At 26.7% G+C, this 57671-nt stretch carries 55 protein-coding genes and 2 pseudogenes (1 of these 57 only partly in view); 33 read left to right on the forward strand and 24 right to left on the reverse strand.

Annotated features, from left to right (window positions below; genetic code table 11):
• A partial coding sequence (locus tag C7380_RS00270) for a hypothetical protein (RefSeq protein ID WP_109603479.1) occupies positions 1 to 443 on the forward strand: 443 nt, incomplete at its 5' end.
• 66 nt (positions 444 to 509) lie between these two features.
• On the opposite strand, the pseudogene C7380_RS13800 reads toward C7380_RS00270, so the two are convergent.
• Positions 510 to 928 (reverse strand): annotated as a pseudogene (locus C7380_RS13800) (type IV secretory system conjugative DNA transfer family protein); the annotation flags it as partial.
• 275 nt (positions 929 to 1203) lie between these two features.
• Between C7380_RS13800 and C7380_RS13805 the strand changes: the two are divergent.
• From C7380_RS13805 to C7380_RS13730, 9 genes and pseudogenes are all read left to right on the forward strand, one after another.
• Positions 1204 to 1464: a DUF3781 domain-containing protein gene (locus C7380_RS13805; RefSeq protein ID WP_371682078.1), complete on the forward strand. Its 261-nt coding sequence runs from the start codon at positions 1204 to 1206 to the stop codon at positions 1462 to 1464.
• Positions 1465 to 1840: 376 nt separating this feature from the next.
• Positions 1841 to 2074 carry a single-stranded DNA-binding protein gene (locus tag C7380_RS00285; protein ID WP_109603481.1) on the forward strand — a complete coding sequence of 78 codons (234 nt, stop codon included), beginning with the start codon at positions 1841 to 1843 and terminating at the stop codon, positions 2072 to 2074.
• Positions 2075 to 2089: 15 nt separating this feature from the next.
• The gene (locus C7380_RS00290) at positions 2090 to 4006 is read left to right on the forward strand and encodes an ATP-dependent nuclease (protein WP_109603482.1); all 1917 of its coding nucleotides are present in this window, start codon (positions 2090 to 2092) and stop codon (positions 4004 to 4006) included.
• Positions 3996 to 4682 carry a UvrD-helicase domain-containing protein gene (locus C7380_RS00295; RefSeq protein ID WP_158274729.1) on the forward strand — a complete coding sequence of 229 codons (687 nt, stop codon included), beginning with the start codon at positions 3996 to 3998 and terminating at the stop codon, positions 4680 to 4682. The genes C7380_RS00290 and C7380_RS00295 overlap by 11 nt, the downstream gene beginning before the upstream one ends.
• Before the next feature lie 16 nt (positions 4683 to 4698).
• Positions 4699 to 5877, forward strand: coding sequence for a UvrD-helicase domain-containing protein (locus C7380_RS00300; protein WP_371682076.1), 1179 nt, complete (start codon positions 4699 to 4701; stop codon positions 5875 to 5877).
• A 65-nt stretch (positions 5878 to 5942) separates the two neighbouring features.
• Entirely contained in the window at positions 5943 to 7139 is a 1197-nt protein-coding gene (locus C7380_RS00305; RefSeq protein ID WP_109603485.1) for a hypothetical protein, read from the forward strand.
• A gap of 222 nt (positions 7140 to 7361) precedes the next feature.
• A pseudogene (locus C7380_RS13810) lies at positions 7362 to 7831 on the forward strand (hypothetical protein); the annotation flags it as partial.
• Positions 7832 to 7916: 85 nt separating this feature from the next.
• On the forward strand, positions 7917 to 8162 hold the full coding sequence (locus C7380_RS13645) for a hypothetical protein (protein WP_206050477.1): 246 nt from the start codon (positions 7917 to 7919) through the stop codon (positions 8160 to 8162).
• The gene (locus tag C7380_RS13730) at positions 8143 to 8268 is read left to right on the forward strand and encodes a hypothetical protein (RefSeq protein WP_306765948.1); all 126 of its coding nucleotides are present in this window, start codon (positions 8143 to 8145) and stop codon (positions 8266 to 8268) included. Before C7380_RS13645 ends, C7380_RS13730 begins: the two co-directional genes overlap by 20 nt.
• A 29-nt stretch (positions 8269 to 8297) precedes the next feature.
• Here the strand turns inward: C7380_RS13730 and C7380_RS00320 are convergent, their stop codons facing one another.
• The 3 genes from C7380_RS00320 to C7380_RS00330 are packed head-to-tail and all read right to left on the reverse strand — an operon-like array spanning position 8298 to position 10147.
• Positions 8298 to 9149 carry an MBL fold metallo-hydrolase gene (locus C7380_RS00320; RefSeq protein ID WP_109603486.1) on the reverse strand — a complete coding sequence of 284 codons (852 nt, stop codon included), beginning with the start codon at positions 9147 to 9149 and terminating at the stop codon, positions 8298 to 8300.
• Positions 9150 to 9190: 41 nt separating this feature from the next.
• The gene (locus C7380_RS00325) at positions 9191 to 9697 is read right to left on the reverse strand and encodes a GNAT family N-acetyltransferase (RefSeq protein ID WP_109603487.1); all 507 of its coding nucleotides are present in this window, start codon (positions 9695 to 9697) and stop codon (positions 9191 to 9193) included.
• 12 nt (positions 9698 to 9709) lie between these two features.
• Positions 9710 to 10147: a MarR family winged helix-turn-helix transcriptional regulator gene (locus tag C7380_RS00330; protein ID WP_109603488.1), complete on the reverse strand. Its 438-nt coding sequence runs from the start codon at positions 10145 to 10147 to the stop codon at positions 9710 to 9712.
• A 249-nt stretch (positions 10148 to 10396) separates the two neighbouring features.
• Here C7380_RS00330 and C7380_RS00335 point away from each other — a divergent pair, with 249 nt between their 5' ends.
• The gene (locus tag C7380_RS00335) at positions 10397 to 10579 is read left to right on the forward strand and encodes a GNAT family N-acetyltransferase (protein WP_109603489.1); all 183 of its coding nucleotides are present in this window, start codon (positions 10397 to 10399) and stop codon (positions 10577 to 10579) included.
• Positions 10580 to 10623: 44 nt separating this feature from the next.
• Complete coding sequence (locus tag C7380_RS00340) at positions 10624 to 11232, forward strand: GNAT family N-acetyltransferase (RefSeq protein ID WP_109603490.1); 609 nt, start codon at positions 10624 to 10626, stop codon at positions 11230 to 11232.
• Positions 11233 to 11330: 98 nt separating this feature from the next.
• Here the strand turns inward: C7380_RS00340 and C7380_RS00345 are convergent, their stop codons facing one another.
• The gene (locus tag C7380_RS00345; RefSeq protein ID WP_109603491.1) at positions 11331 to 11750 is read right to left on the reverse strand and encodes a MarR family winged helix-turn-helix transcriptional regulator; all 420 of its coding nucleotides are present in this window, start codon (positions 11748 to 11750) and stop codon (positions 11331 to 11333) included.
• 12 nt (positions 11751 to 11762) lie between these two features.
• Positions 11763 to 14024 (reverse strand): ATP-binding cassette domain-containing protein, encoded by a 2262-nt coding sequence (locus tag C7380_RS00350; protein ID WP_109603492.1) that lies wholly within the window; start codon positions 14022 to 14024, stop codon positions 11763 to 11765.
• Between the two features lie 161 nt (positions 14025 to 14185).
• On the opposite strand from C7380_RS00350, the gene C7380_RS00355 reads away from it, so the two are divergent.
• Both C7380_RS00355 and C7380_RS00360 read left to right on the forward strand, forming a co-directional pair.
• Positions 14186 to 14713, forward strand: a complete 528-nt coding sequence (locus C7380_RS00355) for a GNAT family N-acetyltransferase (protein WP_109603493.1) — start codon at positions 14186 to 14188, stop codon at positions 14711 to 14713.
• A 40-nt stretch (positions 14714 to 14753) separates the two neighbouring features.
• Positions 14754 to 15227 carry a hypothetical protein gene (locus C7380_RS00360; RefSeq protein ID WP_109603494.1) on the forward strand — a complete coding sequence of 158 codons (474 nt, stop codon included), beginning with the start codon at positions 14754 to 14756 and terminating at the stop codon, positions 15225 to 15227.
• On the opposite strand, the gene C7380_RS00365 is transcribed toward C7380_RS00360, so the two are convergent.
• Positions 15224 to 16543, reverse strand: a complete 1320-nt coding sequence (locus C7380_RS00365; RefSeq protein WP_109603495.1) for an MATE family efflux transporter — start codon at positions 16541 to 16543, stop codon at positions 15224 to 15226. The two genes, C7380_RS00360 and C7380_RS00365, sit on opposite strands and share 4 nt — an antisense overlap.
• A gap of 233 nt (positions 16544 to 16776) precedes the next feature.
• Between C7380_RS00365 and pyrR the strand changes: the two genes are divergently transcribed.
• Positions 16777 to 17313, forward strand: a complete 537-nt coding sequence (pyrR, locus tag C7380_RS00370) for a bifunctional pyr operon transcriptional regulator/uracil phosphoribosyltransferase PyrR (RefSeq protein ID WP_109603496.1) — start codon at positions 16777 to 16779, stop codon at positions 17311 to 17313.
• A gap of 94 nt (positions 17314 to 17407) precedes the next feature.
• Complete coding sequence (gene glgP / locus C7380_RS00375) at positions 17408 to 19969, forward strand: alpha-glucan family phosphorylase (RefSeq protein ID WP_109603497.1); 2562 nt, start codon at positions 17408 to 17410, stop codon at positions 19967 to 19969.
• A gap of 43 nt (positions 19970 to 20012) precedes the next feature.
• On the opposite strand, the gene C7380_RS00380 is transcribed toward glgP, so the two are convergent.
• The 3 genes from C7380_RS00380 to C7380_RS00390 form a co-directional block, all read right to left on the reverse strand.
• Positions 20013 to 20543 (reverse strand): hypothetical protein, encoded by a 531-nt coding sequence (locus tag C7380_RS00380; RefSeq protein WP_109603498.1) that lies wholly within the window; start codon positions 20541 to 20543, stop codon positions 20013 to 20015.
• Between the two features lie 18 nt (positions 20544 to 20561).
• Positions 20562 to 23066 carry an adenosylcobalamin-dependent ribonucleoside-diphosphate reductase gene (locus C7380_RS00385; RefSeq protein WP_109603499.1) on the reverse strand — a complete coding sequence of 835 codons (2505 nt, stop codon included), beginning with the start codon at positions 23064 to 23066 and terminating at the stop codon, positions 20562 to 20564.
• A gap of 124 nt (positions 23067 to 23190) precedes the next feature.
• On the reverse strand, positions 23191 to 24423 hold the full coding sequence (locus tag C7380_RS00390) for an aminopeptidase P family protein (protein ID WP_240597451.1): 1233 nt from the start codon (positions 24421 to 24423) through the stop codon (positions 23191 to 23193).
• Positions 24424 to 24571: 148 nt separating this feature from the next.
• Between C7380_RS00390 and ruvC the strand changes: the two genes are divergently transcribed.
• The 8 genes from ruvC (at position 24572) to C7380_RS00430 (ending at position 35229) form a co-directional block, all read left to right on the forward strand.
• Positions 24572 to 25057, forward strand: a complete 486-nt coding sequence (ruvC, locus tag C7380_RS00395) for a crossover junction endodeoxyribonuclease RuvC (RefSeq protein ID WP_109603500.1) — start codon at positions 24572 to 24574, stop codon at positions 25055 to 25057.
• Positions 25047 to 29237 carry a PolC-type DNA polymerase III gene (locus C7380_RS00400; RefSeq protein ID WP_240597453.1) on the forward strand — a complete coding sequence of 1397 codons (4191 nt, stop codon included), beginning with the start codon at positions 25047 to 25049 and terminating at the stop codon, positions 29235 to 29237. The genes ruvC and C7380_RS00400 overlap by 11 nt, the downstream gene beginning before the upstream one ends.
• Entirely contained in the window at positions 29237 to 30295 is a 1059-nt protein-coding gene (locus tag C7380_RS00405) for a hypothetical protein (protein ID WP_109603502.1), read from the forward strand. Before C7380_RS00400 ends, C7380_RS00405 begins: the two co-directional genes overlap by 1 nt.
• 156 nt (positions 30296 to 30451) lie before the next feature.
• Entirely contained in the window at positions 30452 to 31057 is a 606-nt protein-coding gene (gene epsC / locus C7380_RS00410) for a serine O-acetyltransferase EpsC (RefSeq protein ID WP_240597455.1), read from the forward strand.
• Positions 31058 to 31070: 13 nt separating this feature from the next.
• Positions 31071 to 31961 (forward strand): cysteine synthase A, encoded by an 891-nt coding sequence (gene cysK, locus C7380_RS00415; RefSeq protein WP_109603503.1) that lies wholly within the window; start codon positions 31071 to 31073, stop codon positions 31959 to 31961.
• Positions 31962 to 32075: 114 nt separating this feature from the next.
• Complete coding sequence (clpX, locus tag C7380_RS00420; protein WP_109603504.1) at positions 32076 to 33308, forward strand: ATP-dependent Clp protease ATP-binding subunit ClpX; 1233 nt, start codon at positions 32076 to 32078, stop codon at positions 33306 to 33308.
• 9 nt (positions 33309 to 33317) lie between these two features.
• The gene (gene tsaD / locus C7380_RS00425) at positions 33318 to 34307 is read left to right on the forward strand and encodes a tRNA (adenosine(37)-N6)-threonylcarbamoyltransferase complex transferase subunit TsaD (protein ID WP_109603505.1); all 990 of its coding nucleotides are present in this window, start codon (positions 33318 to 33320) and stop codon (positions 34305 to 34307) included.
• Position 34308: 1 nt separating this feature from the next.
• Positions 34309 to 35229, forward strand: coding sequence for a tRNA dihydrouridine synthase (locus C7380_RS00430; protein ID WP_109603506.1), 921 nt, complete (start codon positions 34309 to 34311; stop codon positions 35227 to 35229).
• A 33-nt stretch (positions 35230 to 35262) separates the two neighbouring features.
• Here C7380_RS00430 and C7380_RS00435 read toward each other — a convergent pair whose 3' ends face one another.
• The 9 genes from C7380_RS00435 to C7380_RS00475 form a co-directional block, all read right to left on the reverse strand.
• Positions 35263 to 35619, reverse strand: a complete 357-nt coding sequence (locus C7380_RS00435; protein WP_109603507.1) for a flagellar protein FlaG — start codon at positions 35617 to 35619, stop codon at positions 35263 to 35265.
• Between the two features lie 41 nt (positions 35620 to 35660).
• Positions 35661 to 39614 carry a diguanylate cyclase gene (locus tag C7380_RS00440; RefSeq protein WP_109603508.1) on the reverse strand — a complete coding sequence of 1318 codons (3954 nt, stop codon included), beginning with the start codon at positions 39612 to 39614 and terminating at the stop codon, positions 35661 to 35663.
• A 42-nt stretch (positions 39615 to 39656) separates the two neighbouring features.
• Complete coding sequence (locus C7380_RS00445) at positions 39657 to 40829, reverse strand: inorganic phosphate transporter (protein WP_109603714.1); 1173 nt, start codon at positions 40827 to 40829, stop codon at positions 39657 to 39659.
• Positions 40830 to 40886: 57 nt separating this feature from the next.
• Positions 40887 to 41555: a DUF47 domain-containing protein gene (locus C7380_RS00450; protein ID WP_109603509.1), complete on the reverse strand. Its 669-nt coding sequence runs from the start codon at positions 41553 to 41555 to the stop codon at positions 40887 to 40889.
• Between the two features lie 12 nt (positions 41556 to 41567).
• The gene (gene queA / locus C7380_RS00455) at positions 41568 to 42578 is read right to left on the reverse strand and encodes a tRNA preQ1(34) S-adenosylmethionine ribosyltransferase-isomerase QueA (RefSeq protein ID WP_109603510.1); all 1011 of its coding nucleotides are present in this window, start codon (positions 42576 to 42578) and stop codon (positions 41568 to 41570) included.
• On the reverse strand, positions 42571 to 43563 hold the full coding sequence (locus C7380_RS00460; protein ID WP_109603511.1) for a PIN domain-containing protein: 993 nt from the start codon (positions 43561 to 43563) through the stop codon (positions 42571 to 42573). Before C7380_RS00460 ends, queA begins: the two co-directional genes overlap by 8 nt.
• On the reverse strand, positions 43563 to 44642 hold the full coding sequence (locus C7380_RS00465) for a DUF933 domain-containing protein (protein ID WP_109603512.1): 1080 nt from the start codon (positions 44640 to 44642) through the stop codon (positions 43563 to 43565). The genes C7380_RS00460 and C7380_RS00465 overlap by 1 nt, the downstream gene beginning before the upstream one ends.
• Complete coding sequence (tsaE, locus tag C7380_RS00470; protein WP_109603513.1) at positions 44639 to 45091, reverse strand: tRNA (adenosine(37)-N6)-threonylcarbamoyltransferase complex ATPase subunit type 1 TsaE; 453 nt, start codon at positions 45089 to 45091, stop codon at positions 44639 to 44641. The genes C7380_RS00465 and tsaE overlap by 4 nt, the downstream gene beginning before the upstream one ends.
• Before the next feature lie 130 nt (positions 45092 to 45221).
• Positions 45222 to 46181 (reverse strand): 2-hydroxyacid dehydrogenase, encoded by a 960-nt coding sequence (locus C7380_RS00475; protein ID WP_109603514.1) that lies wholly within the window; start codon positions 46179 to 46181, stop codon positions 45222 to 45224.
• Between the two features lie 89 nt (positions 46182 to 46270).
• On the opposite strand from C7380_RS00475, the gene C7380_RS00480 reads away from it, so the two are divergent.
• The 4 genes from C7380_RS00480 to C7380_RS00495 are packed head-to-tail and all read left to right on the forward strand — an operon-like array spanning position 46271 to position 48700.
• Positions 46271 to 47125 (forward strand): YitT family protein, encoded by an 855-nt coding sequence (locus C7380_RS00480; RefSeq protein ID WP_158274731.1) that lies wholly within the window; start codon positions 46271 to 46273, stop codon positions 47123 to 47125.
• A 13-nt stretch (positions 47126 to 47138) separates the two neighbouring features.
• The gene (locus tag C7380_RS00485) at positions 47139 to 47672 is read left to right on the forward strand and encodes a chromate transporter (protein ID WP_109603515.1); all 534 of its coding nucleotides are present in this window, start codon (positions 47139 to 47141) and stop codon (positions 47670 to 47672) included.
• Positions 47666 to 48178 (forward strand): chromate transporter, encoded by a 513-nt coding sequence (locus C7380_RS00490; protein ID WP_109603516.1) that lies wholly within the window; start codon positions 47666 to 47668, stop codon positions 48176 to 48178. The genes C7380_RS00485 and C7380_RS00490 overlap by 7 nt, the downstream gene beginning before the upstream one ends.
• A gap of 6 nt (positions 48179 to 48184) precedes the next feature.
• Positions 48185 to 48700, forward strand: coding sequence for a biotin transporter BioY (locus tag C7380_RS00495; protein WP_109603517.1), 516 nt, complete (start codon positions 48185 to 48187; stop codon positions 48698 to 48700).
• Positions 48701 to 48723: 23 nt separating this feature from the next.
• Here C7380_RS00495 and C7380_RS00500 read toward each other — a convergent pair whose 3' ends face one another.
• Genes C7380_RS00500 through C7380_RS00520 form a run of 5 tightly spaced genes read right to left on the reverse strand, consistent with a single transcriptional unit; the run spans position 48724 to position 52788 of the window.
• Entirely contained in the window at positions 48724 to 49101 is a 378-nt protein-coding gene (locus C7380_RS00500) for a methylglyoxal synthase (protein ID WP_109603518.1), read from the reverse strand.
• Between the two features lie 8 nt (positions 49102 to 49109).
• Entirely contained in the window at positions 49110 to 50114 is a 1005-nt protein-coding gene (locus C7380_RS00505; RefSeq protein ID WP_109603519.1) for a M42 family metallopeptidase, read from the reverse strand.
• 2 nt (positions 50115 to 50116) lie between these two features.
• Entirely contained in the window at positions 50117 to 51142 is a 1026-nt protein-coding gene (locus C7380_RS00510; RefSeq protein ID WP_109603520.1) for a M42 family metallopeptidase, read from the reverse strand.
• Positions 51139 to 52161 carry a M20/M25/M40 family metallo-hydrolase gene (locus C7380_RS00515; protein ID WP_109603521.1) on the reverse strand — a complete coding sequence of 341 codons (1023 nt, stop codon included), beginning with the start codon at positions 52159 to 52161 and terminating at the stop codon, positions 51139 to 51141. Before C7380_RS00515 ends, C7380_RS00510 begins: the two co-directional genes overlap by 4 nt.
• Positions 52162 to 52185: 24 nt before the next feature.
• Complete coding sequence (locus C7380_RS00520) at positions 52186 to 52788, reverse strand: septum site-determining protein MinC (protein ID WP_109603522.1); 603 nt, start codon at positions 52786 to 52788, stop codon at positions 52186 to 52188.
• Between the two features lie 212 nt (positions 52789 to 53000).
• Here C7380_RS00520 and C7380_RS00525 point away from each other — a divergent pair, with 212 nt between their 5' ends.
• The 5 genes in view from C7380_RS00525 to C7380_RS00545 are tightly spaced (at most 15 nt apart) and all read left to right on the forward strand, a layout consistent with a single transcriptional unit that may run on beyond the window.
• Complete coding sequence (locus C7380_RS00525) at positions 53001 to 54674, forward strand: acyl-CoA mutase large subunit family protein (RefSeq protein ID WP_109603523.1); 1674 nt, start codon at positions 53001 to 53003, stop codon at positions 54672 to 54674.
• Between the two features lie 15 nt (positions 54675 to 54689).
• Positions 54690 to 55094, forward strand: coding sequence for a cobalamin B12-binding domain-containing protein (locus tag C7380_RS00530; RefSeq protein ID WP_109603524.1), 405 nt, complete (start codon positions 54690 to 54692; stop codon positions 55092 to 55094).
• Complete coding sequence (gene meaB / locus C7380_RS00535) at positions 55072 to 55995, forward strand: methylmalonyl Co-A mutase-associated GTPase MeaB (RefSeq protein ID WP_109603525.1); 924 nt, start codon at positions 55072 to 55074, stop codon at positions 55993 to 55995. Before C7380_RS00530 ends, meaB begins: the two co-directional genes overlap by 23 nt.
• Positions 55988 to 56386, forward strand: a complete 399-nt coding sequence (gene mce, locus C7380_RS00540) for a methylmalonyl-CoA epimerase (protein WP_109603526.1) — start codon at positions 55988 to 55990, stop codon at positions 56384 to 56386. Before meaB ends, mce begins: the two co-directional genes overlap by 8 nt.
• A gap of 13 nt (positions 56387 to 56399) precedes the next feature.
• On the forward strand, positions 56400 to 57671 hold the 5' portion of the coding sequence (locus tag C7380_RS00545; protein ID WP_109603527.1) for an acyl-CoA carboxylase subunit beta. It continues 282 nt past the right edge of the window; only the first 1272 of its 1554 coding nucleotides appear in the window; its start codon is at positions 56400 to 56402; the stop codon falls past the right edge of the window.

A 57671-nucleotide genomic window follows, 5' to 3' on the forward strand; every position in this document is an offset into this window, starting at 1 on the left:
AAAAAAAAGTTTCAAAGAAATATATTAAAAAAACTCATAATATCTCTATAAATACTCCACTATTAGAATGTAACTTTTCTTTTAATTCAAAATTTAGACATTATTTTTCAAAAATCACAGGTGTTATATCATTTAAATTTACAGCTGATATGGCAACTGCATGGAGAAAAGTAAAAAATGAAAATGATAAGAACTTTACAATCCAAAATATGTTAGATATTTATTATGGAAAATCAAATTATGCAAAGTATGATAATTCAATGTGCCAGTGGAATCAATTTGTAAAAGATTTTTGTGAAGATGAAAAAAGCTTTTTATACTCTAATAAATTGAAAGTTGCCTCCATACTTTGGAAAGAAATAAGAAATTCCAAAAAAGAAAAAGTTTATCATAAAGAATTACTTGATAAATATTCTGAGAAAATAAAAGACTATCAAAAATAAATTTAAATGACTAACTAAAAAACTATATATGATAATTACTTTTATTATTTTAGTAAAGAATATAAATACAGATATTTTGTACCCATAATAATTCTTTGTGATGCTCCTGAGTAATTTCGGAACAAATCGCCTTAGTATCAGTACAGAGGAAACTTATACCGTAGGCACACGTATATTCAATATTGGGATAGAGAAAGTTGGCAGTTTTACCTACACCGGCTGCGTCGATCATGAGACAGTGAATGCCACCGTCATCAGGGCGGGAGATTCTGCACACGTCGCCATTTTTCTGGTTCATAGACATGGTGTATGTCCTTTTAATTTCTTTTTCTGTGGCGAAACGGGCGGGTACAATGCTGACCGTCACCAACCGTTTTTGATTTGATGGTGCTAAGGGTGTAATAATGTGCTAAAAGAGAAAGACCGCCAATTACGAAAAACATCACGGCGACTACTGCTATCAGTATAGTTATTTGGAATAACATACTGAAATCCTTTCATGATTTCTGTTCTATGTAAAATAAATTTATGATAATCAATGAGGTAAAACACTATGGAAAAGTACACGACTGAAGAATTAACCGAGGCGCTACGTGCTATTAACTCCATCATTCACAAATGTGAAAAAGCACAGGAGAAGTTCCCAGAATGCAAGTCCCAACATACGCTTCTGAAAAACCAATTAAAAGCAATGTATATTTCAAAAGCATTAATTACAGAGGCGTTGTCTAAAATAGAGCCAGACACAGAAACAAAAAACATATTTGATGATAGTTGCAGTTCTGAGTTACTGCTTTCAAACTTGGATCAACTGCATACCACGAATTTAGGGGCTGAACGTATCCGAAAAAACCTTCGTTTAGACACAGATGATGTGGTCGACTGGTGCAGAGGAATAATTAAAGCTGCAAACGCCAATATCACACGAAAGGGTAAGAATTGGTACATCGCCGTGGATGATTGCGAGATTACCGTAAATGCTCACAGCTACACTGTTATCACCGCACACAGATTGGCATAAAAAGCATGACTTGCAAGTCTAAATAAAGCAACTGTTACAAGAAAAAAGAACAGGGAATTAAAAGAGAAAAGCAAATATAGTCCTATGAGAAAATGTAATAAGAGTTCATCGGTAACTACAGCACCTAAGGTATTACAATTAAATATGACAAACAGATAGAAAAACTACAACAGCAGATGCTTACACTCATAGAAAACAAAGCAAAAAAAGAGCTGTCAGCGAGGACTTTATTGTTGGCGGTTTTGCTATTTTAATTCTAAATATTCTGTAAAATTGCGTCTAATATGATGTTTTGCTGTTGCAAAATATTAAGAAAAGATATACAATTGTAATAACAATGTTATTTATATCATTATTTCGATTAGGAGGTATCATTTTGTCAACAGTAAATGAATTATTAGATATGTCAAAAATAGAATTAACTAACCTTAAATCCAGTGAAATATTCTTAGTTCGTGATCTTTTCAAAGGATATGAGTGGAATAGAATATCACGAAGTGACCGTCTCCTCCTTGGCACCTTATTTCTCAATTATATCAAAAGTAATGATATAAGCGTTGTTCCGATTGAAAAGACTTTATCTGGGCAGCAGAGATACAAGATAATGTAAAGGAGAAATAATACTATGATTTTAACAAAATTAAACCTATGGAATTTTAGAAAATTTTCAGCAAAACAAGAAGCTCCTGGGGTAGAAATAAATTTTCATAAAGGAGTAAATGCTCTAATCGGTGAAAACAATTCAGGCAAAACCGCTATTATAGATGCCATAAAAATAATTCTTCAAACTCAGAGTAATGAGTACTATAGAATAACAGAAGATGATTTTCATATTAATGAAGATGGTAGTATTGCTACTGAATTTAAAATAGAGTGTATATTTGAGGAGTTTACAGATGACGAAGCTAAAAATTTTATCGAATGGCTACAATTAAAAAAAGATAGTGATGGTAAGGTAAAATATTTTTTAAATGTACAATTCAATGCTTGGAAAGAAAAAAATAAAATTTTCACAGAGTTTAGAGCTGGTATGAATGAAGATGGATATAGAATGGATGGTAAAGCAAGGGAATTGCTTAAATGTACATACTTAAAACCACTTCGTGACGCTGAGCATGAAATGAGATCTGGTAGAAACTCAAGAATATCGCAAATATTATACAATCACAGTGTTTTTAATTCAAAAGAAGAACATGAGCTTGTAGGAATCATTAAAGAAGCAAATGAAAAAATAGAGAATTATTTTACTAACACTGATGAGGGTAAAAAAGTATTAGGAAAAATTGAAAGTAATTTTAATGAGTTTTTATCTTTATCCACGAAAGAGGATACTCGATTACGAACATCAAACATGCGATTGAAATCTATTTTAGAAAGTCTTTCATTAGATACATCCGAAACTCGGCCAGGATTAGGTGTACAAAACTTATTATTTATTGCTGCGGAATTACTATTACTAAATCGAGATGAAAATAATGGTTTAAAGCTTGCTTTAATAGAAGAAATTGAAGCACATCTACATCCACAAGCACAACTACGATTAATAGATTATATCCAAAAAGAGTACAATGATTCAGGCGTACAATTTATAATATCAACTCACAGTACAGCTCTAGCTTCAAAAATAAATGTAAAAAATGCTTTGTTATGTAAAGATGATAAAATTTTTTCACTTGCACCGGACAGCACGAAGTTAGATAAAGGTGATTACCTGTTTTTGCAAAGATTTTTAGATACCTCAAAAGCTAATTTATTTTTTGCCCAGGGGGTTATTATGGTAGAGGGAGATGCAGAAAATCTATTGATACCCGCTATAGCAGATATCATAGATTTACCTTTATCCAAATATGGTGTTTCTATTGTAAATGTAGGAAGTACAGCATTCTTAAGGTATTCAAATATTTTTAATCAAAGTAACGGTTCTGATATTGGGATACCAGTTTCAATCATTACAGACTGTGATGTAAAAATTGAGTACGATAAAGATGGTAAATTAAATAAAAAGGAAGATGACACTAAAAATGAAATCGAAAGATTAGAAAAATATTATAATTCTAGTTGTGTCAAAGCATTTATTGCTCCAAATTGGACCTTAGAATATACAATAGCATTAAGTAAAATTAAGAAAGAATTGTATAAAGCAGTACTTTTTGCTCAAAAAATCCAAAATAGCGATAAGTATGCTTTAACAGAAAAGAAAATTCAAGAAGTTGATAAAGCGGTTAAATCCAAATTCGATACTTGGGAAGAACTCGAGACAGATAAATACGAAGCAGCATATGAGATCTACCAGAAAACTTTGCTTGATAACAATATTTCTAAAGCTATAACTGCGCAATGTTTAGCTAGCATACTTCAATATTCTATTTTAAAAGATTCAGAAGATGTTACAGAAGAAACGATGTTTGACTTAGATTTATATCAAATAGAGGTGGATGATGAGAAAAAATCTAAACTGAAAGAAAAGATATTGAATAGTGAAAAATTAGCTTATATTGTAAAGGCGATTCAATATGCAACGAGGTGTGGATATGGAAATTAATGATTGTGATATTATTGAAATAGAAGAAATCCTACTTCCACAAGGATGTCATTTTACTGAAGAAGGAAAAGAGTTTTTACGTTGTAATGAAAGTAAAGAAGTTTTAGCCTGTCCAGGTAGCGGAAAAACAACTTTGCTTATGGCAAAACTATATTTACTTAGTAAAAGTATGCCTTTTGATAATAATGCAGGTATTTGTGTTCTTTCGCACACAAATGTAGCAGTAAATGAAATTAAGAAAAGGCTTGGAACTGCAGCGGATAAGATTTTAGCCTATCCTAATTTTGTTGGCACAATTCAAAGTTTTATTGACAAGTTTGTTGCTTTTCCGTACTTAACTAACATTACAGATGTCGCAATACAAGTTGTCGATGATATTAATTATGCAGATCGCTTATGGAATCTATGTAACTCTAGTAAAAAATATAGCAAATTACAATATCTAATCAAGAAAAATGTAGAAATTAGCTCCAAATATAATAGCCCAGAGTCTTATATTCGAGATATGTATATTGGGGAAGATGGTAAGCTGAGAATTAAAAAAATTAAAAAGTGTATTAGTGGTAATGATAAACCAAGCACAAAACAATTTATAGATATTAAAGAAGAATTATTATCAAATCACGGAATTATTAGATACGCATTATGCATATGCACTTTCAAGCTCTGCAATTAAAGAATATGGAAAAGAATTGAAAAATCTAATGGCTAGTCGGTTCAGATATGTTTTTGTAGATGAATATCAAGATTGTGACTCGCTACAATCTGAAGTCATTAATACTTTGTTTGATACTACAATCCTACAAAAAATAGGTGATATAGATCAAGCTATTTATAATAGTTTTCATGCAGATGAAACACCTTGGAACATTTCAGAAAAGGCTTTGACTTTACCAGGTAGCAATCGATATAACCAAAAAATTGCAGATATATTGATTCCACTTAGAACTAATAAAACTCCAATTGTATCATTAAATAATAATTGTAAAATCCCCCCCACTTTGATAGTTTATGGTGAAGATAGAATAGAAGATGTTATAGATGTTTTTTATGAGGAAATAAAAAATAACAAGCTAAATAAATTAACTGCAAAAGGGGTATTTAAAGCAATAGGAATGATAAAAAATGGTTCAGGAATTACGATAGGTAGTTACTGGAATGAATATAAAAGAGATAATATAAATTCAAATAATTTATGTTTGAAAGACTATATTAACCAACTTCTATTTGAACTAAAAAAAGGTAACTTACATAATATAGATATTATAATTAGAAAGATGTTTTGCCGGATTTGTTTTATTTATGGGTATGTTGAAAAAAAAACAAATCGAAGCTTCACTGTTAATACTATTAAAGAACAGTTACTTTCTTGCAATAAAATTGATTACAAAAATAGTATTTTAAAATTATGTAATATGAAAAATTATAGTTTTAATGAGGTCAAAAAGTTTTTGCTATCTTTAATAGCGAAGATTTTTGACTCTTCAGATATTAAAACTTTAAATGATTTTATAGATGATTCAAATCAAAATAGTAAGATTAGCGAAAGTAATAATATTTGGAAAAGTAGAAAATGTGATGATGAAATAAATGTTGAATTCAATACGGTGTATAAAGTAAAAGGAGAAACTCATACGGCTACGTTATATTTAGAAACAGAAACGAGTCGTGCATCAGATATAAAAAGAGTATTACCGTTAGTTAATAACAAAAAAGCTCAAAATTTAAAATCAATACATGAAAAAAGCAAAAAGGTTATATATGTTGGATTAAGTAGGCCTTCTCATTTACTTTGTCTTGCAATTCAACAGAAAACATATAGCAATAATGAAAATGTATTTAAAAATTGGAAAGTAATCGAGTTAAAATAAATTATCTGATTTCATTATTTCCATGGTTAAAACATTACTATTTCAGGGAGGAAGGGCGTTGTAATATGGACTTTAATTTCAAAAGGATACGTCCTAATATGTCACTGTATTATATAGATAAGAATTCTAAACATATTTATTCAATATCAAACAGCTGTGATTTAGCTAGTGATTTTAACAAATATGCCACACACTTTTTTAATGCAGCAGAATGTGTTATTCATTACTTATTAGAAGATGCGGCTGCGAAACAAGATATAGCAAAACTAGATATGTGGTATTTTGCTATGATTTATTTGTACCGACAAAGTTTAGAATTACTACTTAAGGCGAATATATTTCGAATAGTTGACTCTGATACTAATAAAAAAGAAATTGTGGGAGAAATACGTCATGATCTTAGACAAGCATTTGAGAAGTTATTAGAGTTAATGAATTTAACAACCGAGAATAATGATAATGCAAAATGGCTATTTGATTTCTTGTCAGATATCTCTCGAATTGATAGAGCGTCGGATATGTTTAGGTATCCATTTGATAACAACTTAAAAGTATTGTTTGAAAAAAAAACTCATATTTCTTTGTCAGTAACGCATGAAAATATGAATAAAGCTTATAACATACTGTGGGATATGTACAATTTAGGGATTTTTACAGAACAGGAGTATAAGGTTTATTCCCCTAAATTAATTATTGAAGGCGGTCATTATTACCAGCAAAGTGTTGTAGGCTATAAATATACTGAACGCTTATTTTACCCTTATTATTCATCATACGAGGAAGTAGGAAATTTATTGGAAGATGTTATTATATCACAAAATAGGCATGCACTTTTTCTGCCGATGTGTTATATGTATCGTAATGCAATTGAACTTGGATTAAAAAGATTGATTATTGAAGATAGCCATATAGAAAGAGATAGAGCCTTGAAAATAATGAAAAAGAAAAAGCACAGTATCCTCGGTCTTTGGAATAGTATCGTTGATGAGATTAAAAAGTATTCTAATGCTCCAGATGATGACACAACAATTGATAATACACAGCAGTATATAGAGACGCTTCATAATTTTGATCAAAGTTCAGATTTATTTAGGTATCCTTGTAATAAAAAAATGGAACCCTATTTTTCAGAAGTAAAAACATTTGATATAGAAAATGTAGCTTCTTGCTTTCAAGAGCTTTGTAATTTCTTAGATATTGTTGATAGTATGTTGCAGGAAGTAAAGGATTTTGAGACAGAGATGTATGCTGATCGGTATTAATATAATGCGTTACCAGTTCTATAGTAGGTACCTTTTAAAATTGATACTAAAATTATTAGCAGAATCAAAAGAGAATTGAATAAAATATAGACACACTGTGGGCCAGAAGGAGTTTTACTATGAACAAAAAAGAATTTGAACAATGGTTAAAGAATACAACTAATTTAACAGATGGAACAATTAAGTCGTATGTCTCAGATATAATGTAATTATAATTAAAATAAAAAATACTTCTCTGGAAAATTAATTAAAAAAAAGTTTCAAAGAAATATATTAAAAAAACTCATAATATCTCTATAAATACTCCACTGTTAGAATGTAACTTTTCTTTTAATTCAAAATTTAGACATTATTTTTCAAAAATCACAGGTGTTATATCATTTAAATTTACAGCTGATATGGCAACTGCATGGAGAAAAGTAAAAAATGAAAATGATAAGAACTTTACAATCCAAAATATGTTAGATATTTATTATGGAAAATCAAATTATGCAAAGTATGATAATTCAATGTGCCAGTGGAATCAATTTGTAAAAGATTTTTGTGAAGATGAAAAAAGCTTTTTATACTCTAATAAATTGAAAGTTGCCTCTATACTTTGGAAAGAAATAAGAGATTCCAAAAAAGAAAAAGTTTATCATAAAGAATTACTTGATAAATATTCTGAGAAAATAAAAGACTATCAAAAATAAATTTAAATGACTAACTAAAAAACTATATATGATAATTACTTTTATTATTTTAGTAAAGAGTATAAATTCGGATGATCTAAGAAAAATGCAAAAATGGATACTTCCATCAAATGGATTAAGTATATTTTTAATATTATCTGGTGTTTCCCTATTTGTTGCATGGCTACCAGATATAATATCTTCACTTATAAACGGAAAATCATTATCTCTTATAGAAGTATATACAACAGAAATCACTTATGTATTAGACATTGGAATAATAAGTCCTTTGATATTTATATGTTTATTTTATCTCAAAAAAAATGAAGGAATTGGAGATAGCTGGTATTAAAATACCTATTCCAGCTCTTATTACTAAACTTGGAATATTTGTTTTACTTGCAACTTTTGCAGCATATTTTAACACCAAATTTTATAAAAATATAGATTTAGTATAATTTTTTTAATATTATTTTATATTTAAAGATTAAGATCTTTTTTTAATATTACCATTAATAAAACTACAAATGTTATAAAGTTCTTCTTCATTAGGTGATTTATTATAAAATTGAGTATATTTCTCAACTACTTCATTTTTTATATATTCATCTCCTACAAAATTACCTATTCTTATGAGATCATCAAGATAATTTAAAAATTCTTCTTTACTTTCTGGACGATAATGAGATGTAAGATAATATAATGCATCATATTCTTTTATTTTATTTATCATTGGAAATAACTTATCCCTGCTATAACTCCATTCACCATTATATATGTCTTCACAAGTACAATCACCTAAAAATATTGTTTTTTCATTTGGAACATAAATAATGGTAGAATCTTCAGAGTGACAACCTCCAACATGATCAATTACACAATTGATTCCACCTAAATCAATTTCTAGACTCTTTTTAAATGAAATATCTGCATTTGAAGTTCTAAAATCATCTCGATTTGGCATTTCAAGTTTTATCATTTCACTACAAAACTCTATTTCTTCACCATCATTTACTCGTTTGTCTAAATTGAAATCATCCCATGTTAGTTTTTGCATTTTGTTTAAATTTTCTTTAGTAATATCATTACAAATTGTCATTAAATTCATAGTTTCAATTCCAAATATATGATCCCAATGCCAATGAGTTAATACTAAATATTTTAATGGAGGAATATCTAATTTACTAATTTCATTTAAAAATTCATTAGCATGCTTTGGAGAGTTACCAGCATCTACAACTAAGCTATATTTATCGCCATAGATTAATCCTAATAAAGGTCTATCTGTTCTATCATCATTTGGCATATAATAAATTCTTTCCGTAAGATTAACAAGCATTTTTTTAACTCCTTTTAATATTTTTGTTCTTTTAAAAAAATTTATTTCATTTTCTTTTCAAAACGAAAAAAATAATCTCCACCTATCATATCTTCGGGTATATTAGAATCTTTGTGTTGTGGATTATAGAATTCTACAATATGAAAACCACAACGATTTACATAGAAATGAATATTTCTTTTTTCAAAATATGGAGTAACAGTCTCCCAAATTTTTGTTTTAGAGTGAATTTTTTCAATTTCTTTCCAAATAGCCTGTCCCACGCCATAGTTCTGCGTTCCATATTTCACATAGAGAAAATCAAGATGATTATGTTGTGTCTTTTCATCAATTATAATAATTGCACCACCAACCATTTTATCATCTAAAATTGCTTTATATGCAATTGATCCTTTAGTTTTTAATGAATGATTTATATCTTCTTCAGGAAGTATTTCTGCATCTAAATCATAAAACTCAGACTCTGCAGCTTTTTGAAAAGCTTCTTGCATGTCTTTTTTGTATTCTATCAAATCTTTTTGTTCTACAGTTAATAATTTAAAGTTCATATATAACACTCCTTATAAAAAATTAATTTGTTCACGAAAACATTTTACATATTTTTCCATCAAAAATATGTATGTATCAATTTCTTTTGAAGACCATGATTCAAAAGATTTTAATTCTGCTTCGTATAGCTTAACTACAGTATTATTTATATGCTCTTTACCTTTTTCTGTAAGAATAATTTTTTTTGATCTACCTTTATATTTTTTTAAATATAAAATATCATCATTCTCTAGATTTCTAATAGCCGAATTTACAGTTTGTTTACTAATTCCCGATTTCTTATAAATATCACTGAGTTGACAAGTTTCTCCCATATCATAAATAGTATATAAAACAATAGAAACACTATCTGTAATACCCAATTTTAAAGAAGATTTATGATATAAGGCATCCATTTCAGAAGATAAATAATTGATTTTATGTATTTTATCAAAATTTTTTTTATTCATTACAATCCTCCTAAGTATGATTTCGTACTTTTATTATAATACTAAATTATATTTTTTTCAATAAAGTTTTTATAAATTTAGAGAATTAACTTTTATGTAATGTAATAGTGTATATTTAATTTAAGTAAAAGAGATATATTATATTTAAAAATTGATTTAAAAAATTTTATTCTGATAAAATATATAATAAGATTATTATCAAAAATAAAAAACCTTAAATAGGAGAATAAAAATAATTTATGTGAATACATGATTCAACGCGTAGATAAAAAATTTAAAAATTATCATCAAACTGGATATGGTAGTGAAGCAGCTCTGGAAGCAATAAAATATGAATTTGCAAATGGAACACGTAGAATTTATGCAGAAGCATCACCCGAAAATGAGGCATCTTGGAGATTAATGGAAAAAATTGATTTGCATGGAATATAATATTAGAATATTGTATTTATAATAAACATAAGAGGTGAAATAATATGATATCAATTAGTAATAGTAAAGTAATATTACGTGATTTTATAGAAAGCGATATAGAAAAACGTATTTCATGGGAAACCAAACATACAGAATGGAAGCTTTGGGATGCTCCTTGGGAATTTGATAATATTACACAAGAACAAAAGCAAAAGAAACTCGATAAATATATAGAAAAAATGTATGCATTGGTGGAAAAATATAAAATTATGTCAGATACAAAAAAACGTTTATCTTTTCAGATCTGTAATAAAAATAATAAATATATAGGATGGTGTAATTCTTATAGAATTGATAATGAATTTTTATACTCATCTGAAGGTACTAAATGTGCTATAGGTATAGATATACCTGATATATCATACAGAGGAAAAGGTTATGCATTTCATTCTCTTTGCCTTTTTATAGATTATCTTATGGAACATGGTGAATCAGAAATATATACTCAGACATGGTCTGGAAATATCAGAATGATAAATCTTGCCAAAAAACTTGGTTTTGAAGAATGTTCAAGAAAAGAAAACTCAAGAAATGTGCGTGGTAAAAAATATGATGGGCTTACATTTCTATTGAACAAAGTACTTTATAAAAAATCAAAACAAGAATTATAAAAAAATTGTTATAGTATTTTTAAAATATTGAAAAAATAAGTCTTAAAGAAAAGACAGTTGCTTTTGAAAAGCATCCTCATAAAAAGACATAATAAATATTATTTTTCTGAGTACAAATCTGTAATTTTTTTACACATGATTGAAAAAGTATGTACTTCTTCTTTAGTTAACGCTTTTTCAATTAAATTCATAATTTCATGTCCAAAATTGTCAACACGATTTAAAAAAGATTTTCCTTCTTTAGTAATTATTATATTATAAGAACGACGATCATTTATTTGCCTTTTTTGAATAATATATCCTTTTTCCAGCAAACGTTTTGTTAATTTTGAAATACCTGATTGTGAAATGCCTCTTATTTGAGCGAGTTCTTTAGTTGTTTTCGTTCCATATTTGTTTAATGTATCAAGTATATAGTATTGTGCTGTTGAAACACCTTCAACATTGAAACGATTTGAATATGATACAATCATGCATTGAAGAGGAATATAACCTTCTTCTAATTCTTTTGTAAACATTAAATTAACCTCCTATTCTTTATTAATATATTTTTTTAGATATTTTCCAGTTAAAGATTCTGAACATTTAATTAAATCTTTCGGTACTCCTGAAAACATAATTTTACCTCCATTTTCTCCTGCATATGGACCTATATCAATAATCCAATCTGCTTGACAAATAATATCTAAATTATGCTCTATAACAATAAGAGTTGAATCTTTATCTACAAGATGATTCATTACATCAATTAATTTTTTCATATCAGCCATATGTAAACCTGTTGATGGTTCGTCCAACACATAAATATTACCTTTATTTTCAAGTTCAGAAGCAATTTTAATTCTTTGTAATTCTCCTCCCGAAAGAGTACTTAATGGTTGTCCTAAAGTAATATAAGTAATACCAACATCTGAAAGTCGTTTTAAAACATTTATGATTTCTTTTTCTTGGAAAAATTCTAATGCTTCTTTAATTGTCATTTTAAGAATATCAGCGATATTTTTTCCTCTTAAATTATAATTAAGTACTTCTTCAGTATAACGATTTCCATGACATTTTTCACACACTGTAACCATCGTATCCATGAATGCCAAATCAGTATAAGTAACACCTAATCCTTTACAATTAGGACAAGCTCCTTTGGAATTGAAACTAAATAAAGAGGCATTTACATTATTATTTTTTGCAAATAATTTTCTGATAATATCAAAAATTCCTGTAAAAGTTGCAATATTTGAACGTTTTGATGCTTGAATTCTTTTCTGATCAATAAAAACAGTTTCTGGATATAATTGCGACAATATCCCATTAACAAGCGTACTTTTTCCTGACCCAGCAACTCCAGTTACAACAGTCATTACTCCTTTTGGTATATCAATTGAAATATTTTTTAAATTATGCATTGTTGCATTTTTAATGGAAAGCCAACCTTTTGTACTTCTAGGAAAAGATTTTATTTTTGGTAAATTGGCTAAACATTTTCCTGTAAGGGTATCTGATGTTTTTAGTCCTTCAAAGTTCCCTTGATATACAATTTCTCCTCCATCAATTCCGGACTTCGGTCCCATATCAATAATATAATCTGCAATTTTTATCATATCTGGATCATGTTCTACAATTAAAACAGTATTTCCTTTATCCCGTAATAATTTCATAATTTCATTAATTTTTTTTATATCATGAGGATGAAGACCTATACTTGGTTCATCAAAAATATATGTAAGATCTGTCAAACTACTCCCAAGTTGACTAATCATCTTAATTCTTTGAGATTCACCCCCTGAAAGAGTTGAAGTTTCTCTATTTAAACTCAAATAATCTAAGCCTATAGATATCATATGTTGAATTCTATTTAGAAGTTCCGAAATAATTGTAATAGATATAGTATTATGTATTGATTTAATAAAATTTAAAAGTTCATTTATTTGCATATTTGAACAATCTGATATGTTTTTACCTTTAATTTTACAAGATAAGACTTTATCATTCAAACGTGTTCCATTACAATGCGGACAATCTTGTGTCATAACAAATTGTTCAATTTTTTTCTTATATCTAATCTTTTCTCCATCTTCTTTTTTTAAAAAACTTCGCTCAATACGTGGTATTAGTCCTTCATATAAAGAAGTTTTATGCCATTTAGGATTTGGATTTTTTACTTTAATTTTTTCAGAATAAAGTAAAAGTTCTAATTCTTTTGCAGAATAATCTTTTATTTTTTTATTATTATCAAAAAATCCCGAATGAATATAACGAGTTAATCTCCAACCACCAGGTTCAAAAGTGGGAAAACGGATAGCCCCTTCATTTAAGGATTTATTTTTATCTAAAAGTTTTTCAATATCAATGACTTGAATTTTTCCTAAACCTTCACAATATTCACACATTCCTAAGGGGTTGTTAAAAGAAAAAACATCTGAATATCCAATAAAGGGTTTTCCAATTCGAGAAAATAATAAGCGTAATAAAGAATATATATCTGTAATCGTACCAACTGTTGATCGAGCATTATTTCCTAATTTTTTTTGATTGACAATAAAACTTACTGATAAATTTTCAATTTTATCAATATTTGGAGTTCCATAATGTGGCATGCGATTACGAATAAAACTTGTGTAAGTTTCATTTAATTGTCTTTGCGACTCTGCAGCTATTGTATCAAATACTAAAGATGATTTTCCAGATCCTGAAACACCTGTAAAAACTGTAATCTCTTTTTTTGGTATCATAATATTTATATTTTTTAAATTTTTTTCTCTTGCACCTGATACTTTAATATAACTTTTCATCATTTTACCTCTCTATTTTTATATGATATGGTTAATATATGAATGGGTTAAGTATATTCTATCATTATTTTTATTTTTTTACAATGACCAAAATTTTTGGAATAAAATAAAATAATGTTATACTATAAGAAAATGTATATGAAAATTAATGTGAGGTAAAGAATATGGATTATAGAAAATTACAAATTGATGAAATTAATAGACAATTATTTGACAAATTTAAACGTTATCAAAAAGTCACGAAATGCTGGAGAAAAATAAATGATGAATGGATTATTAAGGATATTTCATTTATAGATCAGTGGAGTGAAGACAATTATAATGAACTAATAAAATGCCTAAAAAAAACATTAGATACTGGGGGAATCGTATACGGAGCTTTTTTAGAGAACTCTTTAAAAGGTTTTGTTTCTGTAGAAAATGGATTTATTGGTAAAAACAAAGAATACTCTGATCTTTCATCAATTCATGTATCTGAAGATATGAGGGGTCATGGTATAGGTAAAAAACTCTTTCAAATTGCTGTAGAATGGGCAAAATCTCAAGGAGCAAAAAAAATGTATATTTCTGCACATTCTGCGGTAGAATCGCAAGCATTTTATAAATCTTTAGGATGCCAAGAAGCTTTAGAATATAGTAAAGAACATGTTGAAAAAGAACCTTATGATTGCCAATTAGAATATCTTTTATAATGTATACTCTATAAATATAAAAAGTCATGGGGGTAAACATATGAAAATAAATAAAAAATTAAAAATTTTATCTAAAATTGGAAAAGAATTAAATAATGCCAATATTACATGGGCAGTAGGTGCTTCTTTATTACTATATTTAAAAGGATTTTTGGATGATTTTCAAGACATCGATATTATAATTGCAGAAAAAGATATAAGTAAAACTAAAAAAATATTATTAAAACTTGGAAAACTTGAACCAGAAAACCCGAATATTAAATATAAGACTAAAAAATTTCTTGAATTCAAAGTAGATTGTTTAGATATTGATATAATTGCCGGATTTACAATAGTCAATAATAATCAAAATTTCTATTTTCCATTAAAACAAGAGGATATTAAAGATTATATTGAAATTAATGGTATAAATATACCTCTTCAATCCGTAAATGAGTGGAGAAATTATTATAGTTTAATGGGTAGAACTGAAAAAGTAAAAATTATAGATGATAATATAAAAAATTATCATTAATATTTTTTTATATTTGATTTTTTATGTTTTATAATAAAAATATAAGATATAATAAATGTTATTGACTCTGCAGCAGGCACTGTAGCCCAAACTCCTTTTATTCCATAAAAATATGATAGTATTAATAAAAAAGGTATTATAAATAAAAAACCTCTTGAGAAAGATATAATAAAAGATGGTTTAGACATATTAACAGATGAAAAAAATGATGCGATCACAAAATTTATTCCCATAAATAAGAATCCTATAAAATATATTTTTAAACCCGTATTGGCTATTTCAAACATCATAAAGTTGGAATCTTTATTAAATAGATTTACAATCTCTTTTGAATAAATAAAAACAAATCCATATATAATAATTCCCAAAATTAAAGCTATCACTAATGCTATTATTAAAAGAGTTTTTACATTATTTTTTAAATCCATTCCATAATTTTCACTTATTACAGGTTGAATACCTTGAGATAATCCTGTAAATATAGCCATTACAACTAATGCAACATTCGCAATTATTCCATAAGCTGCAACCCCAATATTTCCCATTAAATTCATTATTATTAAATTAAATAGAATAATTATTATACCAGAAGAGAATTCATTTAAAAAGTAAGTTATACCAAGATGAACAGTTTTTCTGAAAATTGAGAAATCTAAATTATATAACTTTAATATTTTAAAATTTTTTAATATATATTTAAATATAATAAGTATGCTAAATAAAGGAGAAAATACAGTTGCTATAGCTGCTCCTCTTATTCCAAGATCTAAAATAAATATGAAATAATAATCCAAAAATATATTCAAAATGCTACCAGATAGCATGGCGAACATCGCTAACTTTGGTTTATTATCATTTCTAATAAAACATATAAAAACATTGTTAAAAATAAAAAAACTTGAAAAAGATAAAATAATTTTTATATATGTACTTGACATATCTTTTATAACTTCGTTCGCGCCTAATATCATCGAAAGATCTTCTGAAAAAAACACTCCCAATAATGTAAATACTATACTAGCTAACAAAGAAAAAATTAGAGAATTATTAAAAATTCTATTTGTTTTTTTTATATTTTCTTTATATATAGAATATTGTATAGCCCCTCCCATTCCAATTAAAAGTCCTATTCCATTTAAAAATGAAAAAATTGGTATAGATATATTTAATGCTGCTAAACCTTCATTTCCAATTCCATTTGCAACAAAAAAAGTATCAGCTAAAACATATAAAGATATACCAATCATACTTAAAATATTAAAAATAACTTGTTTTAAAAAATTATTAATATAGTTGTTTTTTAAAACTTCTTGCATATAAACTTCTCCTTTCAATAAAAAACGTTAGAAAATCATATCCTAAGGCCTAATGATATGAGTTTCTAACGCTTTTTATTGTATACTTATCCGGCGATAAATATACAAAGCTATAATATTTAATTGTTGAAACAAATTATACCATTCTATTATTAAAAATAAATATAATTTTTATGAAAAATAATGATAAATATGCTATAATGAATGTATAAATGATATGAAAGGAGTTATTTATGAACTTAAAAACTAAAATACTTGATTCAAAAGATATCAAAAGAACTTTGATGAGATTATCGCACGAAATTGTTGAAAAAAATAAAGGTGTAGAAGATATTATCCTAATTGGTATAAAAACAAGAGGAGTATTTATAGCTCAAAGATTAAAAGATAATTTGAAATTGATCGAATCTTTTGATGTACCAGTTGGAGAACTTGATGTAACTCCTTATAGAGATGACAATAAAAAATCCGAAAACGATACAAGTAAAATAGAAGATAATTTAAATGGTAAAAAAGTTATACTTGTAGATGATGTATTATTCACAGGTAGAACTATAAGAGCTGCAATGGAAGGATTAATTAAAAGAGGAAGACCTGAATTTATTGAACTTCTTGTTTTAGTTGATAGAGGTCATAGAGAATTTCCAGTTAGAGCAAATTATATAGGTAAAAATCTTCCAACATCAAAATCAAGAGAAGAAGTATTAGTAAAATTAGCAAATATAGACACTGACATGGAAGAAGGAGTGTATATTTTCGAAAAAGAATAAAAATTTTCGTTTTAACTTGATTTTCACAATTTTTCTGGTATAATTTAATCAGTCGCTTGGAAAAAAATTTCACATTTTGGAGGGAGGATATCCAATGAAATTTTTAAATAAGGTTACAGCTGTTGCTAAATTACCTGAAAGAATATCAGGTTTAAAAGAGATATCTAAAAATTTATGGTGGACATGGAATTATGATTGTCAGACTTTATTTGAAGATATTGATAAAGTTCTTTGGGAAAAAACAAATCATAACCCTGTTATATTTTTGAAACAAGTAAATCAAAAAAGTCTTGATAAAGTTGTTTCAAATGATTCTTTTTTAGAAAGATATGATAACGTTTTTAGTAGCTTTAAATCATATTTACAGGAAAAGAACACTTGGTTTAATTCTACTCATAAAAATTATAACGATGGCGAAATAGCTTATTTTTGTGCTGAGTATGGACTACACGAATCATTTCCTATATACTCTGGAGGACTTGGAGTTCTTGCCGGTGATCATGTAAAAACTGCTTCAGATTTAGGTTTACCTTTTGTTGCAGTTGGTTTCTTATATAAAGAAGGATATTTCATACAAAAACTTGATTCAAATGGAAATCAAGAAAGTCATTATATTAATTATGATTTTTCGGATTTTCCTGTTGAACCCGCTAAAGATGAAAATAATGAAGATATATATATAGAAATGAATATATTGAGAAGAAAAGTATATGTAAAATTATGGAAAATAGATGTAGGCAGAGTTCCTCTGTATTTATTAGATACTGATATAGATCAAAATGATCCTGAAGATAGATTATTAACACATAGACTTTATGGTGGAGACCATGAAATGAGAATCAAACAAGAAATTCTTCTTGGAATAGCTGGTGTGAAAGCTTTAAGAAGAGTTGGAGTAAATCCTTCTGTTTGGCATATGAATGAAGGACATGCAGCATTTTTAAATCTTGAAAGAATTAGAGAATTTGCAGAAAAGGGATTAAATTTCAAGCAATCTGTTGAAGCTGTAAGATCTAATTCTATTTTTACAACTCATACACCTGTACCAGCTGGTAACGATGCTTTTCCTGTACATATGATAGAAAGATACTTTAACTATTATTGGGAGAACCTCGGTGCTTCAAGAGATGAATTCTTTAATCTTGGTTTAGAAATTAGAGAAGATGGTTCACATATGTTCTCTATGACAATACTTGCATTAAAACTAGCAGGAAGGTCTAATGGAGTTTCTGAGCTTCATGGAAAAGTATCAAGAAATTTATGGAAACATGCTTGGGAAGGTTTAGAAGCTGTTGAAGTACCTATAACTCATGTTACAAATGGTGTTCATTCAGAAACATGGATATCTAATGATTTACAAAAACTTTTTGATAAATATCTCAGTACAGATTGGAGAAATAAATTAGATGATCCAGATATTTGGAGTAAGGTAGATGACATTCCAGATGAAGAAATATGGACTATACATAAGAAATTAAAATCTGATTTAATAAGATTTTTACATGATAGAATTAAACTTCAAAGAGCAAGACATGGTGAAACAGTAGAGCAATTAAATGAAATAGAAAAAATAGGTGATAACAATATATTAACTATAGGTTTTGCAAGAAGATTTGCAACATATAAAAGAGCTACTTTAATATTCAAAGATTTAGAAAGACTCGAAAAAATATTAAACGATGAAGAAAAACCTGTACAATTAATATTTGCCGGTAAAGCTCATCCAGCAGATAAACCAGGTCAAGAGTTGATCAAAAGAATCTATGAAATTTCAAGAATGCCTAAATTTAAAAATAAAATAATTATATTAGAAAACTATGATATGAATATGGCAAGATATTTAGTAAGTGGTGTAGATATGTGGTTAAATAATCCAAGAAGACCTCATGAAGCATCTGGTACATCTGGAGAAAAAGCTGGAATGAATGGAGCTATTAATTTTTCTGTATTAGATGGTTGGTGGGTTGAAGGTTTTGATGGCAATAATGGTTGGGCAATAGGTGATAATAGGGATTATGAAGATCTTGAACTTCAAGATAAGATTGATAGTGTATCTATTTATAATCAACTGGAAAATGAAATTATCCCTAAATATTATAATACTTCAGATAAAGGATATTCACATGATTGGATTGAAGTAATGAAAAATTCTATAAAAACAGTTTCATCGTTCTTTAACACTCATAGAATGCTCAAAGAATATACACAAAAACTTTATATGCCAGCAATTGTTCAGGGAAAAAATTTCTATTCAAATGATTTTGAAATAGTAAAAGATTTTACTTATTGGAAAGAAATCTTAGAAAGAAATTGGAATTCTATAAAAATAAAAGCAGTTGTAGATACTGATTTATCAGAAGAAATTGCAGTTGGTAAAGAAATAAATGTCAATGCAGAAATATATTTACCAGGAATAGGACCAGATTCAATAACTCCAGAAATTATAATAGCAAGATTAGAAGATGAAAAAGTAGTTTCTATTAAATCTTTTGATTTAAAACTAAAAAAAGAAATTCAAAAAGATTTATATAAATTTGAAGGAACTTTCGAAATAGAAGAAAGAGGTAATTATGGTTACAATGTTAGAGTAATTGCTAATCATCCCTTTATGCCTCATAGAAATTATTTAATGAATTTCGTAAAATATCCTGAATAAAAAAATAAACCTGATTTAGATTCATCTAAATCAGGTTTTTATTTTATAATATTGGAAATCTCAAACCCTGTATATATGGATCATTTTTTTCAAACTCTCCAGAATATTCATCAACAACTTCTAAGTTTTCATAATTAACAACCGTCATATAGCATTCTCCACTATCATTTTCAGTAAAAATTGAAGGATAATACACCAAATCTTCATCATCCACTTCTTCAATATCATCATCATCTGTTATGTTAACTTCTGAAAGAATAGAATATGATTTTATATCTATTACATCTTTTATTTTTTCTAAGAAATTATTAAATGCTTCTAATTGTTCTTCGCTTTCTACTTCAAAAGGGAAATATATAGGTATTATATCTTCTATATAGTTTAAATCTTCTATATATTCTTTTAACTCAACAGCATATTCTTTATCAAAATCATTGACATATTTTATAAAATCCTCTTTAGTATTTTCATTGAGACTAGCCCATACAACTATAACAGGATGAATATGATCTTTATGTATAAAGCCATCATTCAATGCACTGTCTAAGAATAATTTATGAAACTTATCTTTCATTTTACACCTCCACTTTATTTAAGAGCATTTTGACCATCCACATGTTTTACAAGAGGTGCATCCAGACTCCATCATCAAAGAGTTTTTAGATAAACAACTTGGACAATAAGTATTTTTTTCAGAATCTATATAAACACCTTTTTCATATTTCAGACCATTAACATGAACAAATTTCTCTATATCTTCTTTAGATTTTGGTATTCCTGTTTTTATAAATTCAAAATCTCCGTTTTCTTCTTTCCATAAATTAGTAAAATCATCTATTGCTTTTTTTACTTCTTCAGCTAAGTTTTTACAATAACCGCCTTTGACTTTCTTAAGTTGTTCAATTATTTCATCAGCGGATACTCCAGCTCTAAGAGCTATTGAAGACAATCTTCCTATTATTTCTGTTGTTTCAGTTCCATCAGATAAAAATACTTCTATCGCTTCTCCATTATCATCAAAAGAAACTGTTATATAAATAGTTGAATCATCAAATTTAAATTTTCTTGTTACACTTCTAAGAGTTTCTTTTCTTGGTCTTGCTCTTAATTTGTGTTTTTCATCTAATACAAAAAATGTTATTTTCTGATCATCTTTTTTTTCTTTATTTGCCGTCAAAACTTGAGTCTGAAGACTTCCATCTCTATATATTGTAATTCCTTTAATATTTAAATCAAAAGATTTTTTATATATATCATAGACTTCTTCAACCGTTATTTCATTAGGCATATTTATCGTTTTTGAACATGAAGCATCTAAATAACTTTGAATTACATGTTGAGCTAAAAGATGATCTATTGGTTTTATATCCATAGAAGTAACAAAAACCTTTTTTAGATTTTCATCTATTTCTTCAATGTTTTGAATAGTTCCAGAATCTATTATCTTAGCTTCAAGATTTTCAGTAAGATGAGAGTTAAGTTTATTAATTAAAATATTATTTATATACGGTAAAGGCACTTTTTTACCTTCTTTATCAGTCATATATCTTATATAAGCAAGCATAAAATTAGGTTCTATTCCACTTGAAGTATCTGCTATATTAGATATAGAGCCAGTAGGAGCTATTGTATTTGTTTGTACATTTCTTTTAAAATGTTTTGCTTCATTTTTAAAATGTTCCCTTATTTTAGAATTCCATTCTTTTATAAATTCATCATATTCATCTTCAAGTAATGGCATAGGTATAAATCCATCTTTATATTTTGATTTCTCAAAAGAAGGAAAATTCCCTCTTTCTTTAGCTAATTTTGAACTTGATACATGAGAAAAATATGCTAATGCGGCTGTTGCATTCGCCATAAACTTTCTTCCTTCTTCACTGCTATAAGAAATCTCTTTTTTATATAATGTATCTGCCATTCCCATTATACCTAATCCTATAAATCTTTGATCTTTGGAGATTTCATCTATTTCCTTCAAAGGATATACATTTATATCTATTACATCATCTAAAAATCTTGTACACCAATATATTATTTCTTCAAATAATCTCTGTGAATCTGAAAAAGGATTTCCTATATCAATAATATCGATTAATTTTGATATATCAATAGATCCTAAATTACAACTTCCAAAAGGTGGCAATGGCTCTTCACCACAAGGATTGGTAGCACTTACTGGTGTATGTTCACTCATTGCATAATATTGATTATGTTTTCCAAGAAATAATAATCCTGGATCTCCTGATCTCCAAGCATTTTCAGATATTATCTTCAAAAGTTCTTCAGCTTTTATGTTTCCTTTTCTATCAGAAATATCATGTTTCAATTTTATTTCAGTGTCATTTTCTAAAGAATTTTTAAAATCTTCAATATCATCTATATCTACAGATATATTAAAATAATTTAAGACAGAGTTACCATTATTATCTTTTTTTGCTTTTATAAAATCTAAAACATCTGGATGATTATATTTCAAAACAGCCATTTGTGCAGCTCTTCTTGCTCCTCCTTGTTCTATAGTAGATGCCGATGTATTAAAAACATGCATAAAACTTATAGGCCCAGAAGATTTTCCACCAGTTCCAGCAATTGAAGAACCTTTAGGTCTTAATACAGAAAAATCATAACCAACTCCACCACCATATTTCATTATCATTGCAGATTGTTTTACAGATTCAAATATTCCATTCATAGAATCATCCATAGGTACAACAAAACAAGCTGAAAGCATATTATGTTTTGACCTTGAATCATATATTTTTTTATAATCCTGTAAAGTCATATCTTCTGAATTTTTTTGAAAAACTTCTCTATCTATAGCTTTTCCAGTGTTAAATATAGTTGGACTGTTTGGTAAAAAAACTCTTGAATTAATTAGATTAAAGTATATTTCTTCTATTCTTTTTATCTCTTTTTCATCTTTAATATAATTAATTTCAGCAGATGAAACATGTCTTGAAATTCTCCTCGCTATTTGTTCCCAAGAATCTTCCAAATAATTTCCTTCGCCATCTTTTAGAAAATATCTATCTTTTAATATTGTATAAGCATTTCTTGATATTTTCTTATTCAAAGATTTTAATTTTTCTATCATCAAACAACCCCCTTAAAAAATAATCAAAGTTATTATATCAGATTTATCAACATATAGTATTAAAAATATGTTATTTTTTAGATATGTAACAATATATAGTTTTATGTAAAAAAGGGGTATATATTTATTTCATGAAGTTTTCTATATCTTCAATCTCTTTTATTATCTCTTTGGATAAATTTTCACATCCATTTTCAGTTATTAGTAGATCATCTTCAATTCTTATTCCAATATTTTCTTCTGGAATATAAAGTCCGGGTTCATTAGTAATTATCATACCAGGTTCAAATTCTTTTCCTCTTTGTCCAACATCATGAGTATCAAGTCCTAAAAAATGTCCAATAGAATGAAAATAATATTTAGAAAGATCTTTTTCATCTTCTATTAATCCTAATTTTTTACATCCATCTGCAAGAAGTCTTTTTGAAAGTTCATTAAGGTTTCCCAATGTAATACCAGGTTTAGCATTATTTTCGATTTCTTTCATAGTATCTAAAATAACATTATAAATATCCTTTTGTCTTTGAGTAAATCTACCATTAACTGGAAATGTTCTTGATATATCAGCTGAATAATTATTCCATTTTGCTCCAAGATCAAAAAGAATAAGATCTCCATTAGAAGCTTTAGAATTATTAGATGAATAATGCAAAATAGCTCCATTTTTTCCTGATGCAGCAATGGTAGGAAAGGCATATTCTGTAACTCCATTTGATTTTAAAATAAAATCAAAATAAGCTTCTATTTGATATTCCATCATATCTGGTTTACTATTTTTCATCATTTCATAAATTCCATTTTTGGTTATTTCAATAGCTTTTTTAGTCATATCTATTTCATATTCATCTTTAACTGTTCTTAAATCATTTATCTCATAAAATAAATTATGTATTTTTAAATGTGGATATCTTTTATTTATTTTGTTCGCATAAGTTATATCAGGATTTTTTTTATCTTCATGATTATAATTTTCAATATTAAAATAAATATTTTCATACTTAGAATTTAATAATGCATCTATATAACTATTAAAATTTTCTAAATACATTATTTTTTCTATTCCTGAGATTTCTTGAGTTTCATCGGGGCTCATCTTTTCGCCAATCCATCTTGCTAATTGTTCATCATTTTTTTCTATAAACAAATATTCTTGAGTTTTATAATTTAATTTTGTCAAAACTAATATAAATTTTTCTTCTTCTAAACCCGTTAAATAATAAAAATTATAATTTGGATGAAATTTATAATTTTCATCTGCACTTTTATGAATAGGATTCCCACAAAATATTACAGCAATAGAATTATCTTTCATATAATTTAATATTTTATTTCTTCTCTTTTGAAAAAAATGTTTCAATTTTATTCCTCCCTCTATTGATAAAATAATTATACTTTAATTATAACACGTAAGATTTTTTTCAAGTTACTTATGATAAAATTAATTTTGATACTGTATAATAAATTTAGACTTTATTATAAATGTTTTTACAAGAGGTGTATTTTTTATGCGAATTTTAGGAATTGATCCTGGTTATGGAAGAATTGGTTATGGATTATTAGATAAAACAGGAAATAAATTTAAAACTGTTAACTATGGAGTTATTTATACTGATAAAGAATTAGATTTGCCTTCAAGGCTTCATCAGATTCAAAATTCCATTTATGAATTAGTAGATAAATATGAACCTGATGAATCTTCAGTTGAAGAATTATTCTTTTTTAGAAATGTTACAACCGCTATTCAAGTTGGAGAAGCAAGAGGTGTAATATTAGTTTCTTTAGTTGAGAAGAACATACCAATTTATGAATACACTCCATTTCAGATAAAACAAGCTGTAACGGGTTATGGAAGAGCTGAAAAAGGTCAAATACAAAGAACTTTAAAATTACTTTTAAATTTAAAAAAGACTCCTACTCCAGATGACGCTGCTGATGCTTTAGCTGCAGCTTTTTGTCATGGGAATTTTAGAGGTGTTAATTTTGCAAAATAATATAAATAAATTTTTTATAGATAATATAGGTTTTATTCCTTTTGATATAAAAGGAGAAATCAAAAAAGTTAATAATGGTATAGAAGATATTTATGAAATATATATAGAAAATAATAAAAATGAAGCTTTTGAAATATATTTAAAAAAATATTTAACACGTATGCTAAAATCAGAAGTAAAGATTACTCCCGTGGGTAATAATTCTGTTGAATATTTTATAGAAAATTGGCAAAAATTGATAATTGGTAATAATCTATATGAATATTTGATGCTACTACTTCCTATATTTGATGGAGAAAAAATAATTTTTAAAACATTTTCAAAATATGTTGTGACAAGATTAAAAAGAGAAAAATCAACCTTAAATTCTTTTATCGCAAGATACATAGGTAATAATATAAATTATGAATTTGAACTTGATGATAAATTAAAACCAGATTCCAAACCTATGGATTATTACTTTAATGAACCATCAAATTATTATAATAATACAGTCAATAAAATCTCTAATAAAAAAAATGATATCATAATAATTGGAAATAATTTTAAAAAAATTCATACAGATATAAGTAGCATTCAATCAACAGAGGGAAGAATTGCGGTAATAAAGGGGAAAGTTTTTTATAAAGAATTTAATGATAAAAATAATATAGTTTCTTTATATGTTACTGATAATAATGATTCTATAGTAGTAAAACATTTTGCTTCTTTAGGAGCAGAAATAAATTCAAAAGTAAATATTGGAGATATGTTATTGATCGAAGGAAGTATATTCTATGATACTTTTATAAAAGATTTTTGTGTAAAACCTTTTAATCTTGTTAAAATTCAAGAAGAGTTCAAAACTTCTGAAGATAATAATGAAAGTAAAAGAGTAGAATTACATTCTCATTCTAAGCTTTCTCAAATGGATGGGATAATAGAAGTTAAAGATTTAGTGAAAAAAGCAAAAAAATTTGGTCATAAGGCTATAGCAATAACTGATCATGGTGCTATACAAAGTATACCTCAATTTTATGATGCAGCTTCTTCAATGGAAATTAAAGCAATTTATGGATTAGAAGCTAATGTCGTAGATGATTTTATAAATATTATAAATATAAACACTGAAGATCAATTAATAGATAAATGTGAATATGTTGTTTTTGATTTTGAAACAACTGGACTTCAACCAGCGGTAAATGAAATAATTGAAATAGGAGCTGTGAAAGTAAAAAATGGTGAAGTTATTGAAAAATTTCATTCATTAATAAAACCAGAAAAATCTCTTCCACCAATAATAACTAAAATAACTGGAATAGATGAAGATATGTTAAAAGATAAAAATAGTATAAAAGAAGAATTACCAAAATTCTTGAAATTCATAGGTAATTCCATTTTGGTAGCTCATAATGCTGATTTTGATTATAGATTTTTAAGAGAATGGGTTGGAAAAGTTCAAAACAAAAAATATAAGAATACTTATATAGATACTTTATCACTTTCGAAATCTTTGATGAATCTTAGTGGTTATTCTCTCGATAAAGTTGTAAAAGGTCTTAATCTGGGTAATTTTAATCATCATAGGGCTGATGAAGATGCTCATATAACAGCTTTAGTATTTTTAAAATTAATAGAAATGGCTATGTCAAGAGGAGTTAAATATTTATCTGACTTCGATAAACTAAGAAAATTTATAGATTATAAAAGTTTAAGACCTATGCATATGACTGTTTTGGTAAAAAATAGAACAGGTCTTAAAAATCTTTATAAACTTGTCTCAAATTCACACGTAAAATATTTTTATAGAATTCCAAGAATATTAAAAAGTGAATTATCTAATCTAAGAGATGGATTATTGATAGGATCAGGTTGTGAAAATGGTGAACTTTGTCAGGCTTTTATTCGTGGTGCAACAAAAGATGAATTATTAGAAACTGCAAAATTTTTTGATTATATTGAAATAATGCCAATAGATTCTCTTGAAATCAGAGAAGAATTCTCTGATGAAAGAGCCATTGAAATGTATAAAATGATATATGAAGTCGCAAGAGAACTCGATATTCCAGCAGTAATGACTGGTAATGTTCATTATCTTGAAAAACATGAAAGAAAGTTTAGAACTGCTTTAAAAGTCGCAGATAAAAAGAGATATTATAAATCTAATAGATATTTTAGAACAACAGATGAAATGCTCGATGCAACTTTTAAAATATTTAATAATAAATCAATATGCGAAGAATTAGTTATAAAAAATAGCAATCTAATAGCAGATTCTATAGAAGAAATTCAACCTTTAAAGAAAAAATTAAATCCTCCTAATATTGAAAATGCTGAAAACCAAGTTAGAGAATTGACTATGAATAAAGCTTATGAAATGTATGGCGAGAAATTGCCTGAAATAGTTATGAAAAGACTTGAAAGAGAATTAAACTCCATAATCAAACATGGTTATTCTGTTTTATATTTAATGGCTCAAAAAATAGTAAAAAAATCTAATGATGATGGTTATCTTGTTGGTTCAAGAGGTTCTGTTGGAAGTTCTCTTGTAGCAACTATGATGGGTATAACAGAAGTTAATCCTTTACCGCCTCATTATTATTGTCCAAAATGTAAAAAAAGCATCTTTTTTACAGATGGAAAATATGGTTCTGGATATGATTTGCCAGATAAAAAATGTGAAGATTGTAATATTATGATGAAAAAAAATGGACAGGACATTCCTTTTGAAACTTTTATGGGATTTGAAGGAGATAAAATCCCTGATATAGATTTGAATTTTTCTGGAGAATATCAAGCAAGAGCACATAAATACGTTGAAGAAATGTTTGGAACGGGGCATGTTTTTAAAGCAGGAACTATATCAACAGTAGCTGAAAGAACTGCTTTTGAATATGCAAGAAAATATTCAGAAAAATACTCCGAAGTAACTGGAAAAACTCTTAGAAACTGTGAAATGCAAAGAATAGCTAATGCGATAACAGGTGTAAAAAGAACTACAGGTCAACATCCTGGTGGTTTGATGATAGTTCCAAAAGAATTTGAAATTTTTGATTTTACACCTATACAGTTTCCAGCTAATGATACAAAATCAGATGTTAAAACTACACATTTTGATTATCATGTAATACATGATGATCTCGTAAAACTTGATGCATTAGGACATGATGATCCAACATTTATAAGAATGTTGACTGATCTGACAGGAATATCTCCATTTGATATTCCCATGGATGATAAAAAAACTATGAGTATATTCTCATCAACTCAAACCTTAAATATAGATTTAAAAAACGAATTAAATACGACTGTTGGTTCTCTTGGAATCCCTGAATTTGGAACAAATTTTGTTCGAAGAATGCTTGAAGATACTAGGCCAAAAACATTCGCTGAACTCGTTAGAATCTCAGGGTTATCACATGGTACTGATGTTTGGTCAGGAAATGCAAAAAATTATATAGATGATGGAATTGCAACTCTAAATGATGTAATAGCTTGTAGAGACGATATAATGAATTATTTAATATTAAAAGGTGCAGATCCAAAGAAATCTTTCTTCATAATGGAAAAAGTTAGAAAAGGAAAAGGTTTAACCCCTGAAGATGAAGAACTTATGAAAAATGTAAAAGTACCTGAATGGTTTTTAAATTCTTGTAAAAAAATTAAATATTTGTTTCCTAAAGCACATGCTGCTGCTTATGTTTCCATGGCTTTTAGAATTGCTTGGTTTAAAGTACACAAACCTTTAGCATTTTATGCAACTTATTTTAGTGTAAAAGGCGATGAATTTAATCTTGAAGTAATAATAAAAGGAAAGGATTCTATAAAAAGAAGATTAATGGAACTTAGAAGTATGGAATTAGATGTAAAGAAAAAAAATGAAAGAACTGTTTTAGAAATAGCTTTAGAAATGCTGTTAAGAGGATTTTCATTTAAAAACGTTGATCTTTATAGATCAGATTCTAAAAAATTTTTAATAGATGGTAAAAGCTTAATAATTCCTTTTATAAAAATTCCTAATTTAGGTGAAAAAGCTGCTAAAAGCGTAATTGTAGCAAGAAATAAAGGTGAATTTCAATCTATAGAAGAATTAATTTCAAGAACTGGTGTAAATAAATCTAATATAGAAACTTTAAAAGACATGAAAATATTAGATGGATTACCAGATAAAAATCAAATGTCTTTATTCGGTGGTATATAATGGAAGGTTTTATAAGTTTAAAACAATTAAAAAAATTAACTGAATTTGTGGACTCTTTTTGTGGTACAACTGAACCTTCTCATAGAAAAGTTACTTTTTTTTATGATAAAGGTTTAAAAGTTTATGCCAGTGATGGATGTGCAAAAATGTTGATGAACTTTTCAAGAGATTTTTTACCTTTTGATGGGGTATCAATAATTCCAATAAGATATTTAAAAGGTTTATTAAGGGGAAGCAAAAATCAAAAAAATTCAATAGTAAAATTAAGTATATTAGAAGACAAATTAGAGATAGAATATGATGATATGACATTATCTGCACAAATTCAAAAAGAAGAAGAAATTCCTTATATTTTAAAAGAATTTACTCCTTTAAAAACTTTGAATATAAAAGATTTTTATAACACACTTGATTATGTATCTGTTTCCGCTAATGAAGATGATTTTATAGAAATATATACTGATAAAAATTTGTTGAATTTTAGATATCAGAATCAATTTTACATTTTACAATCTTCGATAAAAGATTTTAATCAAGAAATAAACATAAAAATTCCTTTTACAAGTGCAAGGCATATAGTAAAATCATTAAAAAAATTAAATAAAAATAATAATATTGCAATTGGTTATAAAAATGAAACTTTATTGATATATGCCCCAGGATTGATAATGAATATATGTTCTAAAGAAAATGATTTTTTAAAAATAAACTTTTCAAAATCTATTTTAGAAAAATTGCAAATAGATCCAACACACTTAAAAAAAGCTCTTGATAAATTTTATATATCTTTTTCAAAAAATAATATATCCTATTTAATTTTTAAACAAGATCATAGTTTTTTATATAAAAAAGAAAATGATTCAAATATATCTTGGAAACTACCTTATTCAACTATAAATCAATATTTAATTAAAATTCATATAAGAAAATTAAGATCCTATTTATCAAGAATGAAAGGTAAAATAACTTTGTTTTTTTATGAGGATAGAATAATGATAAAAGATAAAAATGACTTTATAGCTATAATGTTTATTGAAGAAATTAAATTGGTTATTTAATGATAAATTACTTTTGAAAAAAAGTTTAAAATTTCTTAATCTAAAATAGTTGAAATGAAAAATTTATAGTATATAATAAAAACAGGTTGCAATTAGCAACTTGTTTTTATTATATAATTCCGACTTTTTTTATACTAATTCCAAGGGGGAATTAAATTGTTTAATTTTATAAAAGATTTCTTTAAAATATTTCAAAATGCCAATAAAGATCTTTCAATGTATTTAAAAAAAGATCCAACAGCAAGTTCAAAAGCAAAAGTTTTTTTTACTTCAACAGCATTTCATGGCCTATTAAATTATAGATTTTCACATTTTTTCTATAAATATAAATTATATTTTATATCTTATTTAATCCATATTTTTGGAAAAATTCTTTATTCAATGGAAATTCATCCAGCAGCTGAATTAGAGGCTGGAATAGTAATAGATCATGGTTTTGGAATAGTAATTGGTGAAACTGCTAAAGTTGGTGAAGGAACTTTAATATATCATGGAGTAACTCTTGGTTCTAAAAAAGTTGTAAAAGGTAAAAGACATCCAGAAATAGGAAAAGATGTTATGTTGGGATCTGGAGCAAAAATTTTAGGACCTATTTTTGTAGGAAATGGTTCAATAATAGGTTCTAACTCTGTTGTATTGATGGATATTCCTCCAAAATCTCTAGCTGTTGGAATTCCTGCAAAAATCAAAAAAATTAATTGTACTTCAAATTCTGTAATGTATTTAAATGATAAAATTTCAAATGCCGACTTCATAATATAAGGAGGAATTAAATATGATATATACAGCTATAGGAAATACCCCTATAATTACTTTATCTAATATTGTAAAAAAAGGCCAAATTTTTATAAAACTTGAAAAAAATAATCCTGCTGGAAGTGTTAAAGATAGACCAGCATTTTTTATGATTCAAGATGCTGAGAAAAATGGTTTTTTAGGTCCTCATCAAAAAATAATTGTAGAGCCAACAAGCGGTAATACTGGAATTGCATTGGCTTCTATTGGAATAAGTAAAGGATATGAAGTTATTTTAACTATGCCTGAAAGTATGAGTCTTGAAAGAAGAAAAGTTTTGGAATTACTTGGAGCGAAATTAGTATTAACTCCTGCTGAAAAAGGTATGAAAGGATCAATTGAAAAAGCTTTAGAAATTAAAAATGAATTAAATGCTTTTATGCCGAATCAATTTGAAAATCCAGCAAATCCAAAAGCACATGAAATTACAACTGGTCCTGAAATACTAAAACAAATGGATTTCAATTTAGATGGCTTTGTTGCAGGTGTTGGAACTGGCGGAACTATTTCAGGAATCGGTAAAGTACTCAGAAATTTCTTTGGAGAATGCATAAATATAAGTGCTGTTGAACCTTATGAATCAGCTGTATTATCAGGCGGAAATCCTGGAAAACATAAAATACAAGGTATTGGTGCTGGTTTTATTCCTAAAAATTTAAATTTAGAGATTTTAGATGAAATAATAAAAATAGAAAGTGATGAAGCCTTAGAATATCAAAAAAGATTAGCAAAAGAAGAAGGTTTATTTGTCGGTATTTCATCTGGTGCTAATGTAGCTGCAGCTATAAAATTATTGAAAAAACTCGGAGATAATAGAAGAATATTAACAATAGCTTGTGATTCTGGTGAAAGATATATGAGTTTATTATAAAATTATTATAAAAAGGGCTTTATATAGCCCTTTTTTTGTAATTAAAATGTTATATTGATTTTTATATAAAATGATAAAATATAAGATGCGATTATTTTAATAGGAGGAATTTTTATGAAAGAAAAATATTGCTCTTTTTGTGGAAAATCTCAAGAAGAAGTAAATGCATTAATAGCTGGTCCAAATGGAATATATATATGTGATGAATGTATAGATCTTTTTGGTGATCTAATAGAAGATAATTTAAATAAAGAGACAAAAAAAGATATTAAAAACTTAAATGATATTCCAACACCAAAACTAATAAAATCAGAACTTGACAAATATATAGTCGGTCAAGATAAAGCTAAAAAAATAATTTCTGTTGCTGTTTATAATCATTATAAAAGAATTGCTACGGGAAAAAGCTTTGAAGACATTGAAATAGATAAATCAAATGTTTTAATGGTTGGCCCTACTGGAACTGGAAAAACTTTAATAGCTCAAACCTTAGCAAGAATTTTAGATGTTCCTTTTGCAATTGCTGATGCAACTCCATTAACAGAAGCAGGATATGTTGGAGATGATGTTGAAAATATTATTTTAAGACTCTTACAATCGGCTAACTTCGATGTTGAAAAAGCTCAAAAAGGAATAATATATATAGATGAAATCGATAAAATAACAAGAAAATCACCAAATCCTTCAATAACAAGAGATGTTTCAGGTGAAGGAGTTCAACAAGCCTTGTTAAAGATAGTAGAAGGTACTGTTGCTAATATTCCCCCTCAAGGTGGTAGAAAACATCCTTATCAAGAGTTCATAAAAGTTGATACTTCAAATATATTATTTATAGCAGGTGGAGCTTTTGATGGTCTTGTAGATATTATTAAAAAAAGAACACAATCATCAACAATGGGTTTTGGTGCAGATATAAAATCAAAGAAAGCCTTAAGAGATGGTGAATTTTTATCTATGGCAACACCTGATGATTTAGTTCATTTTGGATTGATTCCAGAATTTGTAGGAAGATTTCCTGTTTTGAGTACTTTAGGTGATTTAAATGAAAATGATTTAGTTAGAATAATTAAAGAACCAAAAAATGCCATTTTAAAACAATATACAAAAATGTTGGATTTAGATGATATAGAAATAGAATTTACAGATGATGCATTAATAGAAATCGCAAAAACAGCTTTAAAAAGAGGCACTGGTGCAAGAGCCTTAAAAAGTGTTTTTGAAGAAGTTATGATTGATATAATGTATGATGCACCAGATATAAAAGATGAAATTGATAAAATAATAATAGATGAAAATGTTGTAAAGAATGAAAAACAAGCTATATTAATAAAGAAAAAATCTGCTTGAGGTGATCATATGGAACCTATAATATTAGGAATTGAAACATCCTGCGATGAAACATCTGTAGCTTTATTAAAAGGAAAACACGAAATATTATCTGATATAATCATCTCTCAAATAGATATACATAAAATTTTTGGTGGTGTAGTACCAGAAGTAGCTTCAAGAAAACATATAGATTTTTTATATAAAATAACAAAAGAAGTATTTCAAAAAGCAAATATTAAATATGATGATATAGATGCAATTGCAGTTACTTATGGTCCTGGATTAGTAGGCTCTTTACTTATGGGTTTAAATTTTGCTAAATCTTTAAGTTTTTCTTTAAATAAACCTTTAATAGGAGTTAATCATTTAATGGGTCATATTTATGCAAATTTTTTAGCTTTTAAAGACTTAAAACCACCTTTTATTGTTTTATTAGTTTCTGGTGGCCATACAATGATAATACATGCAAAAGATTATATGGATTTTGAAATAATTGGGAAAACTAGAGATGATGCTGCTGGAGAAGCTTTTGATAAAGTTTCTAAAATGATGAATACAGGTTATCCAGGTGGACCCGTAATAGATAGACTGGCAAAAATGGGTAAAAATATATATAAATTTCCTAAACCATTATATAATAATGGTTATGATTTTTCTTTTTCTGGATTAAAAACTTCTGTATTATATTTTTTAAAAGAACATAGTCAAGCAAATATCGAAGATATTGCTTGTTCATTTCAAGAATCTCTAATAGATACCCTTGTACATAAAGTTGTTAAATATTCAAATGATTCTGGAGTTAAAAAAGTAGTTATAGCCGGTGGTGTTGCAGCTAATTCTTTATTGAGATCTAAATTTGATGGAATAAAAAATATAAATATTTATTATCCAAATCTGAAATATTGTACAGATAATGCCGCTATGATAGCAAGAGCAGGATATGAAAAATTTATAAGAAATCAATTTTCAGATTTAAATTTAGATGCTATACCTAATTTAGGACTTAAGGAGTTATAAAATGGATTTAATTAACAAAAAAGGGCTTGCACCAATGGCAGATTATAGTGATTATATATTCAGAAAAATCTGTGTAGATCATGGAGCTGAATTTACAATCACAGAAATGATATCCTCAGATGCTATAATAAAAAATATAAAACCAACTTTCAAACTTTTACCACATGAAGATGAAAAAAATATTGGAATCCAATTATTTGGAAATTCTCCATCTGTAATGTCAGATGCTGCTAAAATAGTTGAAAATTACGGTGATTGGATAGATATAAATGCCGGCTGTCCAGTAAAAAAAGTTGTTAAAAGAGGTGCTGGTTCAGCATTATTAAAAGATTTAGATAATTTATCAAATATAATATTCTCTATAAAAAAGAAGGTTAGCATTCCAGTAGGAGTAAAAGTAAGAATCGGTTATGATAGTTTTATTTTAGATGAAATACAAAAAAAAGTAGAAGATGCTGGTGCGGATTATTTAATAATACACGGAAGAACAAGAGAAGAATTTTATAAAGGAATTGCAAGAAGAGATTTTTTCCCAAATATAAAAGAAAAATCTAAAATACTTATAGGCGGTTCTGGAGATATATTTGAAAAAGAAGATATAGATTATTATTTAAATGAAATTAAAACTGATTTTATAATAATCGCAAGAGGTGCAATAGGAAACCCTTGGATTTTTGAAAATAAAATTCCAAATATCCATGAAAAATTTGAATTATGTTTAAAACATTTAGATTCTTTGATATTAGATTCAAAAAATGAAAAAAATGGTGTAGACAGATTTAAAAAATTTTTAGTTGGATATACTAAAGGTATAAAAGGTTCAAAAGAATTAAGAAGTAATCTATCAAAACTTTCTTCTTTTAAAGAAGTCAAATCACATTTAAATGATATTTTAACAATAAATGAATTACACAACTTGTAGAATAAAAAGCGAATTTAATAATTCGCTTTTTATTTATGCTTGCTCATCAAAAAGAATTCCTTCTAAATCATTTAATGCTTTGGCAAGTTTTATAGAAGTTTCAGGTGGTATCTGTCTTATAACTTCTTTAGTATCCTTATCAACAATCTTTACAACAACCATATCAACATCATCATTAACTTCAAATTTTGCTTCAGAATTAAAAATTTTCTGAATTTTATCGAGCTTTTTTTGAAGTATATTTGTGATATCTTTTAAAGATGAATTGTTTTCAGAATTTTTTTCTTGATTTTTGGTATATTTTCCAATTTCATCTTTTTGAATGGGTGTTTTGTTAATTTTATTATCATATTTCTGATAATTATTCATAGAAACATCCCTGATTTCCATATTAACCCCTCCTTGGATTATTTAAAAATAAGATCTATCATTTATATATCGTCAATTTCTGAAAAATCTTTATTTTTTGAAAATATACTTACTGTATTTTTCCCTCTACTTTTAGAAATATAACTTGCAATATCTGCTCTTTCTATCAATACTCTATAATCATCTATATTTTCACAATTTTTCTTAGTTGAAATTCCAAATGAAGCCGATACTTCAAATCCATAACATAGACTAACTCTTTCATTTATAGATTTCCTAAGTCTTTCAGCTATATCATATGCTAAAACTATATCTGTTTTTGGTAAGATTATTATAAACTCTTCTCCACCGTATCTACCAATTATATCAGTTATTCTAAGATTCATATTTAAATCTCTTACTATAGCTTTTAATATTTCATCACCTTTTTTATGTCCATATGTATCATTTATTTTTTTAAAATCATCTATATCTAACATTATTAAAGATAAAGGTAGTTCTTCTCTTTTTGCTTTTATAAATTCTTCTTTTAATCTTAAATATAAATACCTTCTACTATAAGCCCCTGTTAAATAATCTTGAATAGAATTTTGTTGATGAATAATCCTGTTCAAAGTACCCGATAAATAATCATCTAATATTATTAAAGTATCAAATATATTTTCAAATATTTTAAGATTTAAAAGTAAATTTTCATTTTTTAAATAATATTTAATTGAATAATCTTTATAATTTGAAATAAAAAATATTTCAAATGGTGTTATAGATAATTTTTCATTATTTGGAATAAGCATTTCATAAGAAGTTGTAGATTGTGCTTCAAAAATTTCTGTATCTACTTTTATATAAATATCTGATATTGGAAATTTTTTCTTAATAAAATTTAAAATAGCATCTAATATTTCTTGCACATTATCCATAGATATTATTTTAGTTGATATATTTATAAGATCATCATAAAATTTTAGATCCTTTATTTCATTATAATTTATATTATATTTTAATGATTCATTTACATTTTCAATAAAATCAACAAAATTTCTACTCAAAATATTAATTTTAAAACTCATCCCCATATTTTTATAGGCTAAAACAGATAATCTATAATATTTAAAAGCTCTTAAAGTATCTTTTTTTACTTTATAAAAATTTGAAAGACCTTCATAAACTAATGCTAAACTTAATTTGTAACCATTTTCTTTAAAATTTTTTATGACTTTTTCAATATTATATACGAAATTATCTTCTTTTATATTTATAAATTTATAATATAAAAGAAATATACTTTCTTCTATATTTACATCTCCATTACATGTATTTACGAAATTCTTATATATTTTATTTTCATCTTCACTAGTATATATCTCCCAAATATTTTTAAAGAAACTATATTTTTCATTTATATAATAATCAAAATTATTTATATTCACTTTTTTATCTCTTTTATATATACTATTTAATAACTCTAAATAAAAAATATAATAAGTCTGTTTATCTTTTTCTTTTAATGAAATTAAATTTTTATAATATTTTATTTTTCTAATTTCAAAATAAAAATTATCTTCATCTTCGCTATAAAAATAATAAAAAGCTTTTAAAGAATAACATTGTATTTCAACTATTCTATTATTTATAATTCTTGAAAATTTTAGACTTTCATTAACATTATAAAAAAAATCATCTATATTTCCTTTATAAAGACTTATATAGGCTTTATTAAAATATATTTCTGGAAATTTACTTAAATCATTAGAATTTCTAAATATCCCAATAGAATCTTCTATTAAAGAATCGTAATATGCAGGATTTTCTATTTGAAATCTTGTCATTTTTAATATTATTATACCCTTATATTTATTTTCTTTCAATATATTTGAAATATTTAATGCTTCATTTAAATGCTTTAAACAATTTATTTTATCATAAGAATAATAATCAGATAAATTTATTAGCGATCTTATATAAGATCTTGTGAAATTATTATTTTTAGAATTATTTTGATATATTTTTTTTATTTTTTTAAAAATATTTTTATTTATTGAAGAATTATTTTTATTTATATTAGCTTTCAAAAGAATTTCTAAATATAAAATTTTCTGATAGTCTGTGATAGATTTATTAGCAAATTCATTTTTTAATTCTATTATTGCTATATCCGGATCTATTTCTGAATAAAATTTTAGTTTATAATATTTTGTGAAATTGCTTTTTAATTTATTTATATATTTTTTTGCTTCTACAAAATTCTCTGAGTAAATCATATAATCAACATATATACAAATAGCTGTTTCATTATAATAACCATTATCAACAATTTCTTTAAAATAAGGTTTTATTAACTCAAGATTATTCCAATCAAAATAGTATTTTTTTATTTTTTTTGTATATTCAGCGACAATTTTTTCTTTTCGGTTTATTTGCTCAAGATGCCATATAGAAAGCTCAAAATCATTTTCTAATAAATACATATCATTATGAATTTTTAATTTTATTTCTTTTTCTAATTTAGAATAAAAGTAATCTCTATATTTCATATTAAAAAACCTATAAACTCCATTTTCCAATTGTATTATTTCATAATTTAAAAAAATATTAATATTAAATCTTTTCGATAAAATTTTTTCTAATTTTTTTAAACTCATTATAGAAAATGTATATCCGAGTATAGATATATACTTTAATTCTTCTAAACTTATTTTATCCAATACTTTTAAAAGAGAGAAATTTACATCTATATTTTTGTCAAAAATAAATTTATCTTTTATAATCCATTTGTTTTCATAATCATCATATCTAAGTATATTACTATTATACAAATCAGTCATCGTTTTTATGATAATTCCTGGATATCCTTTTGAATAATTATAAAGTTCTTTTGAAAAATAACTATTTTCATTTAAGAATTTATTATCAGTCATAGTCGATAATAAATTATAAGTCTCTTTTAAACTTAATCCTGATATATTATAGTTCATATCAAATTTTTTATTTGAAATTTCTCCATGAGTTACATAAATTATATTTATAGGAATTTTTAAATTACTTTTTTTTATTATATCAATTATTTCATCTATTTTTTTTCTTTTATTTTGATATTCATCTATAATAATTAAATATTTATTTTCTTTAGATAAATCTTTCAATCGATTTATAAGATCTAATAAATCATTTTTTTCAGAACCAAAAAAATAAAAAATATCTTCATATTTTTTTACATTTAAAACTTTAAAATTTTTTTGAAATTTTAATTTTTTAATTATTAAATTCAATATAGTCGTCTTTCCTGTTCTTTGTTCACCCCAAAATAGTATTTCTTGAAGTAAGTTTTCATTAGAATTTACTTTTTGATAAAGTTCTTCAAGGAGCTCTTTTCTTCCAGTAAATTGAACTTTTTTGAATTTTCTTTTATTTTTTATTTGAAAATAATTTTTAAATTGAGATACACAACTTATATTTTTTTTATCTTCTATATCTCTAAAAAGTTTTTGAATACTATTTAACTTTATATTAAAATTTAAATATTTAATAAATTCTATTAATGAACTTATTAAATTATCTTCAAACTGTTCTTTAATGAGAAATATCTTTTCATTAGAGATATTTCTTAAAATTGGTGCAAAAAAATAAAAATTTTTATTATGGTCTATAAAAAAATCGTCCAAATTTATATAATTCGGAATAAAATTACTAAAATGTACTAAATCATCTAAAATATAGAAAAAATAAGCTATAGAATCAACTATAGCTTTTTCACTTTTTTGACAGAATAAATTATTTTCTTCTCTATATATATAGAAAAGTTCAGGTTTTTTACTTTTTAAATTTATCTTTTCTGGATATATTAAACCATATTCTTTTAGACTTTTAAAATTACCTTCAAATTTTGAAATTATATCAAGATTTAAAAAGTGAAAAGATTCCAACTTCCTCATTCTATAAAGTTTTTCTTCAAAATAAACTATATAGTCGATATAAAATTCATTTTGGTTTAAAATACTAATTATATCATATTTCATTTATCTCCCCTACTTTTTTCCCCTCAAAAAAATTATAACATATTAAAAAATAAAGTTTAATAAATGAAACATTAAAAATCCAACAATAGCAGAAGCAGGAACAGTTAATACCCATGACATAAATATTTCTTTAATTATACCAGTATTTATAGATCCTACACCCCTTGCAAGACCTATACCTATTACAGAACCAACAACTGTATGTGTTGAAGAAACAGGCATACCTAAATTTGAGGCTCCAAGAACTGTTGTTGCAGTTGCAAAATCAATTGTAAATCCTCTCGAATTATTTAATTCTGTTATATCACTTCCAACTGTTTTCATAACTCTTTTTCCCCAAATTGCAACACCTAATGCAATTCCTATTCCACCAAAGGCTAGTATAAACCTTGGTATTTCAACTTCTGATCCAACTGTTCCAGAAATTGAAGCAGCATAAATAGCAGCAACCGGCCCAATAGCATTCGCAACATCATTTGCACCATGAGCTAAAGCAACATAACATGAAGTAACAACCTGAGCTTTTCTAAACATTTTTTCTACAAACATTTCAGGATTTTTTATTTCCCTTTTATTTTTAATAATAATTATCAAAAATGCTATAATACCTCCAGCAGTTCCAAGCAAAATCGCATAAAGAAGTGCTTTTAAAGTTATTGAAAGATGTAAAGCTTTCAATATAAAAGAGAGAGATATTATAAAAAAGGTCAAAGCTAAGTATACAGGAATCCATATTTTTATCTTTTTTTCGAGGTTTTTACCATGAAGAGTTGTTTTAGAAATTATTTTAAATAGAACAAATGACATAATAAGGCCTAATACAGGGGCTACTAACCAACTAACTGTTATAGTAAGAACTTTAGACCAATGTACAGCCCCAAAACCACCAGCAGCTATACCATAACCAACCATTCCACCTACTATTGAATGAGTCGTAGACACAGGCCAAGAGAAAATAGTTGCTGTTACAAGCCATAGAGTTGCTCCTATTAACGCTGCCATAGATCCAATAATTACAATGTTAGGATCTTTTAACAATTCAATATTAACAATACCTTTTCTTATTGTCTCTGTAACTTGACTCCCAAAAAAAGTTGCACCTGCAAATTCTAAAATACCTGCTATAAAAACAGCTTGTTTGGGTGTAATAGCTTTCGCTCCCACTGCAGTAGCCATAGAATTGGCTACATCATTTGCACCTATAGCTAAAGACATTCCAAAACCTATCAACAATCCAAGAACCAGGGTCACATTCAATTAAAATCACTCCCGTTATCCATTTATTAGAATAAATATTCTGTCACTAACATTTTGGCATGTATCGGCTATTTCTGATAAAATTAAAATAATTTGTCTTAAGAAAAATATATCAACAGGATTCATATCATTTTTTTGTGAAAAAAGCCATTTCCCAAATTCAAATATTTTACTATCAATATCTTTTTCATACCATTTTATTTCTGTTATATCTTTAAAATGGGCCTCTAATTTTTCTTTTGAAAAATCAGAATCTATAACTTCTTCTAAAAATTTTACAGATTTTTTAAATAAATCTATCATCTTTTCAACTTCTTCAACTATAGAAAAGATTTTAGCCTTTGCTTCTGGAGTAATTTCAACTTCATTTAAAAGCATTAAACGTCCTATATCTTCAAAACTATCAGCTATTTTATCTTGAATTTCTATATAATCTAATAGATCTACCCTTTCAAATCTATACATATAGCCTCTTTTTAAGTTTTGGCGTATATTTCTTTTTATTTCATCTGCTTCATCTTCAAGAGAATCTATTACATTTACTATATTAGTTATATCTTCATGTTCAAGATACTTTCTAAATAATTCTGGTAAGTAATCAGAAGCATTTTCAATTATTCTTGCATGATTTATTATTTCTGTTATTGGATTAAATTTTTGAAAAACCTTTCCCCATAAAGACATTTTTATTCCCCCCTATTTTATAAACATTGCATCACCGAAAGAAAAAAATCTATAATTTTTTTCTACAGCTTCTTTATATGATTTCATAGTAAATTGATGACCATTAAAAGCACTTACAAGCATTAATAAAGATGACTTAGGAAGATGAAAGTTAGTTATTAGTCCATCTACAATTTTAAAATTATACGGTGGATATATGTATATATTCGTTTTTCCTGAAAGTTTTTTATTTAATGCATATGATTCTAATGTCCTCACTACTGTTGTCCCAACAGCTATTATTCTTCCACCATTTTTTTTAGTTTCTTCTATTTTGTTTTTAACATCTTCAGATATAGAATAGTACTCTTCATGTATTTGATGATTCCTTATGTCCTCTTCATTAACGGGTCTAAACGTTCCAAGTCCAACATGTAAAGTTACTTCTTCAAGGTCTATACCTTTTTTACTTATTTTATCTAATAATTCTTTTGTAAAATGCAATCCAGCAGTTGGAGCTGCAACAGCTCCTTCAATTTTTGCATAATTAGTTTGATATCTATTATTATCTTCAAGTTTTTTATGAATATAAGGTGGTAATGGAGTTTCTCCAATTTTATTAATTTCATCCCATATATTTTCACCATAAAATTCTAACAATCTTGCTCCATCATCATAATGCTTTATTACTTTAGCTTTTAATTTATTTGAAAATATTAATTCATTTCCTAATTTTATTTTTCCACCAGGTTTTACAAGAGATTTCCATTTATTTCCTTCTCCAATTTTTTCAAGCAATAATATTTCAATTTTTGCACCAGTTGATTTTTTTCCGTATATTCTTGCAGGTATAACTTTAGTATTGTTCACAATTAAAAGATCTTTAGGATTTAAATAATCTATTATTTCTCTGAAAATTTTATGTTCAATTGTTTTTTTTTCTCTATCTAAAATCATTAATTTAGAAGAATCTCTTGGTTCAACTGGATCTTGTGCTATTTGTTCCTGAGGAAGATAATAATCATACTCTTCTATTCTATACATCTATAAACCTCCCAATTTCATACAACAGATTATTATCAAATTCATATTCCGAAAATTTATCATTAGATACAATATTATATTTTAATTTATTTGATATATATATTATAAGTTCATCTGCCGGTGAATTATAATAAACTCTTTTTGAATTACTTAATTCTCTTAAAATATCTCTATCTTCATAATTTAAGATATATTCTATATTTTTATCAAAAACTATTATGCATGGAAAAAAAGCATATTCATTTATATATAAATTATCAATTAAATCTATTAATGTTTTAATTTTATTATTATTTTCAAATCTTATTATATTACTTCCATCTATAATAATTCCTCTTGGATTTGAATTTATAAGTTTATAATGATAATACGAATAACTTTTTAAATGTATATTAATCATTTGTTTTTCATAATTATTTAAACTTTTATATATTTCTTTAATTTTAATATAATATGATTTTTTAGATAATAAAGGGTTTAATCCTAAAATTTCATCAAGAATATTTTGAATAAAAGGACTTTTAGAATCTATTGGAAAATATGTCATCAAATAATATAGATCCCTATAATCTTTAAATTTTAATTTTTTTAAAATAATTTTTGAATCATAAAATTCTACATCATATTTTTTTAAACCTTCATTATATTTACCAGGCGGAAATTTATCTGGATATATTAAAAATTTTATATTCTGTAAGGTTTCATCTTTTAAATTATAATGTTTTTTTATATCTTCAAATCTATTTTCGGTTGGTTTTTTTAAAACATGCATCACTAAAAATTGAAAATCATTTAAATGTTTTCTTGGTATTTTTCTTTCCGCATCATTTCCAAGAACTCTGTATATCCAAAACATTCTTCTATTATCAAGTTCTTTAGGCTTTTTTATATAAAAACTTGCAAGATTAAATATTTTTTTCATTCTTTTTACATGTTCATAATAATCTTTTTCATTCAAAACATTAATTATTCTTTGAATAGACATTAACTATTCGCCCTTATCTCCATTATATTACCATCTTCTACAATTTCATCTTTTCCAGCAAGCCTACTTAATCCTCGTTTTCTAGCTTCTTCATCATTTCCAGCTACTATTAAATCTTCATATTTGATAACTTCAGCTTTTATAAAACCTTTTTCTAAAGCAGAATGTATTGCTCCAGCAGCTTTTTTCATATTAGTCCCTTTTTTTATAGTCCAAGCTCTAACTTCATCTTTACCAACAGTAAAATAAGAAATTAAACCTATATGATCATAAACTACCTTTGATAATCTTGATATACCTGGTCTTTCTATATTGAGCTCTTCCATAAACATTTTTCTTTCATCTTCATTAAGTTCTACAAGATCAGATTCTATTTTTCCAGATATGTCTATATAAGCAAAATTATTGTCTTTACAAGTAGATATTAATTCTTCTTTTTGAGAGTAATCATCAGAATCATGTTGATTTTCATCAATATTCACAACAGCTATTATTGGTTTTAAAGTAAATAAAGACAATGAACTTATTAATTTTTTTTCTTCTTCATTTAATTCATAGTTACTTGCAAATTTTTCTTCCATTAAAAGATTCTTAATTCCTTCTAAAATTTCATTTTCTTTTATCTCATCTTTAGATGCTTTATTTTTCTTTATTGAAATTTCAAGTCTTGCCAACCTATTCTCAACAACTTCTATATCTCTTATTATAAGTTCTGCAATTAAAGTATTTAATTGTTTTAATGGAGTTTCATTATTATCTGGATATGGAACTTCATCATTTTCAAAAGCTCTTATTACAAGTATCATAGAATCAACATTTTGAATCATTTGTAATATTCTACTTTTTTCTTTTTGATCTGAAGAAGAATCAAAACTTGGTATATCAACAAAATCAAGTTCAGCATACGTAGTTTTTTTGGGTTGATATATTTCTGAAAGTTTTTCTATTCTTTCATCTCTTATAAAAGCTCTTTTTTCTTCTGAGTTAACTTTATAAGATCCATCATATGGTGTATCTGTTAATAAAGAAAAAATAGTTGTTTTTCCACTCATTGGTAATCCAAAAATTCCTATTTTCATATTAATTCCTCCTGAAATTTCTCATCATATTCATTTCCTATATAATTTATTTCTATATCTCTATATTTAATATCTTCATTATATTTTATTTTTATTTCTAATCTATTTTTTGGGGTTAAATAATCTAAATATTCAGCCCATTCTATAAGGTAAATACCCTCTTCATCATTAAAAAGATCTATATATTCTATTTCATAAGGATCAGCAATCCTGTACAAATCAGCATGATATATTTTGATATCCTCACCATATTCATTCATTATAGAAAAAGTTGGACTCGAAACATAATCTATTTCTTTTAATATATTTTTTATTAAAAATTGTGAAAATGTTGTTTTACCTGCACCTAATTCTCCAAAAAGCAGAATTTTATCGCCCTTTTTTATCTTCAAAGAAAGTTTTTTAGCTATATTTTTAAAATCATTTAAATCAACTTTTTTATATATTATTTTTTATACCTCCCTTTAATAATCCTTCTATATTTTATCATCATAAATGAATTTATATGTATTTTTTTACTTTTTTTCTTGTAAATATTACATAACAAAAAAAGGATATCTTAATTGATATCCTCTTGATTTATACAACTTCATTTATTGGTTTTTTATCAGATAATAAAAGATCTATATCTTTTGCGACCATTAATGACATTTCATTTCTAGTTTCAACGGTTGCAGATCCTATATGTGGTGCTAAAACAACATTATTTAATTTTTTCAATCCTTCTGTAAGATTAGGTTCAAATTCATATACATCTAAACCTGCTCCGCTAATTTCATTATTTTTTAATTTTTCGAATAGAGCTTTTTCATCTATTATTGCACCTCTTGCAGTATTTATTATATAAGAATTTTTTTTCATCATATCCAATCTTCTTTTGTTTATAATATGATGCGTATCTTCAGTTAAAGGCATATGAAGACTTATAAAATCACATTCTCTCATTATATAATCAATATCTGAATATAACACTTCTAAAGATCTTTCTGTATCATCATCAAGTCTTTTTCTTTTATAATAAAATACTTCCATATCAAATCCTTTAGCTCTCTTAGCAAAAGCTCTTCCAATTCTCCCAAAGCCTATAACTCCTAATTTTTTTCCAACTAAATTACTACCTAAAAATAATTCAGGTTCCCAACCTTTAAATTTTCCTTCTCTAACAAATTTATCAGATTCTACTATTCTTCTTGAAATTGACATAAGTAAAGCCCAAGCTAAATCAGCTGTTGCATTTGTTAAAACATCGGGAGTATTTGTAACTTTTATTCCCAATTCTTTGGCTGTTTTTACGTCGATATTATTATATCCAACAGCATAATTTGATATTATTTTTACTCTATTTTTTTTAGATCTCAAAATATCACTATCTATTTTATCAGATAACAAAGTAACTACAGCATCATTTTCTTCAAAAATATTAATAAGTTCATTTTTTGTGAGTTGTCTATTTTCATTATTTACCCAAACTTCATATTTATTTTTCAAAAAATTAATTCCTTTTTCTGGTATCCTATAAGTAAATGCTACTTTTTTCAATATTATCACTCCTCTTTATTTTCTTGAAATTCCAATATATAAATAAAAATAGTTTACATAAATATGATAACATAATTCGGAGGGATTTTATGGTACAAAAAAATAAAAAATTTTGGAGTTATTTTATAATAACTTTAGGTATATTTGTAAACTCATTTGGTTGGGCAGGTTTCTTAATTCCTTCCAAAATCGTTGGTGGTGGTTTTACAGGGCTTTCAACTATAATATACTATGCAACTAAAATTCCTGTAGGGATATCTATAGCTGTCTTAAATACTATTTTAATAATTATAAGCGTTAAAATAGTTGGAGCTAAATTTGGGTTCAAAACTTTATATGGAATATTTTTATCTGCTTTTTTTGTATTTTTATTACAAGGTTTTATAAAAGAACCTTTAGTAAAAGACTCTTTTATGGCTACAGTTATTGGAGGATTTTTATCTGGAGCAGGAGTAGGAATTTATTTTTATGAAGGTGCAAGTACAGGTGGGACAGATCTAATAACAATGATTATAACTCATTATAAAGATATATCCCCTGGAAAAGTTTTTTTTATTTTAGATTTAATTATAATTGGAAGTTCTTATATAGTTTTTAGATCTGTTGAAACTATGATATATGGTTTTGTAACTATGGCAATAGCTGCATATACAATAGACATGATATTAGAAGGAAGAAAGCAAACTTCTCAAATTCTTATCATTTCAGATAAGTATGATGAAGTTTCAAATAAAATAAGCGAAGAGATTAAAAGAGGTATTACTCTTTTAAAAGCTAAAGGTTGGTATACTAAAAATGAAAAAGAAGTTATACTTGTAATAGTTAGAAAAAAAGAAGTTCAATGGGTATTAAGAAGTATCCATCAAATAGATCCTGATGCTTTTATATCTATATCAAATTCTTCAAGTGTTTATGGCCAAGGTTTTGACAAATTAAAATATTAAAGGAGCAAATTATATGTTAAAATTATTCTTAACCTTTTTCAAAATATCAGCATTAACTATTGGTGGTGGTTATGCTATGGTACCAGTAATACAAAAAAATCTTGAAAAAAAAGGTTGGATGTCTGATGAAGATTTTTATACACTTCTAACAATAGCTCAAGCATTACCAGGTCCAATAGCTTTTAACATATCTTGGCTTACTGGGAAAAAATTAAATGGATTTAAAGGAGCTCTTTTTGCAAGTTTAGGGGTTATGATACCACCATTTTTTGCAATAGTTTTAGCTTCGAGTATAATAATGAAATATCAAGATAATATATATCTACAAAGATTTTTAAGGGGTGCTTATGGAGCTCTTTTGGGAATGATATCAGGATTAGTTTATAAATTATATAAAAATCAATCCTGGAATTTATATAAAATTATGTTAATAATATTTTCTTTAATAATTGTTTATATGAAATCAGATTTGATGATCCCTATTTTCGTAGCAATAGTATTATTTGCTTATATAAAAGAAAATCGTGGTTGTGATAAAAAATGTTAAAAATGATAATGATATTCTTTAAAGTTGGTTTTATTTCATTTGGTGGTGGATGGTCAGCAGTTGGGATTTTCAGAGAAGAAATAGTTAATAATGGATTATTATCTTTAGAAAAGTTCAATGAAGCTGTTTCAATTGCTCAAATGACACCAGGACCAGTTGCAGTTAACGTAGCTACTTATGTTGGTTATAGTGCTTATGGATTTATAGGAGGACTTTTAAATACTATTTTTTTAATATTGCCACCTATAATATTATTTTACATTGGCTTATTCATATTAAAAAAGATAAATGTAAATAGAAAAAATCTTTTAAACTCTTTAAAATTAGGTACTGTTCTTTTAATTTCATTTAGCCTTATAAGTCTTACCGAAACTGTATTTTTAAATAAAGAATACAGTACATTTATAATTTCAGCAATTTCTTTTATTTTTTTCATATTTACTAAAATAGATCCAATATATATTATATTAGCTTCAGCTTTTTCAGCTATTTTTATTTTAAAATAAACGGAGTTGATAAAAATAAAAAGTAAAAAAATCTCTTTATATGCTATATTTGTATGTTTAATGATATTATTTTCTTGGATTTATATTCCTTTACCAATGGGTATACCCTTTACTTTTCAAGTATTTGGTGTATTATTAATATCTTTTATCCTGAAAAAAAACTCATGGAAAATATTAGGTATATATTTAATACTTGGTATATTAGGTTTGCCTGTTTTTTCTGGTTTTAATAGTGGAATAGGTACTTTACTTGGACCAACAGGTGGATTTTTGATTGGATTTTTTATTTCTTCATTTATTTATTTTTTTAATTTTAATAATTTAATTTCTGGTATATTTCAAATAATAATAATATATATAACTGGAATATATTTTTTTAAAGTTTATAAAGATATAGATATATTTTTAGCAATAAAAATTCTTGTTCCAACATTTATTTGGTTAGATATATTCAAATTAATACTCGCTTTAATAGTTTATAAAATATTTTTAAAATACATGAATAAAGGGATTGATTTATAATCAATCCCTTTTTATTTATTTCATTATTTTTTCAAATGTTTTTCTATTTCAAGAACTAATGCCTCTGCTGATGCAACATTAGTAGCAAGAGGTATATTATGAACATCACAAATTCTAAGAAACGCTGAAACATCTGGTTCATGTGGTTGAGCTGTAAGAGGATCTCTTAAAAAAATAACAAAATCGATATCTCCAGTAACTAAAAGAGCACCTATTTGTAAATCGCCACCAAGAGGACCAGAATTGAATGTTTTAATATCGAGTCCTATTTTTTCTTCTATCAATGTTCCAGTAGTTTTAGTAGCAAAAAGATTACATTGCCCAAAAACATGTTTCCACTCTTTAACAAACATAACTAAATCTAATTTTTTCTTATCATGAGCTATTAAAGCAACATTCATTTTATCACCTATATATCTTTCTTGCTCATAGCAAGAATTAATTTTACAGTATTTTCAACATCTTCATATGAAACAACTTCATGTGGTGTATGTATATATCTTGTAGCTATTGATATTGTACTTACTGGAATTCCTGCTTTAGTCTTTTGATATCCAGCTGCATTAGTTCCTCCAAATAACAATACTTCCATTTGATAAGGGATTTTTTCTTCAATTGCAGTTTCCTTAATAAAATCAACAACTTCTCTATCGCTTATAGAAGCTGAATCTTTTACTTTTATACATGGTCCTCTATCAAGTTCCATAGATATTCTTTTAAGACCTTTAGGAGTATCTCCAGCCATAGTTACATCTATTGCAATTGCCATATCTATATCATAGTCATAACCTGCAACACTTGCTCCCACAAGACCAACCTCTTCTTGTACTGTAAATGCAAATATAATATTGTTTTTATTATCTTTAATACCTTTAATAGCTTGTATCATAATTGCACAAGCTATTCTATCATCCATAGCTTTAGAAATCAATCTATTACCAAGATCAACAAAATTCGCATCATATGTACCAAATGTTCCAATAGGAGCTATTTTCTCAGCTTCTTCTCTGTTAGAAGCACCGATATCTATAAATATACTATCCATACTTAAAGATGTATTATTTTCTCTTAATTCCTTTAGTGTTTCTCCTTCAACTCCAGCAACACCTGTAACACCATTAAATTGAAGTCTTGTTCCCAATAAAATAGTTGGATTTACTCCACCAACAGCATCAACTTTTAAAAATCCTGTTTCTGTAATATGAGTAACAACAAGACCTATTTCATCCATATGTCCATCAAATAATATAGTTTTATCTGATTGACCTTTTTTAATAGCTATTAAATTACCCAACTTGTCTATTTTTATATCATCAACATAATCCTTTATTTCATTAATTATAAATTCTCTCACCTTATCTTCTCTTCCACTTGGAGAATATATTTCTGTTATATTTTTTATTAATTCTTTCATAATTAAAAAATCCTCCCTTCTGAAATTAATGATTTAACTAGCTTTACAACTCCATCATAGTCATCAAGACTTATTATTGTATTAGGAGAATGTAAATATCTACAAGGAACAGAAATAACTCCACAAGGTATTCCATACATACTTCTTGAAAGTCTTGCAGCATCAGTTCCTCCAGCAGTTCTCATTTTATGCTGATAGATTATATTTAAATCTTGAGCTGTATTTACAATGTTTTCATATATTTTTTTATCCAATACAACTCCAGAATGCATGAAAGTTAAAACCGGACCATTTCCAATATGAGTTGCCCATTTTTCAGGCTCATTTTCAGGATTATCTCCAGCTGTCGTACCTTCTAAAATCAAAGCAGCATCTGGCTTAACATATTCAGCCGCTGAACCACTACCTCTAAGACCTGTTTCTTCTTGAACTACAAAACAAAAATAAGTATCATATTCTGGTTTCAAATCATTTTCAAACAAAAAATCTATAGTATCAAGCATTACAGAACAACCAGCTCTGTCATCAAAAGCTTTACAAAGAGCATGTCCATCACTTTCAATATAATCGACATCAAATGTAACCATATCTCCAAGATTAACTTTACTCTTCGCATTTTCATCATTTGTAAAGCCGGCATATAATTTTATTTCAGAATAATTAGCAACAGCACTTGTATCTTTTTCAAGATGTATAGGTTTTGAATTTATTACCGCACTTATCTCTCCGTTTATTAAAAGTCTTTGAGCTTTAACAACTCTTGGATCGATACCTCCTACTGGAGAAATTCCAAAAGTTCCATCTTTGTTTATCTTAGTAATCAAAAATCCTACTTCATCCATATGTGCAGCAACCATTAATTTTTTTTGAGGATTATTTCCTTTTTTAAAAACTATCAAATTACCCATACAATCTTCTTTTATTTCATCTATTTTACCTTCAATTTTTTCTTTTATATAATCTCTTACCTTTTTTTCTTTTCCAGATGGACCATGAATTTCAACTAATTCTTTTAAATATTTTCTCATCTTTTTTTCCCCTCTTTCATAGCAAAAAGTGCGAGAAGTTTTGAAGATGCATCTATATCACTTAAATCAACACATTCAACTGGACTATGCATATTATATATTGGAACGGATACCAATCCTGTTTTAACTCCTGTTTTTGTCATTTGAACGACATCAGTCTCTGTCCCTGTTCTCATAGGAAGAACTTCTACTTGATGTTTTATATTTTCATCTTTACATATTTTTATTAATAAATCAAAAACTTCATCGTTTATAGCCGATCCTCTTGCAATTGCAGGTCCTTTGCCTAACAACATCGTTTCAACATTTGCCGGTAAGTCTTCAGAAAAAGTAACATCTACTATTATTGCAGACTCAGGAAAAATATCATATGCTGTCCCTTTAGCTCCAACAAGCCCAACTTCTTCTCCCTTATTGAATGCAAGATGCAATTCTCCATCAAATTTAAAATCTTTTAAATAATCTAATGCTTTCAAAAGAACTGTAACTCCCACTCTATTATCAAGAGATTTTCCGGTAATTACACCATTTTGTAGTTCCTTTGATTCCATTTTAATATACCCCATATCACCAACATCTATATCCTTTGTGCCTCCAGAAATAGAAAAATCTATAAACAATTCATCAAATGATGGTGACTTACTTTTATTTTTAGCATTCTGAAGATGTGGAGCAAGCATACCTATAACTCCAATTTTCTCTTTTCCATTTTTAACAAAATAAATTCTTTTTGAAATTAAAACTCTTGGATCTACTCCACCAATCATTTCAACTCTCGCAAAACAATCATCAACAATTTTTGAAATAACAACTCCAATTTCATCAACATGTGCAAAAAAACCAATTTTTTTACCTGTATTTCCATATTTTGCAATTAAATTACCTGTACCAGATTTTCTCAGTTCTATATCTTTAAAATTCTCTTTTATAATGTTTTCTATCAGATCAAATGTATAACTTTCATATGAACTAACTCCAAAAGAGTTTGAAAGTTTCATCAATACTTCTTTTGTATCCATGAAAAAACCTCCTAAAAATTAAAATTAGATCTCAAGCTGTTCTACCAAAGCTTCATCTCCAGTTGTTCTTATAGAAACAGGTGTTTCAGGCCATTGATAATTAAAAAGAGGTATTTCTGCTATTTCTATAAGAGAAGATTCCATTTGTGAAGCGATTATAAAAACATTTCTTTTATTACTCAAACCAGCTCTTATTATTCCAGCTACTTTACCAAAAACAATTACACTTCCACCAGCATTAACCTCTGCACCTTTATTAATATTACCAAAAATAATTATATCTCCCGGATTTTCTATGACTTGTCCAGATCTGACATGTTTTCTAAAAATTTTTGTACTGGAGAGATTCAATTCTTTTTTTGATTTTTTTACTGAAGGTAAATCACCAAAATACGCCCCTGCAAGTTGTAAATTCAAAGTAGATGCAAACTTAGCTACTTTAGGTAACAAATTATACTGAGTATCATCTTTTAAATAAATATAAAAAGAGTCACCCATCTTAAAAAAGTTTTTCATCATATTCAATTTCTTTTGAAACTGTTCAAATAACTCTTTTTGAGTGCAACCTTCTTCAAAAAAGAAAATAATGTCACCATCAATTATTTTGGCGTATATGAAATCATCCATATCTTCACTCCCCCCAAAATTCTTCTTCTATCATATAATACCACAAAAAAAGAAAACACTTAATAGTCCAAATAAATAAATAAGAGCCAAATAGAATGAAATTTTTTTCATTATTCTTTTAAAAGTATTCAATAATAATCTTTTGCAAGTTTGTAATATTAAAAATAATAATGTAAAATATAAGATGTAAAATGATTCTGGGGGTGTTTTCTATGGCAGAACGTGAAGATAAAAACTTAATAAGCGAAAAAGAAAAATGGCAAAATTCTGTAAACAAAGCATTATCAAAGTTTCCAGAGAGAAAAGAAAAATTTGAAACAACATATGGAGAAGAATTAAAAAGAATTTATACTCCTGAAGATATTGAAAATTTAAATTATTCTAAAGATCTTGGATTTCCAGGCCAGTATCCTTTCACAAGAGGTGTACAGCCTACAATGTACAGAGGAAGATTTTGGACCATGAGACAATACGCTGGATTTGCTTCAGCCGAAGAATCAAATAAAAGATATAAATATTTATTATCTCAAGGACAAACAGGTCTTTCTGTTGCTTTTGATCTTCCCACACAAATTGGATATGATTCAGATGATGATATGTCTGATGGAGAAGTTGGAAAAGTTGGTGTTGCTATTGATTCTTTAGAAGATATGGAAATTCTATTCAATGAAATTCCTTTAGATAAAGTATCTGTATCAATGACAATAAATTCAACTGCTTCAGTATTATTATCAATGTTAATAGCCGTAGCAGAAAAACAAGGTGTAAAACCTGAACAATTAAGAGGTACTATACAAAATGATATATTAAAAGAATATATTGCAAGAGGTACTTATGTATTCCCTCCAGAACCTTCAATGAAAGTAATAGTTGATATTTTTGAATATGGTTCAAAAAATTTACCAAAATTTAATCTCATAAGTATATCTGGATATCATATTAGAGAAGCTGGTGCAAATGCAGCTCAAGAAGTTGCTTTTACACTTGCAGATGGTATCTCTTATGTTGATGCTGCAATAAAAGCTGGATTAGATGTAGATGTTTTTGGAAATAACCTTTCTTTCTTTTTTAATGCTCATAATAATTTTTTAGAAGAAATAGCAAAATTTAGAGCCGCAAGAAGATTATGGGCAAAAATAATGAAAAATAGATTTAAAGCAAAAAGCGAAAGAGCTATGAAATTAAAATTTCATACTCAAACAGCAGGTTCAACCTTAACGGCACAACAACCTATGAATAATGTTGTTAGAGTAGCTTTACAAGCATTATCAGCAGTTATGGGCGGAACACAATCTTTGCATACAAATTCATATGATGAAGCATTGGGATTACCAACAGAAGAGTCTGCAACAATTGCCTTAAGAACTCAACAAATAATAGCATATGAATCTGGAGTAACTAATACAATAGATCCATTTGCTGGTTCTTATGTTATTGAAAAACTAACAAATGATATAGAAGAACAAGCTATGAACTATATTGAAAAAATAGATGAAATGGGTGGAATGGTAAAAGCTATAGAAAATGGTTATATACAGAAAGAAATCTTAAATTCAGCTTATGATGCTCAATTAAAGATTGAAAACAAAGAAGATATAATCATAGGTGTTAATAAATTTGAAACTGATCATGAACCTCCACGCGAAATATTAAAAGTTAATCCTGAAATGGAATTAAAACAGAAAGAAAAATTAAAAAAATTAAGACAAAATAGAGACAATGATTTAGTAAAGAAAAATCTTGATTCTCTAAAAAATGCTGCAAAAAATAATGAAAATGTTATGCCATTCATATTAGAATGTGTAAAATCTTATGCAACACTTGGAGAAATAACTAATGTTTTAAGAGAAATCTATGGTGAATTCAACGAGTCGGTAATTCTATAAAAGGAGTGCATTTTTATGGATAGAAGAATAAGAGTTGTAATAGGAAAACCAGGTTTAGATGGTCATGATAGAGGTGCAAAAGTTGTTTCAAGAGCTTTGAGAGATGCCGGTATGGAAGTGATATATACAGGTATAAGACAAACACCATCAGAAATAATTGAAACTGCCCTTGAAGAAGACGCTGATATAATAGGACTTTCAATTTTATCTGGAGCACATATAAGGTTATGTGAAAAAGTAATAGAAATAATGAAAGAAAAAGGATTAGATAATGTTCCACTTTTCCTTGGAGGTATTATACCAGAAAATGATATACCACAACTAAAAAAAATAGGAGTTACTGAAGTATTTGGACCTGGTACTTCTTTAAATCTTATTTCTACAAGGGTGAAAGAAATTGTTTTGGGAAAAGAAGTTTAATGATATAATCGAAAGTTTTAAAAATAAAAACAAATACGCTTTAGCTAAAATGATAACTTTAGTAGAAAATAATCCAGATGATGCTTGGAAAATAATTTCCAAACTTCCTAAAAATAAATCTCCTCACATAATAGGAATAACAGGTTCTCCAGGAGCTGGAAAAAGTACTATGGTATCAAAACTGGTTGAAAAATACTCAGAAAAAAATCAAAAAATCGGAATAATTGCAGTGGATCCAAGTAGTCCATTTACTGGCGGAGCATTTTTAGGTGATAGAATAAGAATGAGAACTTTAAATCCTGAAAATGTTTATATAAGAAGTGTTGCTTCAAGGGGATCTGTTGGAGGATTATGTGACTCAATATTTGATATAGTAGATGTGATGAGTTCATATGGTTTTGATAAAATAATAATTGAAACTGTAGGAGCCGGCCAATCAGAAATAGAAGTTGTCTATGTTGCTGATACTATATTATTAGTCATGTCACCTGATTCTGGTGATGAAGTACAGATGTTTAAAGCTGGAATAATGGAAATAGCTGATTCATATATAGTAAACAAAATAGATCTCCAAAGTGCTAATAGATTTTTAACACAATTAAAAAACACATTAAATCTTGAATACGAAGAAAAACATTTAAGAAAAATATTTGGTATAAGTGCAATAATGAATAAAGGATTAGATGAGGTAATTGATTGGATAGATAAACATAAACAAAATTTATATAAAACAAATGAAATAGAAGATAGAATAAAAAGAAGAAAAGTTAGAAGAACAAGAAGTAACATAATAAGAAAACTTGATTATACAATAAAAGATTATAAAATAGAAGAAGAAAACTTATTTGAACTGAAAGATAATTTAATAAAAAAATTAACTGGAGGTAAATCAAATGACTAAAATAGATCATATAGGTATTGCTGTAAATTCAATCGAAGAAGCATTACCTTTATATAAAAATTTGTTAAAAATAGAACCTTCTGGAGAAGAAATATTAGAAGATAGAGGATTGAAAGTAGTTTTTTTAGAGATAGGAGATACAAGAATTGAATTATTACAACCTATATCAGATAATTCAGAAGTTTCAAAATTTTTAGAAAAAAGAGGAAATGGATTTCATCATATAGCTTATAAAGTTGAAGATGTTTCAAAAGCTATAGAAGAAGCCAAAAATATGGGTTTTAAGCCTCTATCCGATGTTCCTAAAGATGGGGCACATAATACATTAGTTGCTTTTCTACATCCTAAATCTGCAAACGGGATTTTAACAGAACTTGTCCAACACAAATAGGGAGGTCATTAAAATGGCTGATGAGCAGTTAAAAAATATTCTCGGAGAGTTTCATGAAAAAAAAGATAAACTCTCACTTGGTGGCGGTAAAGATAAAATTGAAAAACAACATGAAAAAAATAAATTAACCGCAAGAGAAAGATTAAATCTATTTTTAGATGAAAATTCTTTTGAAGAAATTGACAAATTTGTAAAACACAGAAGTACTTATTTTGGATTAGATAAAAAAGAATTTCCATATGATGGAGTTGTAACCGGTTTTGGAACTGTAAATGGTAAAAGAGTTGCCGTTTTTTCTCAAGACTTTACAGTACAAGGTGGATCATTGGGAGAAATGCATGCAAAAAAAATAATGAAAGTCCAAGATATGGCGTTAAAATTTGGAGTACCTATAATAGGAGTAAATGATTCAGGTGGAGCAAGAATTCAAGAAGCAATAGATGCTTTATACGGTTATGGTGGAATTTTCTATAGAAATACTATTTCTTCAGGAGTAATACCACAAATCACTGTTATTGCTGGTCCATGTGCTGGTGGTGCAGTTTATTCTCCTGCTATAACTGATTTTATAATAATGGTAGATAAAAGTTCTCAAATGTTTATAACTGGTCCTCAAGTAATAAAGGCTGTAACTGGCGAAAATGTAGATAAAGAAAGTTTAGGAGGAGCAAAAGTTCATAATTCAATAAGCGGAGTTGCTCATCTAATAGCAAAAAATGATGAAGAAGCCATGAATTTGACAAAAAAACTTCTTTCTTATATACCTGCTAATAATTTAGACCCTGTAGAAAATATTGAATATAAAGAAAAAGAAATATCAGATAAAATATATGAATTAGTGTCTCCGAACCCAAAAAAATCTTATGATGTTAGAGATGTTTTAAATGAAGTTTTTGACGAAAAATCATTTTTTGAAATACAACCCCATTTTGCAAAAAATATGGTAATTGGGTTTGCAAGATTGGAAGGCCAATCAATAGGTATAATAGCAAATCAGCCAAAAGTTCTTGCTGGTGCATTAGATATAAATGCTTCAGATAAAGCTGCAAGATTCATTAGATTTTGTGATGCTTTTAATATTCCAATAATAACATTTGTTGATACACCTGGATTCTTGCCAGGAGTGAATCAAGAACATGGTGGAATAATAAGACATGGTGCAAAATTATTATATGCATACTCTGAAGCATCTGTACCAAAATTATCTATAATACTAAGAAAATCTTATGGAGGAGCATATATAGCAATGTCTTCTCAGCATTTAGGAGCTGATTTTGTTTATGCT

This window comes from Oceanotoga teriensis, assembly GCF_003148465.1.
Classification (GTDB): Bacteria; Thermotogota; Thermotogae; order Petrotogales; family Petrotogaceae; genus Oceanotoga; species Oceanotoga teriensis.

What these genes read in the sequence shown, in the direction of transcription:
- C7380_RS00290 (WP_109603482.1), top strand. Translation starts at nt 2,090, where the DNA reads ATGATTTTAACAAAATTAAACCTATGGAATTTTAGAAAATTTTCAGCA.
- glgP (WP_109603497.1), top strand. Translation starts at nt 17,408, where the DNA reads ATGAAATTTTTAAATAAGGTTACAGCTGTTGCTAAATTACCTGAAAGA.
- C7380_RS13645 (WP_206050477.1), top strand. Translation starts at nt 7,917, where the DNA reads ATGCAAAAATGGATACTTCCATCAAATGGATTAAGTATATTTTTAATA.
- C7380_RS00530 (WP_109603524.1), top strand. Translation starts at nt 54,690, where the DNA reads ATGGATAGAAGAATAAGAGTTGTAATAGGAAAACCAGGTTTAGATGGT.
- C7380_RS00385 (WP_109603499.1), bottom strand. Translation starts at nt 23,066, where the DNA reads ATGATAGAAAAATTAAAATCTTTGAATAAGAAAATATCAAGAAATGCT.
- C7380_RS00520 (WP_109603522.1), bottom strand. Translation starts at nt 52,788, where the DNA reads ATGGATGATTTCATATACGCCAAAATAATTGATGGTGACATTATTTTC.
- queA (WP_109603510.1), bottom strand. Translation starts at nt 42,578, where the DNA reads ATGTATAGAATAGAAGAGTATGATTATTATCTTCCTCAGGAACAAATA.
- C7380_RS00525 (WP_109603523.1), top strand. Translation starts at nt 53,001, where the DNA reads ATGGCAGAACGTGAAGATAAAAACTTAATAAGCGAAAAAGAAAAATGG.
- C7380_RS00430 (WP_109603506.1), top strand. Translation starts at nt 34,309, where the DNA reads ATGGATTTAATTAACAAAAAAGGGCTTGCACCAATGGCAGATTATAGT.
- C7380_RS00360 (WP_109603494.1), top strand. Translation starts at nt 14,754, where the DNA reads ATGAAAATAAATAAAAAATTAAAAATTTTATCTAAAATTGGAAAAGAA.
- C7380_RS00330 (WP_109603488.1), bottom strand. Translation starts at nt 10,147, where the DNA reads ATGAATAAAAAAAATTTTGATAAAATACATAAAATCAATTATTTATCT.
- C7380_RS00365 (WP_109603495.1), bottom strand. Translation starts at nt 16,543, where the DNA reads ATGCAAGAAGTTTTAAAAAACAACTATATTAATAATTTTTTAAAACAA.
- C7380_RS00490 (WP_109603516.1), top strand. Translation starts at nt 47,666, where the DNA reads ATGTTAAAAATGATAATGATATTCTTTAAAGTTGGTTTTATTTCATTT.
- C7380_RS00350 (WP_109603492.1), bottom strand. Translation starts at nt 14,024, where the DNA reads ATGATGAAAAGTTATATTAAAGTATCAGGTGCAAGAGAAAAAAATTTA.
- C7380_RS00480 (WP_158274731.1), top strand. Translation starts at nt 46,271, where the DNA reads ATGGTACAAAAAAATAAAAAATTTTGGAGTTATTTTATAATAACTTTA.
- C7380_RS00505 (WP_109603519.1), bottom strand. Translation starts at nt 50,114, where the DNA reads ATGAAAGAATTAATAAAAAATATAACAGAAATATATTCTCCAAGTGGA.
- C7380_RS00445 (WP_109603714.1), bottom strand. Translation starts at nt 40,829, where the DNA reads ATGTCTTTAGCTATAGGTGCAAATGATGTAGCCAATTCTATGGCTACT.
- C7380_RS00305 (WP_109603485.1), top strand. Translation starts at nt 5,943, where the DNA reads ATGGACTTTAATTTCAAAAGGATACGTCCTAATATGTCACTGTATTAT.
- C7380_RS00345 (WP_109603491.1), bottom strand. Translation starts at nt 11,750, where the DNA reads ATGTTTACAAAAGAATTAGAAGAAGGTTATATTCCTCTTCAATGCATG.
- C7380_RS00460 (WP_109603511.1), bottom strand. Translation starts at nt 43,563, where the DNA reads ATGTCTATTCAAAGAATAATTAATGTTTTGAATGAAAAAGATTATTAT.
- C7380_RS00295 (WP_158274729.1), top strand. Translation starts at nt 3,996, where the DNA reads ATGGAAATTAATGATTGTGATATTATTGAAATAGAAGAAATCCTACTT.
- ruvC (WP_109603500.1), top strand. Translation starts at nt 24,572, where the DNA reads ATGCGAATTTTAGGAATTGATCCTGGTTATGGAAGAATTGGTTATGGA.
- C7380_RS00485 (WP_109603515.1), top strand. Translation starts at nt 47,139, where the DNA reads ATGTTAAAATTATTCTTAACCTTTTTCAAAATATCAGCATTAACTATT.
- tsaD (WP_109603505.1), top strand. Translation starts at nt 33,318, where the DNA reads ATGGAACCTATAATATTAGGAATTGAAACATCCTGCGATGAAACATCT.
- C7380_RS00320 (WP_109603486.1), bottom strand. Translation starts at nt 9,149, where the DNA reads ATGCTTGTTAATCTTACGGAAAGAATTTATTATATGCCAAATGATGAT.
- mce (WP_109603526.1), top strand. Translation starts at nt 55,988, where the DNA reads ATGACTAAAATAGATCATATAGGTATTGCTGTAAATTCAATCGAAGAA.
- C7380_RS00355 (WP_109603493.1), top strand. Translation starts at nt 14,186, where the DNA reads ATGGATTATAGAAAATTACAAATTGATGAAATTAATAGACAATTATTT.
- C7380_RS00515 (WP_109603521.1), bottom strand. Translation starts at nt 52,161, where the DNA reads ATGGATACAAAAGAAGTATTGATGAAACTTTCAAACTCTTTTGGAGTT.
- C7380_RS00340 (WP_109603490.1), top strand. Translation starts at nt 10,624, where the DNA reads ATGATATCAATTAGTAATAGTAAAGTAATATTACGTGATTTTATAGAA.
- C7380_RS00405 (WP_109603502.1), top strand. Translation starts at nt 29,237, where the DNA reads ATGGAAGGTTTTATAAGTTTAAAACAATTAAAAAAATTAACTGAATTT.
- cysK (WP_109603503.1), top strand. Translation starts at nt 31,071, where the DNA reads ATGATATATACAGCTATAGGAAATACCCCTATAATTACTTTATCTAAT.
- C7380_RS00440 (WP_109603508.1), bottom strand. Translation starts at nt 39,614, where the DNA reads ATGAAATATGATATAATTAGTATTTTAAACCAAAATGAATTTTATATC.
- C7380_RS00335 (WP_109603489.1), top strand. Translation starts at nt 10,397, where the DNA reads ATGATTCAACGCGTAGATAAAAAATTTAAAAATTATCATCAAACTGGA.
- C7380_RS00510 (WP_109603520.1), bottom strand. Translation starts at nt 51,142, where the DNA reads ATGAGAAAATATTTAAAAGAATTAGTTGAAATTCATGGTCCATCTGGA.
- C7380_RS00465 (WP_109603512.1), bottom strand. Translation starts at nt 44,642, where the DNA reads ATGAAAATAGGAATTTTTGGATTACCAATGAGTGGAAAAACAACTATT.
- clpX (WP_109603504.1), top strand. Translation starts at nt 32,076, where the DNA reads ATGAAAGAAAAATATTGCTCTTTTTGTGGAAAATCTCAAGAAGAAGTA.
- C7380_RS00500 (WP_109603518.1), bottom strand. Translation starts at nt 49,101, where the DNA reads ATGAATGTTGCTTTAATAGCTCATGATAAGAAAAAATTAGATTTAGTT.
- pyrR (WP_109603496.1), top strand. Translation starts at nt 16,777, where the DNA reads ATGAACTTAAAAACTAAAATACTTGATTCAAAAGATATCAAAAGAACT.
- C7380_RS00435 (WP_109603507.1), bottom strand. Translation starts at nt 35,619, where the DNA reads ATGGAAATCAGGGATGTTTCTATGAATAATTATCAGAAATATGATAAT.
- C7380_RS00450 (WP_109603509.1), bottom strand. Translation starts at nt 41,555, where the DNA reads ATGTCTTTATGGGGAAAGGTTTTTCAAAAATTTAATCCAATAACAGAA.
- C7380_RS00325 (WP_109603487.1), bottom strand. Translation starts at nt 9,697, where the DNA reads ATGAACTTTAAATTATTAACTGTAGAACAAAAAGATTTGATAGAATAC.
- C7380_RS00380 (WP_109603498.1), bottom strand. Translation starts at nt 20,543, where the DNA reads ATGAAAGATAAGTTTCATAAATTATTCTTAGACAGTGCATTGAATGAT.